This window comes from Psychrobacter pacificensis, assembly GCF_900101915.1.
GTDB classification, from domain to species: domain Bacteria; phylum Pseudomonadota; class Gammaproteobacteria; order Pseudomonadales; family Moraxellaceae; genus Psychrobacter; species Psychrobacter pacificensis.
This window is the reverse complement of the sequence record NZ_FNAL01000003.1, coordinates 149,128-203,559: the sequence shown is the minus strand read 5'-3', so window position 1 is coordinate 203,559 and position 54,432 is coordinate 149,128. Positions and strand designations below refer to the sequence as shown.

Sequence of the window (54,432 nt, the reverse complement as noted above, 5' to 3'; positions counted from 1 at the left end):
GTTAATCTAGTCATAACACTATGATTATCAATTATTCTATATATGTCAACACACCCTAGTATTTTTAATATTTATAGCCTCGTACCTGAACGGTACGGACGTCGATAAATCATAGTTACTAAAGACGCTGAAGAAAACTTCAGCGTCTTTTTTGCACCCTAATGCAGAGCGTTGCGTTATAATCCGTTTTTTGGTTTTGTTTTATCCAAACATAAAACGACAAATACCACAGCCTGCCTTCTTCTTTATTACGATTGATAACCGCTTGATCGCCTTATCAACCTTCAACTGTATTTGACATATTATGAGTGAATCACTGTTGCGCACCGCCGCTATCCCCGTCACTGACCCTGAAGCGGGGTTACGTTTGACTGAGATTTTTTATTCCTTGCAAGGTGAGGCGCTGACTTCTGGCTTGCCGACGATATTTGTACGTCTAACGGGCTGTCCGCTGCGCTGCGTCTACTGTGATACCGAATATGCCTTTACGGGCGGCGAGCGTCAGTCATTAGAAACCATCATAGACACGATCAAAAACTATCCATGTAAGCGCATTTGCCTGACTGGTGGTGAGCCATTAGCACAGCCAAATGCGATTGAGTTGATGAAACGTCTGCTCAGCGATGGCTATGAAATATCCCTTGAAACCGCAGGCGCGCTCTCGGTACAAAATGTACCACCAGCCGTCAGCAAAGTGATGGATCTCAAAACACCAAGCTCAGGCGAAGTGGACAAAAACTTATGGTCAAATCTCGATCATCTTACCGAGCACGACCAAATCAAGTTTGTCATCATGAATCGCACAGATTACGACTGGGCAAAAGAAAAATTAGTCGAGCATAAGTTAAATGAATTGGTCGGTACCGTTTGGTTTTCGCCGATGTTCAACGTGGCAGATGATGTCGATGAAGCGCTCAGCCCTGAGGTACCTGTGTTGGCAAGAGAGCTTGCTGAATGGATGCTGGCAGATGCCTTGCCCGTTCGTTTTCAGCTGCAACTACACAAAATTATTTGGGCAGATGCCAAAGGCAAATAAAAAGACAAACCATACGCTAGTCACTGATAGAACATCCATTTAGAACAATAAATATAAATATAAATACGCCAATCTCAACTTATCGTAGGCCTTTGATTTTTATAGAATTTAAAATTCTAATTGTTTTAACTGAAATTTTAAAAACTAAGTAAACCAATACCTTAGAAAAATAAGTTGAGAGTGGGGTATATAAATATAAATACAAATCCATATACAGGCACGTACTTTCAAGGAGGAAACATGATTCGGCTGATCTTACTAGGGTTACTATCAGGTGCGTTTTTTAGCTCAACCTTTGTATTAAATGAGCTGATGAGCGCTGCTGGTGGGCATTGGTTTTGGTCAGCGAGCTTGCGCTACGTATTTATGCTACTACTACTGACGGCAATGATTGCTGTTCAACACGGTATGGGACGCATCAAAGAGCTTTGGACGATTTTTCGTCAACATATAGGCTTCTGGTGCATTACTGGTAGTATTGGCTTCGGCGTGTTTTATACTGGCATCTGTTATGCAGGTGATCACGCCAGTGGTTGGGTTGTGGCGGCGACCTTTATGTTTACCGTCGTGACCAGTTTGCTTGTCTTACTGGCATTCGGACAACGCTTTGATAAAAAATTCATTTTTTATGCCCTGATTGTCTTCGTAGGCGTGGTACTGGTCAACGTCAGTGAAGGTTTGCACGCGCCTAGTGATGCCAATGCCATACCACTGACGCAAATGCTACTGTATGGCGCGCTGCCAGCACTGATCGCGGCGTTTAGCTACCCTATTGGCAATCAGTTGGTTTGGCAGGCCTCTTACAATGCCAAGCAGCACAAGGCCAAACTTCAAGACAGTGAGCCGCATTCTCAGCCGATGCGTGCAGAAACAGCGCTATTGGCCAGTGCTCACGATGCTACTGATACGCATAGCGCTGACCGTGATACTGCGAACAACTCCACACTGCAAACCCTGATCAGACGTATTCCTGTTATCGAGACGGATCTGTTACAAAATGCCTTTAACAAAGTGTGGTTGATGACCGTAGGGAGTTTGCCATTTTGGCTCGTTTTAGGCATCATGGTGCGCCCTGAGTTACCGGGCAGCGCGCAGGTGTTTAACACGCTACTGGTCGCCTTGTTATCAGGGGTGGCCGCGACCAGTCTGTTTTTATATGCGCGTGAGCAAGCGGTGACCTCAAGCGAGGTTGCGGGCGTTGACTCGACCCAAGCCAGTGAAATCATTTTTGCTTTGATTGGTGGTATGATCCTGCTGGGAAATCCACTACCCTCAGCCTTAGGTCTGGTCGGTATTGTACTGATTATCATCGGCTTGATACTGTTTGCAAAAGATGGCTAGACGACAATTTAACAATGGGCTGATTTTGTTTGGCTCATCTACAAAACACCCATTTAAAACGAGAATACCCATCATTTTTTATGATCAAGAATTGGCAATATAAGTATGGTTAATGATTTAATTTTTCCTGATATTCTATTATATTTATTGGACATGGTGGGTATCATCGCCTGCGCAATTGCAGGGACATTGCTCGCTCAGCACAAAGGCTTCGATATTGCTGGCTGCATCTTGGTTTCGATGGTCAATGCCATTGGCGGCGGTACGCTACGTGACATGGCACTAGATCGTCACCCACTATTTTGGATGACGGATCTCAACTATGTGATCGTCATTACCGTGACGTCTCTTATTCTACAAATATTCTTTCATCTATATCACAAGATCGACAATGCGCTTAAGCTTTTTGATGCCATTGGTCTCGCGGCATTTAGCGTGATTGGCTTTAAGGTCGCATTGACCCAAGGCATGTCACCTCTTATTGCTATTATGATGGGCGTCTGGACAGCCATTATTGGTGGGATGCTCCGTGATATTATCTGTAATGAGATACCATTAGTATTGCAGCGTGAGATTTATATCACGGCCAGTATCGCAGGATCTGTAACGTATTTATGCCTACAGTATGTCGGTGTCAGCGCTGGCATCAATGAGTTTATTATGTTGTTTGTCATCTTTGCGGTACGCATGCTGGCGCTCAGATTCGACTGGCATTTGCCCTCTATCCGTTTGGTTGCTTAAATAGCTGATCAAAAATGCAATGCTTTTTGTACATAAAAGCTGACAATCATCAAAAATAGTGAGAATGGCTTATGTTGGCTATCGCGTTGGATCCTACAGCTCTAATCACTACTTTTGACCCGCGCTCTTTGATCTATTTTTTTGATATGATTGGGATTATCGCCTGTAGCGTTTCAGGGACGATACTGGCCAAGCATAAGAACTTTGATGTCTTTGGTTGCCTACTAGTCTCTATCGTCACAGCCATCGGTGGCGGCACCGTACGCGATGTGATTTTGGATCGTCATCCGCTGTTTTGGATGGTAGATATGAGCTATCTGACGCTCATTACGCTCTCTTCGCTTGTGATGCAGATATTTTTTCATCCAAACTCAAGACGCGTTGATAAGTTCCTCAAACTGTCCGATACCATCGGTCTATCCGCCTTTACGCTTATAGGTATCAAAGTCGCTGATAGTATGGGTACCAATGTGCCAGTGGCACTGTTATTGGGCGTGATCACCATCATCGTTGGTGGCATCATTCGCGATATGATTTGTAATGAGATTCCACTGGTATTGCAGCAAGAGATTTATATCACTGCGGCGTTAACTGGGGGTATTCTATACTTTGCTCTAAAGAACTTAGGCGTTGCTGATTGGGTTGCTGATGTTTCTGCAATGAGTACGATTTTTACCTTGCGTATGCTGGCTATTCGTTATGATTGGCAGTTCCCCACTCTTGAGTGGAAGTACTGATGTTAAGTCAAAAAGTAGCAAATAGTATCAGCACACTCAAACTTGACTGTACTGATAGCATTTAAGCCTTAACCTTGCTCTACCACAGCCAAGTCTTTTACCATCAGCTGTAAGCTTTGTTTGCCATTCCATTCATTGATATCTAGCTGAAATAGTAAATGCACTTTTTTGGCACGATAATCCCAAGCGTCATTATCAAAGTTAAAACAGATTGCCTCGATTGGATATTGGACGTCTGGATAACGCAGCGATAGTTTAAGATGCTTGTCTTTTAATATCTTAAAACTCAATACCTCAAACACACCGTCAAATATCGGCGGTGCAAATCCATGACCCCAAATGCTAGCATCTGCTAAATGTTCAGCAAACCACAAGCTAAAATCTCCCGCTTGCAAAGGTCCATCAGTGAATTTCTGCTCTGCAAACACGTCATCATCCATTTGTGCCATAACTTCGTTAAACGCGGCGACAAATGGCTCAAAATTACGACGCTTGAGGGTCAGACCTGCTGCCATCGCGTGACCGCCAAAATGACTGATGAGATCAGGCTGACGCTCAGCGACTTGCTCAATCGCATCACGAATATGCACGCCAGCAATTGACCGTGCTGATCCCTTAATCGCATCGTCTTCACCAGTCTGCTCCGTATCTGCTGGCGCAAAAACAATGCTAGGTAGGTAATGACTTTCTTTTAAACGTCCAGCGACAATACCAATCACCCCTTGATGCCAATCATCCTGATACAGAACGATACTACGAGTGTCTGTATGGCTTGTCTTATGAGTAGTGGCGAATTGAGTATTAACTTCCTGAGTAATGTCATCGCCACTGTCGCTTGTATTTTCATCGACCTCAATATCAGTTTCAGTAGCCAATGTCTGTACAATACTATCTGCCTGCGCACGCATCTCGCCTTCTACATGACGGCGTGTACGGTTTAGTTGCTCAAGCTCTTGCGCCAAACGCTGGGCGGTGCTCCAGTCTTCGGTCAATAGGCACTCAATCCCGATACACATATTATCCATACGTCCAGCCGCATTGATACGTGGCCCTAACACAAAGCCAAAATCCTGTGCGTGTAATTGCTTGGGGTCACGGCCTGCTTGCTCAAGTAGCGCCAATATACCCATACAACAGCGACCTTGACGAATAGCAGATAGCCCGTGATGGACCAAGATACGATTGTTTTTATCGAGTACGCCGACATCTGCGATCGTACCAAGCGCTACCAAATCTAAATACTGACTGACCTGCACCGTAGACTTGCCAGCGTCGCGGCGCAGCTTTGCCAATCGTCCGAGCACATAAAACGCGACCCCTACCCCGACCAGTGCTTTACTGGTGAAATTGCAATCAAGCTGATTGGGATTGACGACGGCTTCAGCAGGTGGTGTCTCTTTAGTCGTGAGATGATGGTCGGTGATAATTACCGTAATACCATCCGCTTGGGCACGCGCCACACCTTCATGACTGGAGATACCGTTATCGACCGTCACGATCATGTCCGGCTGAAAGGTTTCGATGCCCAATTCGACAATCTCTGGCGTTAGCCCATAACCGTATTTGAAGCGATCGGGCACCAAAAAATCGACGACTGCCCCCATCTTTGTGAGTGCGCGCATCATCAGCGCGGTACTGGTTGCGCCATCACAGTCAAAGTCACCAACGATCAGGATACGCTGACCGTCATCGATAGCGATGTCCAATAGACGCACGGCTTCAGTGATACCGTGCAGCATGTCAGCAGGCAACAGACCAGACAAACCAGTCTCCAGCTCATCAGGTGCAGTGATACCTCGGCCTGCATATAAGCGAGCAAGCGTCAATGATTGGGCGGCAAGTGGTTGCAACGCGGCGGGCAACTCGTCAATGCGAGTGCTGGTATTACGGGGAGTTAAATTTAGCATGAGCGTATTTTACTGCCTTTAAGGCAGGGTCACAACGACAATTTATAACGTCTCTTTATAGCGTCTCTGTACACTAGCTAATATTGCATTTATTTACCAAAGATGTTGGCTTAAATGGTAATTTGGAAAAAGGATTTATTCAGTGAACACGTATCGCATGTGACTCTTCATTTACAAAAAGGATGCATAGTGACCGTAGTTTTCTGCATTTTGCTACAAAGCAATGATTGTATGGCACCTATAAATTCATAGAATAGTAGACAACTGAGAGACTTGCTAATTATTGACGGTTACATCATCAATATTTTAACTATTTATAAGGATACTTTATGAAAACCACACCAGCTGCTGAAAAATTACCAAATACGATCGATCCTAGCTTAGATCTTGATAAAGTCAAAAAAGAATGCCTCGACATGGTAAAAAAACGCGCCAGAATATCTGCTGGTGTTGCCATTGTTCCTGTACCGTTCTTTGATGTGGCGGTTGATGCTGGCATGCTGACGCAATTGATTCCTGAGATCAGCGAACGTTTTGGTTTGATTGAAGACCGTCAGTCAGCAATCGATCTTCAGTCACGCGAAGTGCATTGGAGTGCTGTCAAAGATCGCACTGTAGATTTTGCAGGATTGATGGCAACACGTGGTATCGTTAAGAAAACCATTCAAGGTTTTGGTGGTCGTATCGCAGCCAAACAAGTCACCAAATTTGTCCCATTAGGCGGTCAACTGGTTGCTGCGACCATGGGTTATACAATTTTTAAGAAAATCGCTACTGACCATATCAACGAATGCTATAAGCTTGCCAAAGACATTCAGCAAAAAGAACATGGTAAAAATGTTTAATAAACATTAGGCAACGCCATATTTACAAAGCCAGCTATGAGATTTTTTAGCTGGCTTTTTTGTGAGTAAGCGCATTGTAGACTGTCTCAGGCGACGGGTTAATGATGCCATTACTATATTTTACTGATAATATACCACTTTAGAGATTATCAAACACTTTCAAGGATTCACTTATGAAAAAACTTTTGGCATCGACCGTTATGCTGGCTACTGTCGCGCTAGCAGGCTGCACCACGACAGGTGCTACAAATGACGGCACAGGCACAGCAATTGGTACCGCAAATGAGATTGGCATGAATGTCTTTAAAGCGGCGATCGACAACCAATGCCGTAGCCAAATTGAAAAACAAACCGCTTGGCGTGTTGCAAGTGTCGCCATGACGGAAGCGCAGCAAGAGTCTGTTAAAAGTAACGTTTGTGGTTGCGTGAGTGAGCAAGCCCCGCAGCAAGTGACCATCGTTGAATTGGGTAATGCCGCTATCGATTCTCAGTATCGCGCTCAACTGGTTACTAGAGTTGTCGCCAAATCGCTTCAAAGCTGCTATGCCAGTTTTGTCAAATAGAGCACAATATTAATAAATAAAAAACGTCACAAAAAAAGGGGTGCGCTACCAATAGCACACCCCTTTTTTTGACGCTTTATACTATCTACCTACTTACTACCTACTTACGTTATCGCATTTGCCTAAAATTTGTTTGAATCAGCTGGGTTTTGGGATAGAGCAGCTGTAAAAGGCAATGTCTGGCTGCGCCGGAAATACTTAGAGGAGCCATCAATAATTTTATCCACCTCTTTTACTAATTCGGTAATAACATCATCATAAACACCATGATACAGCTCTTTTTCAAATGCGGTAAAAGGATGCTTGCGTGACGCTGAACCAACCTCAGTTACCCCTTCCTTGCTATAAAAAATATCTACACGCCCATCACTATTTAACACACAGTTTAATTGACCACCTTCAAGCTCCATCTCTACCCGCTCAGGCATAAAAATATAATCGTCCACGTTGATAAGCTTTTTTTCTACTTCCCGCTTAAAAAACGACTTGATATCAAACATAAGTACTTCCCTAACTTTATAATTATAAAATACAAGAGCATGCCTACTTCTATTGCTGTAATAAAGCTTTTATGTATATGCTGAGTAGATCATGCTTTATGAGGCTATTCTATAAGATAGAGAGCGATTTTTTAAGGTGCGATATGTAAAACTGCGTTTGATGTTGGTAAAAATAAAGAGCTTGCCTCAAGTCTTATCAAGACACTATCCTATTTATAGTGATTAAACCCAACCTTGTTCACGAAATGATTTGAGCACCTCAACGAATACTGCCATCTCATCAGGTCTGCCAAGCGTTATACGATTGAAACCTGTGATGGGCGCAAACTCGCGACCAACCGCAATACCATGCTCGTGCATTCTGTTGACATAGGTTTGTACGTCCCCCTTTACCTCATGAAATATAAAGCTGGCTTGTGAGGGTAGATATTGGTAAGCACCATAAACAATACGCCTAAATTGTGTCGATTCCAAAAACTCCGCTGCATATGGCAAACTACCGAACCCATCATGAGCCAATGCTTTGGAATGCTGTATGAATTATAAGATTGATACCGATATGGTAAGTGGCACTGGGTTCTATTTCAATCTTTGTCAGCGCCCTCCTATCGAATAGACCAAAAAAATGAGGTGCTCAGTGCGCACCCCATTTTTTATATTATTTAATACAGACAATCAGATCAAATGCGCTTTAAGCTCCAGCACTTTATCACGGGTCTTCGCCGCCTCTTCAAATTTCAAATCACGCGACATTTGCTGCATTTGCTTCTCAAGACGCTTGATTTCTTTGGCCAATAAATCAGGACTACGCAAGATATTGATATCGACATCAGGCAAATTGCTCTTGACTGGAATGGCCTGATTGTCATTGGCATCTAGGCTTTCGCCTGTATCAATCTTATCAGTGATGCTACGGCGCGCGCCTTTTGGCGTAATATTATGCTCAAGGTTAAAAGCAATCTGTTTGTCGCGGCGACGTTCTGTCTCATCTATCGCCTTCTGCATACTTGGAGTAATGCGATCTGCATAGAGAATGGCCTTGCCGTTCAAATGACGTGCTGCACGACCAATGGTCTGAATAAGTGAACGCTCAGAACGCAAAAACCCTTCTTTATCTGCGTCGAATATCGCCACCAATGAGACCTCAGGCATATCCAAACCTTCGCGCAGCAAGTTGATACCGACCAACACATCATGCTCACCAGTACGTAGCTCATGAATGATCTCCATACGCTCTACCGTATCGATATCTGAATGCAGATAGGCGACCTTGATACCATATTCTTTTAGATAGCTGGTCAAGTCCTCTGACATGCGCTTAGTCAGGGTGGTAATCAATACGCGCTCGTCTTTTTCACGGCGTTTGGTAATCTCAGACAGCACATCATCGACCTGTGTCAAGACCGGACGTATCTCGATCTCAGGATCAATCAGACCCGTTGGACGTACAACCTGCTCTACCACCTGCTCACTATGTTCAAGCTCATACAGCGCTGGCGTGGCACTGACATAAATGGTTTTGGGCTTAATGCGCTCCCATTCTTCAAACTTCATCGGGCGGTTGTTCATCGCACTTGGCAGACGAAAGCCATAGTTGACCAAGTTCTCTTTGCGTGATCTATCCCCTTTATACATTGCACCGATCTGAGAGACGGTCACGTGTGACTCATCGAGGAACAGCAGAGCATCTTCTGGAATGTAATCAAACAACGTCGGCGGCGCTTCCCCTGATGGACGACCAGAGAGATGCTGTGAGTAGTTTTCGATACCATTACAGTAGCCAAGCTGCTGAATCATCTCAAGATCATACTGAGTACGCTCTTTGAGACGCTGTGCTTCAATCAGCTTGTTGTTTTCACGAAAATACTCCAAACGCGACTCAAGCTCAGCGCGTATGGTTTCACTGGCCGCTTCTAACTTATTGCGCGGCGTCACATAATGTGATTTTGGATAAATGGTAATACGCGGCACACTACGTACGGTCTTGCCCGTTAACGGATCAAACCACGTGATTTTCTCCACTTCATTGTCAAACAAATGCACACGTACCGCCAGCTGCTCAGACTCAGCAGGATAGATATCTAGCAGTTCACCACGCAAACGATAAGTACCACGGCCAAAATCTAACTCGTTACGGGTGTATTGCATTTCAACCAAACGCTTAATAGTTGCGGTACGATCTATCTGATCACCAACCACTACGTGCAATAGCATTTTTAAATAACTTTCTGGATCACCCAAGCCATAAATACACGATACCGATGCGACGATAATCGCATCACGACGCTCAAGTAGTGCACGAGTGGCAGACAGACGCATTTGATCAATGTGATCATTGATGGCGCTGTCCTTTTCGATAAAGGTATCGCTAGCAGCGACATAGGCCTCTGGCTGATAGTAGTCATAGTAACTGACAAAATACTCAACCGCATTGTTCGGGAAAAACGACTTAAACTCGCCATATAGCTGCGCGGCAAGGGTCTTATTATGCGCCATGATGATGGTTGGGCGCTGACATTCAGAGATGACCTTAGCCATGGTATAAGTTTTACCAGAGCCCGTCACACCTAGCAATAGCTGTTCATCCATACCAGAGTCAATACCTTTGACCAGCTTTTCGATGGCTTGCGGCTGATCGCCTGCTGGCTCAAAATCGGTGACCATCTCAAAGGCACGGCTGGATATTTTCGTCCCAGACGCATTGACACCACTGATTTCAGCTTCGCCTTGGAGCTGAGCGGCCAATTGGTTTAACTGACGCGATGAGCGCGGTTCAGGCATTCTCATAGTAATTTTCTTCTTATTAAAGTTTATAACAATATGGAGTCTGAGCAGCGGTTTTTAAAGGCTTTTTAACGGATAATGACAAGTCTTATCTTATACATATTGCCATATCGCGCTACACAAAATATAAGTCTGTAAAGATACTATTTATCGATAAATAAACCTGCCGTTGTTATAAAAAACGCACATAGACTTTGATAAATTTACAAAGATTTTCACGGTTAACAAACCCGTTACACGACCACCTAACAAAGCCTAACACTGAGGGGTTCCAACATCGATTTAAGCTGTTATTATCGATCATGAATTAACAAGCAGGTGACTTATCAGCCGGTAGATAGAGATATTTCTGATATTTATTTTGGATTGATTGTCATCAGGTAAGAGTAAAACACTAATAACAATACATTGAGATTTTCATTCAATATAATAATTTTAAATAAATAACGGAGTAAAATATGAGAGAACGTTACGCAAGTGGAATTTCAGACGATACCGCAAAACAAATGATTGATTTGTTAAATGCTAACTTGGCAAACGTTATTGATCTAACCCTAGATGGCAAACAGTGTCATTGGAACCTACAAGGTACTGGTTTCATCGGTGTGCATCAGTTGTTAGACGAAACATCAGATCGTATCCTTGAAGTATCAGATACTATTGCTGAGCGTATTGTGATTTTGGGTGGTCAACCAAACGGTCTGGCAAGTCGTGTGGTAAAAGAGTCTATCTTAGATGATTACCCAACTGATATTACTGAAGTAGATCAACACGTACGCGAGCTAACTAACCGCTACAAAAAAGTAGCAGAGGCATTAAGAGAAGCCATTGCTACTGCTGGCGAAGCTGGTGATGAAGATACCGCCGACCTATTCACTGAAGCTAGTCGCATCATCGATAAAGATGCTTGGTTCATCGGTGCGAATGCGCCAAAGAAATAAGTATCCGTGAATTAATGGGTATTTTAGACTCATAATTGCGAATAAAAAAAGCCGTCATTATTGACGGCTTTTTTGTGCCTTACACTTTTTTGTGTCTTACACAATGAATGACGTATCGAATATTTAACAATCTACCTGCTGCCAATAAATCCGTCCACTGTATTCTCTTTTATTGACTTGCTTTATAGCTCAAATATCTTCTAATTTCAGAATATCAGCATTCGGTGCCGATAGTGTCAAAATTGCCTCTTGGAATACAGGGTTATCTCGGAACAAGTTTTCAATCTCCTCAAACTTTTGAGCGACATGTTCTTCTTTCTGATTGCCTGCGATATCCACTGCGGCGACCATAAAGATCTTTTTAGGACCAACCCACTCTAGGTGTAGATAGGACACACTATCGATATCTGGATGATTGAGCAGTTCGCTCAACACATACTCGTGCATACGGTCAGTGACTCTATACCCCACCAAAAAATCACGGTTACGGCTAATCAAAAATATCGCGACCACCCCCAGTAATAAGCCTACAATGATAGAACCAAGCGCATCCCAATAAGCCTCTCCAGTATAGGCATGCATGCCCATAGCGGCGGCGGCAACCACCAAGCCAATAACGGCAGCTAAATCCTCAAAAAACACACCACGCAAAGTCGGATTAGAGGTATCTACCACATAGCCAAGCGCACTCACATCTAATGCTTCGCCGTGCTTTTTACTCTGTCTATAAGCCTGAACCAGCGAAAACCCCTCAAGCACAAAGGCGACTGCTAAAACGATAAAAGCAATCGTATAATTGGTCTCAGATTCAGTAGCGTTCCACTCCTTAATACCCGTATAAATAGACACAATCGAGCCTGCCGTAAATACACCAAAAGCAGCAATCATTGACCAGACATAGGATTCTTTGCCATAGCCTAATGGATGGCTCTTATCAGCAGGTTTAACAGATTTTTTTTCGGCGACAATGAGCAACGTACCATTGCACGCATCCGCCCATGAATGAGCTGCTTCAGCAATCATGGAAGCAGATCCTGTCAAAAAGGCAGCCACGGTTTTTGCAATCGCGATAATGACATTGGCACCAACGGCAATCAACACCGTAATGAGCGAGCCTGAGTGCTCATCGTTGGTTTCAGGACTTTGGTTAAGGGTATGCTTTAATTTAGGATCATTGAAGGTTGTCAGGTTGCCACCTCCACGCGCACGATGACTCGGCACTTTAGAAGAAGCTGACGAATGATGTTGGGGATTACCAACGGATGGCTTTAGACTCATACTAAACTCACTGGAATAACATGTTGATAGTGAATATATTCACCATGGACGAATGGCTTGAAATACCTATCAGCTTAAAGTAAGCGCTTTACAATATCAGTGTCTTTTTAGTGAGTCGTTGTAGCGTAAGGCCGTTATATCATCAACATCTGATAACCAGATCTAGTGACTCTATTTGGCAATATCTTCAGGCTCGCCAAAATTTTGATTCAAGCTTTCAATATCACAACTGGGACGATGTGCGCTTTCCATACGCAGTTTTTTTCGCTCTATCGCTGCATCTGCTCGGCATTGCTGTAATTTATTCTTGATGACAAGCGGAGGGACAGGAGTTGGCTTGCCATTATCATCGATAGCAACCATTGTAAAATAGCAGCTATTGGTATGGCGCACGGTACGAGCACGCACATCTTCTGCCTCAACACGAATGCCAATCTCCATTGAGGTATTTCCCACATGATTGACACTGGCTGCAAAGGTTACTAATTCGCCCACATAAATAGGCTCACGAAACATAACTTGGTCCACGGACAATGTCACGACATAGCTACCACTATAACGACTGGCACAAGCGTAAGCGACCTGATCGAGCATCTTTAGCAAATCACCGCCATGGACATTACCGATAAAATTTGCCATATCAGGCGTCATCAATATCGACATATATAGTTCATGATTCAGTGGGGCTTTTTTGGCAGTCGAGCTGGTATTGTATTGCGGCATAACGTTCCTTAAATGGTTTGACACTTATTTGTTGTGCCTACCATTTATACAGTAGGACACCAAATAGCGCAAACAGCCCTGTGTCTCTAATCGGTCTAGGTTATGTAAATTAGAGCTATATAGGGCCAGCTTTTATGAATAAGGGCGATCTTGGTTAGCTCAACCAATGAAAACGATAAGCCAGCCAAGCGACAATCGCGCTGACTGACCCCGTTAAAACACCGCCCCATACAAAATCAACGAGCGCTGTATCTAGCGTAAAGCCCTTGTATAGTGCCAAGTTAGTAAAGTCATATGTACCGTAGGCCATTAGACCAATCAAACCACCAAGTAAGAAAATATGACCAACTGATGCACCTGCTTTGATTTGTGGATATAGAATCAATATGCAGAGTGCCAAGATATAAAACATATAAAAGATACCAGCGGCCATCATGTTAGGCTCATCCGCCAATAGATGACCGATGCGCGACTCATAAAAAGCCCCTTTCATGGTCGTCAGCCAAACAGCATCCACTCCTAGAAAGATAACCACCGCGGCAAGATAAATAAAAACGTAACCCATGATAATACCCCTTATAAAATGAATAAAAACGGATAAAACTTATAATGTCAGTCGTGGCTGAATAAAATCTAAAAATGCTAAAATACGCGATGATACGGCACTGTTTTTGTAATAGACCGCCTGTATGGATTCGCGATTGTTTGGTGTTACTATAGCCTCAGGCAACACCTCAACCAATCGTCCAGATTTCAAATCGTCACCAATCATAAAATTTGACAGTAAAGCGATACCTTGATGATTTAAACACAGCTGACGCAAAGTCTCGCCGCTACTGCCAGTCATATGAAAGTTCAGTTTCACTGGTGTTTTTAGTGGCCAGCTATTTAGCTTTGACGCATCGTTAAAGCCAATTAATTTATGAGTGCTTAAATCATTAATATGAGCTACTTCATTATGCTGATATAAATATTCAGGACTGACTACTAGCCGCAGCTGACTTTTACCCAATAGACGCGCATGCAAGTTTGAGTCTTTTAAATCGCCAATTCTGATAGCCAGATCCGTCTTATGCTCAAGCAAGTCGATGATATTGTCATGCGAGGTCAAATCAAGCGTAATATGCGGATACTGCTGCACAAACTCACCAACCAAAGGCGTCAGCTGATGCAATACAAACGGACTCGCAGCGTCAATTCGTAGATGCCCACTCGGCGCTTGTTTTAACAGCTTAATTGCCTCTTCACCGGTATATAACGTATTTAAACTCTCACGCGCATATCTAATAAAGACATGTCCTTCCTCCGTCAGCTCTAAGCGCCGTGTCGTTCTATTTAATAGCGTGCATTGCAGCGTATCTTCGAGTCTGGACACCGCACGAGACACTTTAGCGACTTGCTGATTCAGCAAGTTGGCAGCGCCAGTAAAACTGCCCGTATCCACTACGGTCAAAAATATCTCTATATCTTCTGTTTTAGCATGTCCCATCATCATGATGACCTTTACAAAATTAACAAAGGTATTTTGTCATTTGTGCTGTTTTTTGCAAACTATAAATCGGTCAAACTACGCGCATTATTTAATTATTAGGATGTCGTTATGCCACTCGCTTTATGGGCGCTTACTCTAAGCGCATTTGCAATTGGGACAACCGAATTTGTCATTGTTGGATTGGTACCAACTATTGCCACCGATTTGGGCGTGAGCTTGCCTTCAGCAGGGTTGCTCGTCAGCCTATATGCCGTTGGTGTCGCTATCGGTGCCCCTATCCTTACTGCACTCACTGGTCGCTGGAATCGTAAAATAGTACTGATGAGCCTAATGGGTCTGTTTGTCATCGGCAACTTGCTGGCTTGGCAAGCACCCAGTTATGAAACCTTAATACTTGCCCGTATCTTGACTGGTCTGGCACATGGTGTGTTTTTCTCTATTGGTTCCATGATAGCTACTAGCCTTGTCAGTAAAGAAAAAGAAGCCAGTGCAATTGCCATTATGTTTGCCGGACTCACTGTGGCGCTCGTCACTGGCGTCCCCCTTGGTACATGGATTGGACAGCATTTCGGTTGGCGCGCTACGTTTTTGGTCGTCTCAGCACTGGGTTTAATCGCTTTAATTGGTAGCGCTATATTAGTACCAAAAAACCTAAAAAAATCTATCCCTGCAACCTTCAAAGAGCAATTACAAGTCATTGTAAAACCGCAATTACTACTGGTCTATTTAATGACTATTCTCGGCTATGGCGGTACGTTTACGGCATTTACCTACCTAGCACCTATCTTAGAACAACAAACCAAATTTGCGCCATCAGCCATCGGTATTATCATGCTAGTATATGGCGTGTCCGTTGCTATCGGTAATATCTGGGGCGGCAAACTTGCAGATAAACGTGGCCCTATTAGTGCGCTTAGCATTATATTTAGCGCCTTAAGCATTATTCTTTTATTATTCACCTTTACTATGCAATCCAAGATCGCTGCTGTACTCACTATTTTGGTATGGGGTGCGTTTGCCTTTGGTAATGTACCGGGCCTACAAATCTACGTGGTCAAACAAGCTGAAAAATATACACCGAACGCTGTCGATGTCGCTTCTGGATTGAACATTGCTGCATTTAATATCGGTATTGCACTGGGCTCAGTCATCGGTGGTAGCGTGGTTGAAAATATGTCACTGCAAGATACAGCTTGGATCGGCGCTGTCATCTCTTTAATGGCATTAGCGGTAACACGCTATTCAGGTCTACTTGATAAGCGTGCCCTGCAAACATCATAGAACCTTTCAATGTAAAACTTTTCAATATACAACCTCTCAACATACGGGTCTCAAACTGTTTATGCAGTATGAGACCATATAAGTGTTATGAAAAAGCCGTATCTATATCACTTAACTTATACTGTCGCTGTGTCTGCCATATCTGCGTCATGAAAGGCCGTCTCATCATTCGAAACCGTTTCGTTTTTTAAGACCGCACTTGGTAAATCGGAAAAATGCAGCGTGTCAATATTGTTAGGCTTCACCGCAGTGACTTGAACCACACCGATGGTACGCTCCAAGAATCCCCCTTCGCAGTAACAAAAATAAAACGCCCATAGGCGGATAAAGGCATCGTCATAGCCAAGCGCCTGAATCTCTGCTCGCTGTGCCATAAATGCAGCACGCCAATCACGCAGCGTATATGCATAATCAAAGCCATAATCATGTAGTTGCTTGATGACCATGTCCGTCTGCTCAGTAAACTGTGTCGTCAGCTCTTGGTTGGATAGCAGACAGCCCCCTGGGAATATATGTGTCTGGATAAAATCGACCGAATCGATATAGTCTTGATAATTCTGATCATTAAAAGTGATGGCCTGCAATACCATAAGACCCGTTGGTTTGAGCAAGCTATTGCACTTGGCAAAGAACGTCGGTAAGTACTCATGTCCCACCGCCTCAATCATCTCGATACTGACCAGCTTGTCGTACTTTCCCGTCAGTTCGCGGTAATCTTGCTTAAGAAGCGTGATCTTATCAGACAATCCTGCCGCTTCCACTCGTCTCTGCGCCTCGTCATATTGCGCATCAGATATCGTAGTAGTGGTCACATGACAGCCATAATGAGTAGCTGCATAAATCGCAAAACCACCCCAGCCTGTACCAATCTCAATGACACTATCATCAGCACTCAGCTGTAAACGTTGGCATATGAGCGACAGTTTGTGCTGCTGAGCATCGCTAAGCGTCACGTCAGGCGTAGGATAGACTGCCGATGAGTACATCATCGTATCGTCCAAAAACCGCTCATACATATCATTGCCCAAATCATAATGCGCTAGGATATTGGATTTGGAGCCAGATTTGTCATTACTACGTAGCTGATGCTTCGCTTTTTCAAATGCTTTACTAATACCTGCAAAACGATTTTCTAGTTTATTGAGCACTGCTAAGTTACGAGCTGCCAAACGAATCAAACCTGTTAGATCATCCGTATCCCATTCACCATCGATATAGCTGTCTGCTAGCGCGATAGAGCCACCAAGTAATAGCTGACGATAGACAGCGCTATCATGAATCTGTAATGTCACATGTAGTGAATGGCGACCAACCGCTGAACTACTAGCGTCGTTAGTAGCTACTTTACCAAAACTACTTGTCTTAGGTTCCTGCTCGTCAAATGTTTCAATCAGCGTGAGGCTACCAAACTGAACGTGCTGTAACGCACGAAATATAAGCTTTCTAGCTAAGTTATTCATACTATTGCTGACTGGCTGTAGTACGGCACTTTCGTTAACCACTCTACTCATGCGAGCGGTTAATTTCTCTAATTTTGTCACTGGTGCTCGGTCAGTCGGTCGTACTGACATCGTATGGTTGTCCTTGTCTAGGTTCTTTTGTTTTGAAATTGACTATATAAAATGTGTTGCTGGTTTTTGGATTTCTAGATTATCAATCGTTTAAAGTTTCGTTTTTTAAAGAGGCAGATGTTTTCTGATTACTATCGGTCAATTTTTCATCATAATTGATATAAGGCACCTTTTTGATCGCATAGAGTTTAAAGGCTTGCCCATAAATACGTGCTAACGAGGTCATGTTCATCAGTGGGTTTTTTCGTAAGCTATTGCGAACGGTGGTTTCTGTCAGCGGCACCCCTGATATCTTTATACCCGTTCTTAGGACCTCACCGCGCTCATCACTGATATTGATCGCAATACGAACTTGCAAGCCTGTGCTTGACTGCTTATCTGCCGTATGTTGTTGTGTACGTTTTACCGTCACCTGCCAGCGGTATAGCTGATCGATAGGATTAAAAGGTGACACATGAAAGTCCTTGTCATGACAAAACTCAGTCTCTTCTCCTTCTAACAAAAACCCATAGTAATGACGCTTGTCCCAAGGTGTATTGGATACTTCAGCCAATAAGTGCGTCGGCGTCTGCTGCTCATTAAACCCTAAGTAAAAATTGACTGGGCTAAAATACATACCTGCATTACGGCATACGAGTAATCCCACCATATCTCCTGTAGGACTGCTACCTGCATGTTTGATAAATGCTTGGCTCAGACGCTGCTCTAGCGCTTGATTAGACGGTAAGTTGCCATCAATATCTTTATTGTCACTTATGTTCTCATTGTCATTTAGGCTCTCATTGTCATTTAGGCTCTCATTGTCATTTAGGCTCTCATTGTCATTTAGGCTTTCATTACTACTTAGGCTATTGAAACCCTCTAGATAATCATTAGGGCAAAATTGTTGCAGCGCTTTTGTCTTAGCTGAAAATAAAGGCAATCCCTTTGCCAATAACTTCTTTGGTAATATCTTGCTCAGGTGTGATACGCCTAAAACCTTATGCTCACCAAAAGCTGCCGTGTCTATTTCTGGAAGATCCTGTCCTGCCGCCAATGCACCGATATTGATGCCCCAATAGCGATACGGATAAACAAACTTATTCACATTAGGTAGCAACCGACTATGCCATGTCGTGCCCTCAAGCAATTGATGCGCTAATGCAGTAGTATCACAAGCTAGCTCATGACGTAACATATCATTAGTAGGTTTGGTGGACACGGTCATAGACACTCTCTTCGGTAAAGGCACATGATGATAGAAAAATTTGCAATATTGCTCGCAAGGCTATTTGGCTTTACGGCGAGCAAATAAACCACGTTTTTTATTTTGATTATTATCATCAGCCGCACTCTGTAAGCGCTCAGCATACTCAACCAGCTCCTGGTTGGTGGTCGCAGTGTTAATCTGACGCTTATCAAGGGTGCGTGCTTTTGTGTCAGCTTTTACTGGCAAGTCTTTATAACGAAACGGCGTATGTGCGCTATCCGCATTAGGCAAATACGCTGGATCAACCTCGTCTTTTATATCCATATCATGACCGAGCGCCTGACACACACGTAGACCGCTGCGTACGCCATCTTCATGAAAGCCATTAAACCAATATGCTCCGCAAAAATGCGTATGCAACCCTGTGCCAGAGATACTTGACCATTTGGTTTGCGCCTCAATCATCTTTAGATCGAACACTGGATGGCTATAATCAATGCTTTTGACGATTTGCTGATCATCTATCTCATGGTTAAGCGTAACCAAATAATTATGATTCTTGGTCAGACGCTGCAAGATATTCATATGATACGTTAGCACGGGTTTTTCAGGTCGTTGTGTATTTACGCCAGCTTGATTCTTGTCTGTCACATTGTCTGAAGTCTTTCTATCAATAAGGTAGTTCCAGCTTGCCCATGCCAGTGGCTTCTTGGGTAAGACGCTCGTATCGGTATGCAATACAGCCGTGTTTTCGGTGAAGCGGAAGTGACTCAGCACCTCAGTTTCAGTGGTACTGGCATCTGTTAGAATCTTCAGTGCGGTGTCTGCATGACAGGCAAAAACAACCTCGTCAAATACAAGGTTCTCGATGTTGTTAGCATCACCTTTGTTCTGAACCGTCAACAGCACTTTCTCACCATCACGTGTCACAGACTGTACTGGACTATTGACTCGCACTTTGCCACCCGCTTTGATAAAGCGTGGAATCAGTTTATTAACGTATTGTTTTGAGCCGCCTTTAATCGTGAACCACTGCGGACGATTGACCACATCGAGCAAGCCATGATTGTCAAAAAATTGCGCAAAAAACACCAGTGGGAAATCTTGCACCTCATCCAGACTGGTTGACCAAATGGCAGATACCATGGGCAGCAGATAGTTATCAGTAAACAGCTGACCATAGTTTTGTTGAGCCAAGTAATTACCTAGCGTCTGCTCAGTAAATCCGCTAATGTCTTGCCCCGCAGCACGCGCACTATCATACTCTTGACGGAGCTGCTTAATGTGTTTATTAAACTGCAAGATATCTTTGATAAACTGCCAGAACTTTGGATTGAGTACGTTTTTGCGCTGCGATAATAAGGTGTTGAGCGTATGCCCATTGTATTCAAAACGACGTGCGGTATTTTTGACCGAAAAGCTCATATCCGTCGCCTGAAATGGCACTTGCAGATCGTGGAGCAAACGGAAGAAATTGGGATAAGTACGCTCATTAAAAACAATAAAACCGGTATCTATGGCGCTACTCTCTACGTTACTAGTCTTTGCTTTTTTGCCGTCCTGTAGTGCCACATCAATGGTATTTACATGCCCGCCGATATAATCATTGGCCTCAAAAACGGTCACCTCATGTTGCGCGCCTAAATAATGCGCACAGGTCAGTCCTGACACACCCGAGCCAATAATGGCGATACGTTTTTGCGCTGCCTGATGGTCAGCATTTTTGGCATCATTGCTGTCCGTAGTTTTTTGGTTATTTGCACGCTTGAAACGAATAAACGGCATAAAAGCATTCCCTGTTATATTTTTGCGGTTGTTATCGTGGATGATCTGCTTATCAGTAAGTTATTTCTTATTGAGTTTCTCACTCACTTGCTGCCAGACCAAATCAGGCAATGTGCCCAATGCTTTTAGTGGCATCGTTAATTTTTTGGGGAACTCAATAACCTCGTGCCCGCTTTCTATGCCATCACGGATGGCTTGACTGGCCTGCTTTGGCGTCTGGATAAACGGCATAGGAAAATCATTTTGCTCAGTCATTGGCGTTTCAACAAAACCCGGTACGACCAAGCTCACCGACACATCGTGTGGTGCGAGGCTAATCTGTAATGTTTTCATCAGATAATGGATAGCAGCTTTTGAGCTACCATAAGCTTCAGCACGGGCAAACGGCACGTAAGCAGACGCTGAACCGATACCGACTAGGCGACCTTTAGACGCAATGAGCTTTGGCAATACGCCTTCGATGGCATGAGACAACGTACCCATATTGACTGACATCACTTTCATAAATACTTCGCTATCAAAGTTTGGCATATCTAAATACTCACACATGCCAGCACCGCAAATCGCCAAATCAATGGTGTCGACTTTTTCAAACGCTGCAATGACTTTTTCACGATCCATCAGGTCCAAATCAATCGTCTCTGCGCCGAGCGATTTTAGCTCAGCCAGCGCCTCGTCATCACGGCCGACAGCATACACGGTATGGCCCTCTAGCAGATAATCCTTGGTCAATTGATTGCCAATACCAGAGGTCGCACCAGTAATAAGAATGTGTTGTTTTTCAGCAGAATCTGTCATCGTGAATATCCTTTTTAAATGTTCTTATAATATGAAAAGCGTATCGCTCAACAAAGAGCTGAATAGAGCTGTTTTTAAATTCGGATGCAAGCTTTCATCTGAGCGTATTTGTGCTCTGTTATATGGCTTGTTTTTATTAACCTATACGCCATCTTATTTAACAAACCTAAATAGTTATAGTAGTCGGCTATAGGTTTATTGTTGTGTCTTCGCAATTGCCACAACGAAACCATCTTATCTTTGCTGTGGTCTTCATATTTATACAGTGAGTCATGCTAAAAGACAGTCCGCAATGTTTTGTTATCGGGGTAATAAGACAGCGCTATATCAGCATGCTACAATATTAAAATAGCCGCGCAGACATGGATGAGCGTCTCATTTATGATCGAATTGTGGCTATCTTCACGACAAGATGAGGTGATTGTCTAAACTGCCCGATATCTTGTCCTGATAGTGATAAAAGCGTTATATAATTAATATCGATTTTTACCAATCCCACTCCCATATAAAAAAGGATCTCTCATGAGCGAGTTGCAACTGTCTGACCGCGTCAATAGCATCAAACCCTCTCCTACGCTAGCGATTACTAATAAAGCAAAAGAACTAAAAGCAGCTGGCAAAGACATTATCGGTTTGGGTGCAGGCGAGCCTGATTTTGATACCCCTGACCACATCAAAAAAGCAGCAATCGATGCCATCAATAATGGCTTCACCAAATATACTGCTGTTGATGGTACGCCAGAGCTAAAAACCGCCATCATAGAGAAATTCAAGCGTGACAATGACATCAGCTACGAGCCAAACGAAATCCTAGTATCGGTCGGTGGTAAGCAGTCATTCTTTAACCTTGCCCAAGCGTTTATCAATCCTGGCGACGAAGTCATCATCCCAGCACCATACTGGGTGAGCTATCCTGATATGGTTATCATCGCAGAAGGCGTACCAGTCATCGTAAAATGCCCCGCTGAGCAAGATTTCAAAATCACCGCTGAGCAGCTAGAAGACGCCATCACTGAAAAAACCAAACTGTTGGTATTGAACAGCCCTTCTAACCCGACTGGTATGATTTATACCTTGGATGAGCTAAAAGCCATCGCTGAAGTATTGAAAAAGCATCCACACGTGTATGTGGCATCAGACGACATGTACGAGCACATCCGCTGGACGGGTGATAAGTTCTACAATATCCTCAATGCCGCGCCTGAGCTAAAAGACCGTGCCATTATCCTAAACGGTGTGTCTAAAGCCTATGCGATGACAGGCTGGCGTATTGGCTATGCTGGTGGCCCTGCCAAACTCATCGGCGCGATGAAAAAAGTACAGTCACAGTCTACTTCATGCCCAACCTCCATCAGCCAAGTGGCTGCAGAAGCAGCCATCAGTGGCGATCAGAGCGTACTTGAGCCAATGGTAGCGGCATTTGAGAAGCGCTGCGACCTAGTCGTTAATGGTCTAAACGCCATCAAAGGGATCACTTGCTTGCGCCCTGACGGTGCGTTCTACGTGTATCCTGAAATCAAGCCACTCATCAAAGCCGCTGGCCTATCATCATGTACTGAGTTTTCAGCATGGTTACTAGAAAAAGTCGGTGTCGCGGTCGTACCTGGTGATGCTTTCGGTCTTGGTGGCTATATGCGTATCTCTTACGCGACTGATGAAGCCACATTGCAAGATGCCTTGTCACGTATCGAAAAAGCCATTGCTGACTTGGACGTTGCCGAATAAGTCACAAAGCATCGTTAGCCTTACAAGTGCTTTAACAAAAAAGACGCCGCGTCGTTTCTATGCGGCGTCTTTTTTATGGTTGTTTTTGCTATTTATCCGTAAAAGCCCTCTCCCTCATCATTAAAGTGATATTTTTTACGAGTTATGAAAAAAAACGCTTGACGTATTTTTTATCTTTGCTAGAATACGCCCCACTTAGCAAGAACTCGTTAGAGACTTCTAAGGCTCGTTGTAAGCGATTAGTTACTTACAACCTATTCTCCAATAGCTCAGTTGGTAGAGCAACGGACTGTTAATCCGTGTGTCCCTGGTTCGAGCCCAGGTTGGAGAGCCACATTTTAGTAGTAAACCTTTTGAGTCACTATAGATTCAATTATGGCATTTGCCAAAACCCCCATCAGTTTGATGGGGGTTTTTTTATGGCTTGTATTTGAAAGCAACTCTGCACTGACTCTACTGTCTTAATTAGCTTGGCAGCATAGGCAGCCAAACAACCAAGGCCAAAAGCGTCACTAGTAACACAGGAGGCGTAATCAGCAGGCCTATTTTTATATATTGTCCCCAGCTAATTTTGTAGTTTTTTTCTGCCAATACATGCAACCATAATAACGTCGCAAGACTGCCAATCGGTGTAAACTTAGGGCCCAAATCGTTGCCGATTACATTGGCATAAATCATCAGTTCTCGCGTCGCAGCGGGCACTTGCGCCTGATCAATCGCGAGCGCACCGACCAAAGTCGCTGGCATATTATTCATGATAGACGCGACAATGGCAGATAAAAACCCAGTCCCTACTGTGGCAATGACTGCGCCCTGCCCTCCTAGCCAGTTAAGCACGCGCGCGCCATAGGCGGTAAGACCTGCATTGCCCAAGCCATACACCACCAAATACATACCAATCGAAAACAGGACGATTTGCCAAGGGGCTTTGCGTACGACATCACTGACAGAAATCACCGCGCCGCGTCCGCCTTGCCACAAACGACCAGCGATGGCCATTAGCAACAATGCGATAGCGCCAGTGACAAGTGAAATAGGTAACCCTAGCGGCTCGGTCGCAAAATAAGCAACCAGTAGCAAACCCAACAATGGAAAAGCGGCGCGAAAGACCAATGGATCGGTAATAGCGGATGCAGGGGCACTTAGATTATCGACTGGATAGTGCTTAGGAATATGACGGGCATAGACCATCCACAATACCAGTAGCGTCGCCAATACGGACACAATATTCACGGGCACCATAACTGCCGCATAACGCCCAAAACCAATATCAAAATAATTGGCGCTAACGATATTAACTAAATTTGAGGTGACCAAGGGCAGACTTGCTGTATCAGCGATAAAACCCGTCGCGATGATAAAAGCTAAAGCGGAAGGTGGTGCAAAATTTAGGCGCAGCAAGATCGCAATCACAATGGGCGTCAGTAATAGCGCCGCCCCATCATTGGCAAAAAACGCAGAAATAAACGCACCCAATATAACAATCATCGGAAACAGCAGTCGCCCTTGCCCATTGCCAAGGCGTGCCACATGCAGCGCTGCCCAACCAAAAAATCCTGCTCTATCCAAGATAAGCGAGATGATGATCAGCGCCACAAAAGTAAAGGTCGCATCCCAAACAATATCCCACACGATACCGACATCTGATAGCTGCACGACGCCAAGCGCTAACGCGACCAAGGCGCCGCCCATCGCACTCCAACCGATACCCAACCCTTTCGGTTGCCATATTACCAGCACCAGAGTGACAACAAAAATAGCGAACGCAAGCATGGCACAGCCTTACTTAAATAATAATGTTAATGTGATTGTATTGGGGTAACAGTCTTAGCGTATCCGTATCAAAGCGACTTTTGATTGACGCGGTTCGATACTTCTTCAGCGCTCTCGACGCGTTCTGAATAGCGATCGGTAAGATACGCTGAGCGTCCGCGGGTAAGCCAAGTAAATTTCACCAACTCTTCGCAGACATCGACAAGACGCAGATATAACGGCGACATATCCATGCGATTGTTATCGTTAAATTCTAAAAAGGCTTTGGGTATAGAGGACTGATTAGGGATAGTGATCATCCGCATCCAACGTCCAAGAATACGCATCTGATTGACCGTATTAAAGCTTTGACTGCCGCCACTGACTTGCATTAGTGCTAAGGTTTTACCCTGTGTTGGACGCACGCCACCCAAAGACAGCGGAATCCAATCGATTTGCGCTTTCATGATACTGGTGATACTGCCATGACGCTCTGGACTCACCCAAAGCATCCCTTCTGACCACTGCGCCAACTCTCGTAGCTCTTGCACTTTTGGATGATCTGAATCTACATCGTCAGGCAGTGGCAAGCCTGATGGGTCAAACATCCGCACCTCACAACCATACCAGCGTAACAGTCGGCTCGACTCTTCCGCGGCCAATCTAGAGAATGAGCGCGCGCGGACAGAGCCGTACAACACCAATATTTTGGGCGCATGACGTGGGTCATTAGGCGCGATCAACGACTCAATGTCGATTGGTTGAATATTGTCGACATCGATATTGGGTAAATCGTCAAAGCTAGAATTTGCTGAAGCAGTAGACTCCGTTATTGATGCTGGTTCGGCCTTAGTGTTTGCCATGATAAATGACCTCTCCATCTTCTTTTGTGAAGCTACTGACAGGGTTTGCTAGCAGTTCAAACACGCGCTCTGAAGGACGACATAAGGCCGCACCTTTATCAGTCACCACGATCGGACGATTGATCAAAATAGGATGCGCGATCATGGCATCGATGATGTGATCATCAGAGAGCTCAGGGTTGTCTAGGCCAAGCTCATCATTAACCACCTCTTTACTTCTTAGCAACTCTCTTGGAGAGATTTGCATTTGGGCTAATAACTCAACTAAGCGTGCTCGTGTTGGTGGGTTTTTTAGATATTCCACCACTTCTGGCGTCTCTCCTGATGCTTTCATAATGGCAAGTGTGTTGCGAGAGGTTCCACAATTAGGGTTATGCAAAATTAAAGGTTTCATCGTCATCTTACCTATTTTATCAGTATGTTTATTGAATCGATTATTGGTTTAATGATTATCTTGCTCAGCAGACTCATTTACCCTGCATCCACTTAAACTGTCGATGAGTGAGGCACACAATTCTGGATGGCCTGCACAGCAGTCTTGTAATAAAAATTGAATGACGCTATCCATATGTGAGAGCGACGCCCGATAGATAATTTGCCGACTCTGTCGCTGTGAGACCACCCACCCTGCTCTTGACAGCACTGCTAGATGCGCCGACATGGTATTGTGCGGCACAGAGAGCTGACGGGCTACCTCACCCGCAGGGAGTCCTTCAGGCTCGTGGCTGACCAGCAACCTAAAAGCCTTTAGACGAGTGTCTTGAGAAAGTGCTGCAAAGCTTGCAGTAGCATTAGTTATTTCCATATGTCCAATAATATAGACATATGGAAATAATTCAATGATTTTTGGATGAAATTTTTTCTTTTGGAAGTATCAAAGAACACTCACTATCGTTCAATGAGCCAAACTACTTCTAGCACTAGTGGCTATTATCCTTGGGAGTAATACTGGATAAATTGATTGTATTTGTATTTATAGTTACAGCTTATGGGTTATAACAAGCGCGGTATTACCTAACGCTATAACTTACCGCTGATTTGATAGGTTGTATACTCGACCGACATGAATCAAGCTGATCAGCTTGATCAGTGGCTTTATAAGTAGCTGTGCACTACCAAGAATAAACAGCCACGTCCCATCTGTGGTGAGCGACTCTTTTAAAAAGAAAGACCTACCAATCAAAAACTAAATAGCGATAAGTAAATCATTGACTGCGCCCAACGCATTGTAACGTCGCTGTATCACAATATGATCTTGTCCAACCCCTAAATCTAGCTTTTTACTATCACTCAAAATGCATCCCTTATATATCTATATTTATTAGGCAAACAGATATATCAGGCTGCAAATGCCGCTGTCAACAGAAGGCGCTGTAAGGCGTACGAAAATAAAGAGATTAATACCTGCTATGGCTTATTTATCCAATAATTTTAAGACTAATTTTTACTTATATTACATATTACTGAAAATAGTGGCAAAAAGGATTTTCGATTGATGATCGTGCTATCGTGGGTGGCTCATCTGCAATATACCAAAATATGATGACATTAAGCAAAAACACCTAAACACAAAAAAACCCCAAGTAAACTAATACTTGAGGCGAAACTTGCTTAAACTTTACAGTCTAAATTCGTTTTAAATATGGCGCAGCGGACGGGACTCGAACCCGCGACCCCCGGCGTGACAGGCCGGTATTCTAACCAACTGAACTACCGCTGCTTAGGTCGTCTTAGCTTCTTGCTCTTATTTAAAGAGCCCACTTGCTAAAAAGTGGTGGGTGATGACGGATTCGAACCGCCGACATTCTGCGTGTAAGGCAGACGCTCTACCAACTGAGCTAATCACCCTGAGAACCGTTAAAAAATTGCACTGCAATTTTAGGTTCGCAAGAGAAAATTCCTTAAAGGGAATTTTCTGAAGCTTTTAAAGCAATCAAGCTTTTCAACTTCTAAAGCTATCATCAGCTGTCACACTCAATGTTAACTTAATCAGCTGGGCTTATCTAAGTAAGTCCTCTTGCTGTGGGTGTGTATTATATAGATTTACACTTGGCTGTCAAACGCTATTTTTCAATTTTTTAAATATTTTTCAATTTTATATCGAAATTTTTAGCAAGCATATGTTTTTATTGATTTTATATTTTCATAAAAAATCATTTTTTTTAGACTCGATACTTACTTATTGGTTAATGCTTGCTCAATGTCTTTTTTGATGGCATCTGGCTTGGTCGTTGGCGCATAACGATCGATGACCTGCCCTTTGCTATCGATTAAAAACTTGGTGAAATTCCATTTGATGCCATCTGTCAGTAGGCCACCTTTTTGGTCTTTAAGCCAGTCATAGATAGGATGAGCGTCTGCACCATTGACATCAATTTTCGCCATCATAGGAAAGCTGACACCATAGTTTTTTTGACAAAACGCGCCGATCTCGTCATTGCTACCGGGATCTTGGCTGCCAAATTGATTACAAGGAAAGCCGATAACGACTAGCCCTTGATCTTTGTATTGTTGATATAACGATTCTAACCCTTCGAACTGCGGAGTGAATCCACATTTGCTTGCCGTATTAACGATTAGCAATACTTTATCTTTATACTCAGAAAACGCTTGCGAGCTGCCGTCCATACGCTCAGCGGTGAAGTCATAAATAGTACTCATCATCTATCCTTAAATTGAGAATTTTATTATTTTGATTATTTGTTTCAATAACGCCGTTTTCTTTATCACATGAATATTAGAAACCCTTGAAAAGGAAGCACTCTGTACTTCCCCTCTCACACTTCTAAAATCAGATAAAGGACTTACTTCTCAGATTTATCCAAATCAATAGATACTGAGTTGATACAATAGCGCATACCTGTCGTCTCACGTGGACCATCAGGGAACACGTGCCCTAAATGTGCACCGCAGTTGCTACAGGTGACTTCGGTACGAATCATACCCAATGAGTTGTCAACATGCTCGTCTATCGCGCTGTTATCAATCCCTTGATCGAAACTTGGCCAACCACAACCCGCATCAAACTTGTTGCTTGAATCAAACAAACTGGCACCGCAGCCTTTGCAGCGATAAACACCATCATCAGTTGCATCGTTATAAACGCCTGTAAATGGACGCTCTGTGCCCTTTTCACGCATCACATGATACTCGTCAGCGCTCAAACGCTCTTTCCAGTCAGCTTCGGTCAATTGGCTGATTTCTTCTTTACTCAATTGATTGTCTTGCATAATGTACCCTTATTCGATTATTTATTATTGATAACTATTTTATCGCCATATTATTATAAAAACGATGGGTTATATGTGAAGGTTCACAACTCACTATTCAAGGCATATTTAAAAAGAGTACTGCCAATGCTAGGTGATTTACAGTGCTTTGGGCAGCACCCTTCTAATAAAATACAGTCAATAATATTCGCTTATCTATAGATGTGAGCAAGATATGAGCATCCAGCAAAGAGGAAAAGACACAATATTGCAAGTTATTCTTGCATTTTATAAAAAGCGTTTCTATCTCTTGCAATATTTTTTGTAATGCAATAATATCTTGCATTGGTAAGTTATGAAAAAATATTCAATTTTGTATCATCTATACACGTTCACTGATTGATAAAGGCTCAAATAACAATGTCCGATAGCAATAGTAAAAGCACGCAAGCAGAGCGGCTAGTACAGCTACGCCGAGACAAAGGATTTACCGCAGAGCAGCTAGCACAGGCAATGACAGCCGCTGGTGCAAAGGTCAGTCGCGGCGCTATCTCCAACTGGGAGCGCGGCACTAATGGTATTGTCTCATCTAAGCTACCGACACTGGCTCGTATTTTAGGCTGTAGCGAAGGCTATCTCTTGCGCGGTGATCTTCAAAGTGAAGATACTAGTATGCTTTTATCCGAAGACAACTATTTATCTCAAAGTATGGATTTAGAGACAGCTCACGCTTCAGCTAGCCCATCAGACAATGGGGCAGCTAAGACTCAGCTTGAGACTTTTCCCGACACCGATAAACATTCACAAACCTACCCGACAAAGGGTCACGCTATGAACACCATAAAAAAATCCGATAAATTACAAAACGTCTGCTACGACATTCGCGGCCCCCTACTCCAAACTGCCAATAAAATGGAAGCAGAGGGTAAGCGCATACTGAAGCTAAATGTAGGCAATCCAGCGCCGTTTGGTCTAGAAGCGCCTCATGAAATCTTGCGTGACGTGGCGATGAATTTATCTGAGGCAACGGGTTATTCGGACTCACAAGGGATTTTTTCGGCGCGCAAAGCCATTTTGCAATATTACCAGTCTAAAGGCCTCTTATCAGCAGTTGATGTGCGTGACGTCTATCTGGGTAATGGTGTGTCTGAGTTGATTGTCATGACCATGCAAGCGCTAATGAACGATGGCGATGAAGTCCTGATTCCGATGCCAGATTACCCACTTTGGACAGCAGCGGCTAACCTCGCTGGCGGCACCGCTGTGCATTATCGCTGTAATGAAGCAGACAACTGGCATCCTGATGTTGAGGATATTAAATCTAAAATCACTAGCAAAACAAAGGGCATCGTGGTTATCAACCCCAATAACCCGACAGGCTCCCTTTATAGCGATGAGTTATTAAAACAAATTATCGAAGTTGCTAAAGAGCACAACTTAATCATCATGGCGGACGAGATTTACGATCGTATTCTCTATGATGATAATGTACATACACCGATGAGCACCTTGACCGATGAAGTACTGGTACTCTCATACAATGGCTTGTCAAAGTCACACCGTATTGCCGGATTTCGCTCAGGCTGGATGATGGTGTCTGGACGCAAACAACACGCGACTGACTTTATTGAAGGCTTGGATATGCTGGCATCCATGCGCCTTTGCTCGAATGTTCAAGGACAGTATGCCATCCAAACAGCGATGGGCGGTCATCAGAGTATGCAAGACTTGACCTCCGAAACAGGTCGCCTATATAAACAGCGCGAAATGGCGGTTTCACGTCTCAATGCGATTAAAGGCATTTCTTGTACCATGCCGCAAGGTGCGTTTTACTGTTTTCCAAAAATGGATCCAGAGGTTTACCCTATCACGGATGATATGGACTTTATGATGGACTTACTCGTCGAAGAAAACGTGTTGATGGTGCAAGGCACAGGCTTCAACTGGGACAAACCCGATCATTTTCGTTTGGTCTTTTTGCCTAACTTGCTTGATTTAGAAAATGCGATGGATAGATTGGACCGATTTTTTGCAAAAAAACGCCAGCAGTTTGGCACTGAGTAAATATTCATATGACATTAAAAAACGCTTATCGGCGTCATGCTGATAAGCGTTTTTTATGGCTCTAGAATAAGCTTTAGTGCAGAGCTCTAGCGCCTTAAGATTAAAAAATATTGCTCAATACAATATAGCTGATTGCTGATAGACCAGCAGCAACTGGCAAGGTGATGACCCATGCCAAACCGATTGGTTTCATGAGCGCCCAATTGGTATCTTTATTGACCATACCAATACCCAATACAGCCCCAACCAAGGTATGCGTGCTTGATACAGGAAGACCCATCGTTGATGCGCCCATAACGACAGCAGCAGCGGCCAGCTCAGCTGAGAATCCAGAAGCTGGATGCATCTTCGCTAGATTGGTACCGACAGTTTGAATGACTTCTTTACCGATAAACCAAAGACCAACAATCAGTGCCACACCAAAAGTCAGCATAACAGCAGGTGGTACAGCCGCTTCGGTCGAGATGCTATTGGTACGAATGACATCCATAATCGCAGCAAAAGGACCAACCGCGTTGGCAATATCGTTTGAGCCGTGACTAAAAGCAAATGCTGACGCGGTAAAGACCTGCATCCAGCTAAACATAATAAAGGTGGCTTTGGTCAGATCTTCTTTGTGCTTGCCGCGGATACTTTTGGTATAAATATAAGTTGCAAGCCAAACGAGGGCTGCTATCATCCCCATGATTAAAAAGCCTTGCAGCGTCGTCATACCGTTATTGACGTTTTTCAAACCTTTAAAGATAACCAAGGAGGCCATCACTGCACCGCCCGCAGCCGCAATAATAGGCACCCATTGCTTCAATGCTTTTAAGGTATCGAGGTTGCTGCGCTCGTTTTCAAGCTTATAAAGTTCTTTGTAATAATCCGTCTCTAAATCTTCAACCAAGCAATCATCATCTTTATAGATTTCTTGATCTCGTAGCATCGCTGACGTGTAAGCCAATTGCTCTGACTCTGTCAAGCCATCCAAAAACTCTTTATGGTTTTGCTTTAATACTTTTTTATTGGCTTTTAGCTCACCAATATGCGCTTCTGTTCTATCATTATATTCAATGATATTTTTCTTGATTTGGCCATATAGTAGATAAGACAAAACGCCGCCTAGTAACGGTGATAGAACCCAAGAGATAGCGATAGTGCCAATCTTGCTCCAACTTACCGTTGATAACGCCATTTCAGTACCACCTAACGTGATACCCAATACGATGGAGCTACCCACCACTCCGCCAATAATTGCATGGGTGGTCGACACTGGCAGACCTTTTTTGGTAGCAAATAACAACCAAAACGCAGCAGCAAACAACGCTGAGAGCATGACATAAATAAACTGGTTGGGCTCGACTGAGAGGCCGTCTAAATCGACAATACCGCTTCGGATGGTATCGGTTACTTCACCACCTGCCAGTACGGCGCCCGACACCTCAAATATCGCTGCGATACCCAATGCTTGCGGGATAGTCAGCGTTCCTGCACCCACTGAAGTACCAAAAGAGTTGGCGACATCGTTACCACCGATATTGAATGCCATAAAGACACCAAACGCGGTCGCTATAATAAACAGCGTCGTTTGCTGACGCATGGTGTAATCTAAACCCCACCACAAAAAGTAGATGGTCATCGCAATCAATAAAATGGCAAAAAATAGATTTACTTTCGTAGAGCCGACTGATTGGGTTGGCCCTGTAGAACTGTTGCTAATACCCATACGTTAATACGTCCTGCGTAAGCTGATTGAAATTATATGCGATTAGTAACATTGCGCAGCCATACATGTGAGTTTTAAAACCACACACTAAAGTAGCATGATGATAAATACGCAACGTGCTTTTTAAACAATGAATGCTAAACAATAATATTTAGCGGATTTTGCTGCCGTACCTTAGAATCATTCATCTATGCTTGATTCAAGGCGTTGATAGGCTTCTCTGTAAAAACACATCACATATCAAAAAGCCGCAAAGTATATTGCCCAATCATTTGATTACAGCATCTTGCGGCTTATCTTTCTGGTGATGTTACGGTCTTTATCAGTACATTTTTTATCAATACAGTGTTTATCAATACTTAGATACGGCGATAATGTCTTTTAAATATCTGTACTCATCATAAAATATGCATCTGTCAGCGCATTTTATGACAGGGTAAAGACAATTGCGGCCCTATTATATTAAATATAATCACATAATGCATAATGATATTGCAAGATTTGTAACTGTGAGCGTGTCCACAGAACTCATCCTTTATCAATGACAGATTAAATTTCGTATGTTTCCCTAAGCAAAATTGGGGAAAAATGGTTTTTCAAAAGTATAAATAACTGGCAAATCTTAGTTATTTTGTGATAGCTAATTGCCATCAGATGCTTCCGATAACTGCTGTATGGCATGATCTAAGACGTCTAAACGCGCTTGTCGCTTTTCATTGGTCGCGATAATACACCACGGCGCTGTTTTTGTATTGGTGCGTGCCAGCATATCTGCTGCAGATTGCACGTAATCTGACCATTTATCACGATTGCGCCAATCATCATCAGTGAGTTTGAATTGCTTGTGCGGTGTATCTTGACGGGCTTCGAAGCGTTTTAGCTGCTCTTTTTTATCAATAGCTAACCAGTATTTAATGACCAACGTTCCAGCTGTTGTTAAGTCGGATTCGAAACGATTGATTTCATCATACGCGCGTTGCCACTCCTCATCGGTGGCAAACCCCTCAACACGCTCAACCAATACTCTGCCATACCAAGTCCGATCAAAGATGGCAATACGGCTAACACGGTTGGTTTGTTCATTGGGCAGTTTGGTCCAAAAGCGCCATAAATAAGGGTGCTGAGTCTCGTATAACATCGGTGCGCCGATATTGTAAATTTGATATTCACGTGGATCGAGTGCGGCAACTAGCCTTTTGATTGCGCCTCCTTTCCCAGCCGCATCCATGCCCTCAAAGGCAAAGACAACATGACGACCTTGACGCGCCCGTAGTAATTCAGCGAGACGTGTTTGCTTCTTTGCCAAAGCATCATTATATTCAGACTTACTAATCTTTGAATCATCAATATTGGTCAAGCTTTTCGGTATCTTTACCGGTTCAAACGGCGCCTGTTCAACTTTTGGTTTGGATTTTTTTGTCTTGGACGGTGGTTTTTTTTCTGCAGATTCAGTTGTACTGGTACGACTACTAACGAGCGCCATTTGCATAGCATGTAAGACTTCATGACAAAAATCATCAGCCGCTGCCGATTTATCATCACCATCAATGATGATCCAGTCATCTTGTTGCCGTAAGAGAGTGGCTGCAACCTCATTAAATTTTTCGATCACTGTTTTGCTGTTCCAGTCAATTTGATACAAAAACTGCGGATCAGCCTTACTATCTTGTAGACGGCTATGCAGTGTTTCCATATCCACATGGAACCAGCATTTCAGTAGCCGAGTGTGATTGGCTATAAGATCCTGCTCAAATGCTTTGAGCTCAGCTAACTGCTGCTGTAAATAGGCTTGCCATTTCGCAATAGGAAGCGCATTTTTATCGATATGTTTTTGATTTTTTGACTGCTTCTTTTTATCTTCGTTATTTGATGTTGCTATGCGCATGACGTTGTATAACAAGTCAGCATACCAATTACCAAAATAAACCATCACATCGCCATGGCGCGGCATCGCGCCGGTATGAACTTGCCAAATAGGCTGATAGCTTAGCGGCGCATGGCCGACGGTTGCCTCAACTTTAAGCAATCTTGGATCGACCCATTGCCTCAATTGCTTAACAGCGGTACCCTTGCCTGCCTGCTCCATCCCATTAACGAGTACCAGCAGCCCCGTTGGTTTATTGAGCGTTGGCGGTGTCTGTTGCCGGGTGGCTCTTAGCGCATACTGCGCCGTAACCAAGGCGAGCCTAAGGGCATCCTTGTCCATAGAAAACTGACTCAAAGGATTGGGCGTTAGGCGCTCCTCGACGACTTGCTCACTAAACTGCGAACTGACCGCTTGTGGTGCCTCTGGTTCAGTAGTATCATTTTTTTGGGACATGATTGGACTCACTTTTATTGTTATTGAATGATATTGTTATTACACTGCTTTGCCATTGAATGATATTAGATACTCTCGCTTGGCAGACTCTTTTTGACACTGCGTTTTATGCTAGAGTAATTTCATCAAGCTATTTCATCATAGCATTGCGCCAATCGAGTAAATAATATTGCTATGTAACAGTTTGGCATTTGTATTCTCATTTATTTTCTTTTATGGTGAACACAATTTTTAATACTTGCTAAAATAGCTATTCAAAAGCCTATGCGGTTAAACAACCACAATAACGCTGCCTCAAATTTTCAATATTATCTATTTTTATTATAGGATTTACTGCCATGACCGCTCTAGCCGACTTGCAACAGCATTTGACACGTTTTTGGGCTCTGCCTCACCATGAAAATGACGTATTGAGAGCCAAGCTCAATGAAGTACAAACATGGCAACAAGTACGTATCCGTCACACCCATCGTGCACTGTTTGAACAACCCAAAAACCAGCTAATGGCAGATTATTTTTTAACGAAGCTATATGGTGGTGATGAGTTCGAGATACTAGCAAAACAACTGGCCCGTATCCTGCCAAAAGCCAAAAAACTAGAACGTCTTGCCAAAGAGTCTGCATTAGAGGCTGGCAGCATGGGTATTCAAGCAGCAATTTTGGCCATTGAGCTGGATCTACATTTGGCTGAGTGGCTACTCGATCAAAACTTACCAGTGAACGCAGACAATATGCTAGCTGCCTACCGTGCGGTTGATGAGGAAGCTGAACGCCGAGTACAGATTGCCAACCTAAAAGACGTTTGTTACCGCACTGACAAACACTTAAATACCTTTATGCTCAAAAAGGCCTTTGCATTGGCAAAAAGTGCTGCTTATCGCAGCAATTACCAGCCACTTTATGATTTCATCGACGCAGGCTTCAAAGCTATGAAACCTTTAAGTAGTGTAAGCAGTTTTATTGAACCGTTTTGTGAACGTGAACTGCTAATTGTTGATGAAGTACATAATGGCGGTAAGCCAGTAGGGTTTGGTGTATCATAGAATCAATACGCTAAATAGCCAATTAATTCTTGGCATATCTCAGGCTGTACATAGCCTAATAAAAACAAATCTTAGGATAATGTGATGACCGACACATCAAGTAATAACAACGCTCATTTGCAGAACAAATTGGTAAAAGACAGTATCGATCACAACCAAGATATCAGCGCGCAAATATTACGCGCGCAGACAGCTGCATCTAATAAAGATAACAGCAATAATGACTTTACTAAAGTCCAAGACCTACCAACTGGAACGCCACAAGGCCAACAAACGACTATGCCAAATACCGAAAAACCAACCAGCACGGATACTTCAGTACGCACAGAAAGGCAAGCGCTTTTCAATCAGCGTGATGATATCAATAACCCACATACGCCTGAAACTGATGGCAATGAGCAAACTCACTTTGGCTATAAGACGGTCAACAAAGCCGAAAAACAAGCACGTGTGGCTGATGTATTCACCTCTGTCGCCAAAAAATACGACATCATGAATGATTTCATGTCATTTGGTATTCATCGTCTATGGAAGCGCTACGCCATTAGCCTATCAGGGGTTCGTGCCGGTCAGCATGTACTCGATATCGCGGGCGGTACAGGCGACTTAGCCAAAGTATTCAGCCGTGAAGTCGGTAGAAATGGCCATGTTGTATTATCTGATATCAATGCTGCCATGCTAGAAGTGGGCCGCGAGCGCTTAATCAATGCTGGCTGCAATAACGTTGATTTTATATTGGCGAACGCTGAGACGTTGGCACCATTTGATGACAACAGCTTTGATTTGGTCACCATCAGCTTTGGTTTACGTAATGTCACCGACAAAGATGCAGCGCTGCGTGCGATGTACCGTGTCCTAAAGCCGGGTGGTCGCTTATTGATTTTAGAATTCTCAAAGCCCGTGTTTGAGCCATTATCTAAAGCATATGACTTGTATTCATTCACAGCGCTGCCAATGATGGGCAAGCTGATTGCTAATGATTCTGAAAGCTATCAATACTTGGCAGAGTCGATTCGCATGCATCCTGATCAGCAGACGCTCAAACAGATGATGCAACAAGCAGGATTTGAGAACTGTGATTATCATAACTTGACTGCTGGCATTGTCGCTGTACATCGTGGCTTTAAAGCGTAAAGTACGATTAGCAATACTATATTAAACCAAACATACTACGCGCTGACTCAAAGGCGCTCACTTAATGATGCGAGAGCCTTATGCTGACTGTCTTACTATTGGCTGGTGCCGAAAAGCTGATTAACATTGCTATTGCGAGTGACGAGATTACCAAGGCAGGGTTAGCGCCGCTTGCTGGTAAAGTACTGCGTCTCAACATGGGTATGCCTGACATTCATTTGGACGTGTTGTTCACTCATGAACGGTTGCGTTTTGAGCCAGTCACGACAGACAGTGTCTTTGAGCCAAGTGGTCAGATGAATGAGCGCCAAAAAGCCAGTATGGAGCGCGCCCGTTTTGGTCATAGCCGTCCGGACTGTACCATTACAGTCGATAATCCAGCGCAGCTACTCAATCTGATGCGCGGCGCGGAGGGTAACTTACCAATCGCGGGCGATTACAAAATACTGATGCAGCTCAAACAGCTGGTGGCTGGCTTCGATCCTGATTTGGCTGGGCAGCTTGAGCCATTAATCGGCAAACCAATGGCCAGTCAATTACATCTTCTTATCTCTCAGCTTAAAGGTAGCTGGCGTCATAGTGCCAAACGTGCATTTGATGATGTCAGCGATTGGGCTAATGATGTGGCAGGCAATAGCGCGCCTGACCCTATTGAGGTCGCTGAAGTCAACGATCTCAAACAGCAGATTCTAAAGTTGCGTGCTGATGTCGAACGTGAAGAGGCCAAACTTGCGGCTATCAAAGCAGAGCAAGCACTTTCCCACAATAACTCGTTTCACCAGTAGTTTGTTTTATTAGTAGCTTGTCTTATCAATGATGAGCACACGCTATTACTGATAGCATTGTCTATAATGACGCATAGCGCCTACCCTATTTTCGTTTTTGTCCAGAGTACCCAATCCCATGCTATTATCTCACCGCGCCCGTCTACTAGAGCTTTGGCGTATCGCCGCAACTTATCGCCTTGATACCCATTTATCTGTCGAAGAAGCGCCGCAACTGCAACCTTTAGCACGCTTAATTCGTACGCATCCAGCAGCATGGGGTAAAAAGCATCAGCCAAATGGAATCAAGTACGCGCTTGAAGAGATGGGTACACTGTTTCTCAAATTGGGTCAATTACTCTCAACGCGTCGCGACTTGGTACCGCCTGAGATTATCGCTCAGTTAGTACAGCTACAGGATAAAGTTAAACCTTTCGACGCTGATATTGCTGTCGCTCAAATTGAGCATCCAAAACATGGCCTCGGTCAGTCCATCGATACATTGTTTGCACGATTTGATATTAAACCACTAGCGGCAGCCTCTATCGCCCAAGTCCATACTGCAGCTCTGCATGATGGGCGTGAAGTGGTGGTTAAAGTCGTGCGTCCTGATATTCGCACGGTGATTGTCTCTGATTTTGAATTATTGCGAGAACTGGCAAGTTGGGCATCGGCGCGTATCGAAGCGGCGCGTGCTGTTCATATCATCGATATTGTTGAAGACTATCGACAAGTAATGCTCAATGAGCTGGATTTGACCCTTGAGGCGGACAACACTACCCAGATGCGCAATAACTTCTTGGGTTCAGCATTGATGTATGTGCCTGAAGTATATGATGCTGCCAAAAACGTGATGGTCATGGAGCGTATCCAAGGCGTTCCCATCTCACAAGTTGAGGTGTTTGATCAGTTGGGTTATGACCGTGCCGCGCTTGCAGAGAAAGGCTTGACGATATTTTTCACCCAAGTCTTTCGGGATAACTTTTTTCATGCTGATATGCATCCGGGCAATGTGTTTGTTGAGACGCCACCTGTCAAAACATTACATGCAGATATGGCAGCGGTTGATTTGGGTCATCAGCCACGCTATATCGGGCTTGATTGTGCCATCATGGGTACCCTGTCAAAAGATGATCAGCTTATCGTGGCACGTATGTTACTTGCAGTCATGAATAACAACTTCACCGCGGTCGTCGACATCGTTAGCCGTGCAGGTTGGATACCACCAAATGCTGATAAACATGCGCTGATGCGTGATATGAAGCGTACCGTAGGCCCCATGCTACAAAAATCAATCAACGATATCGATTTTGCTGGTGTGCTGATGCAGATTTTAGACATTGCTCGTCGCCATCATATGAGTATCCCGCCGCAGCTGATGCTATTACTCAAAACCTTGGTACATGTAGAAGGGCTCGGTCGTGACCTCTATCCTGATCTTGATATCTGGTCACTTGCCAAACCAATCTTGAGTAGCTGGATTAAAGAACAGTTAGACCCGATGCGTAACTTACAACAGTTGCGCCAACAGTTACCTGAGCTACTCTTGTCTACTACCGACATTCCAAAGCTACTGGATCAAGGGCTACAAAGCCTTGCCTCACAAGGCTCACGGCAAGACAGCCAACTGCGTGAAATACAACAAATACGCGCCGATATGCTCAACGACCGTCGCCGCGACTGGTTGGCATTGGCAGGATTCGGAATCAATATTGGCATTGCGACTCAAGTAGGCTGGTTTGCACCTTTCTTTTATTTGTTAGCTATTGTGGTGGTCATTTGGCGTATCCTAGCTTAATTACCATAGGACAAATTCCTGTCAATGACACATATTAAATAGATATTGAATATGCTTTAATGCTAAATAGTCGCATTATCTATAGGATTCATCATGTCATCACTACCATTGTCACAGACTCATAATACTATCAAGCCAGATCATAGCTTGGCTATTACAGCCTTACAGGAACGTTTTGGCAAACAACTGAGTGTGAATTCGACAGTGCGTGAGCAGCATGGCCATACAATGACGTGGTTCACCAATCAGCCACCAGATGCAGTATTAACGGTACAGGACAAACAGGAAGTAGCAGCGGCGGTCGAGATTTGTAATCAGTATGAGATGCCAGTGATTGCTTTTGGTATCGGTTCATCTTTGGAAGGCCAGCTCAATGCACCTTATGGTGGGTTATGCATCGACATGCACGCAATGAATGCCATTTTGCAGGTTCATAATGAAGATTTGACCGTTACCGTTCAGCCTGGCGTGACGCGTGAGCAACTGAACCATTATCTGCGCGATGCAGGGCTGTTTTTTCCGATAGATCCCGGCGCCAATGCCAGTATCGGTGGTATGGTCGCCACTCGTGCGTCGGGCACCAATGCGGTACGCTACGGTACCATGAAAGATGTGGTACTCGCGCTCGAGGTTGTCACTGCGAGCGGAGATATCGTACGTACAGGCACGCGGGCCAAAAAATCTGCCGCAGGGTATGATTTAACACGGCTGAAATCAAAACATACATAGAGTCAAAGCAATAATCAAAAAAAATGCGCCTGCTTTTAATTAGAAGCAGGCGCATTTTTAATGCTCATTGTCATAACATTTGATCAATTGCCATCTGTGTTAGCACCCGTCCACGAGCAGTACGCAATACATACCCTTGTTGAATAAGGTAAGGCTCAATCACGTCCTCAAGCGTACCTCTATCCTCAGCCATTGCCGCTGCCACGGCTTCCACCCCAGCAGGACCACCATCAAAACGCTCGTGTAATATCTCTATATAGCGTCTGTCTAGATGATCGAGTCCTCGTCTGTCCACTGCCAACATGTCTAACGCACTGCCTGCAATGGCACCATTGATACTACCATCGCCTTTTACCTCAGCATAATCACGCACACGGCGTAACAGGCGGTTAGCAATCCTTGGTGTACCGCGTGCACGGCGGGCAATCTCTATAGCGCCATCCTCACTCATTGGTACACGCATCAGGCGTGCTGCTCGGCTCACAATTGTTGTGAGATCCGCAATATTATAGAACTCTAAACGCTGGACAATACCAAAACGATCACGCAGCGGTGAGGTCAATAGCCCAGCTCTGGTAGTTGCTGCCACCAATGTAAACGGTGGCAGGTCAAGTTTAATAGAACGTGCGGCAGGCCCTTCACCAATCATAATATCCAGCTGAAAATCTTCCATCGCTGGATAGAGTATCTCTTCAATGACCGAGCTCAAACGGTGGATCTCATCAATAAATAATACGTCACCCGCCTCTAAATTGGTCAGCATAGCAGCTAGATCACCGGGACGCTCAAGCACAGGCCCTGAAGTAGAGCGCAGATTACCCCCCATCTCGCGCGCAATAATATTGGCAAGGGTCGTTTTACCCAGCCCTGGTGGACCAAATATCAGGGTATGATCTAAGGCTTCATCACGGCCTCTCGCCGCACCGATGAACACCTCCATTTGCTCACGTACCACTGGCTGACCAATATACTCAGCCAATAATGCTGGTCGAATATTGGCATCAGGTGCATCATTTGCGCCTTCTAGCGGATTAATTAAGCGATCTTGCATCATAGAATTTATCATTATATTAAAAAATTAGGTAACAAATAGCATAACCAAACGCTGCGCATAAGTCATGCAAAACATCATAAAGTAGAGGCCAAAACGAAAATAAGCGACAATCAATGTCGCTTATCTGTTAAATGCACTATTTTGTTATTATCGATAGATAACTTTGGAACGTGAGCTTAAAAACCAGATAGCTGCTGCAATGTGGCTTTTAACAACCCCTGAGTGTCTACAAAGGTGTCACCCTTACTTTTAGCCGCTTTGATGGCGAGCTGAGCTTCTTTTTCTTTGTAGCCCAAGCTAATCAGTGCCCCTTCTACTTCAGCAATGATACTGCCGTCGTGAGAAACAGCGGTTTGCTGAGGCATGAGCTCAAACGAACCGTTGTCCACTTCGATATTCTTTAGCTTATCTTTTAACTCAATCAATAGACGTTGAGCGGTTTTTTTACCGATACCCGGTATGCGCGTCAATGCCGCCTCTGACTCTTGCTCAACATGCATTTTTAGCTCAGCCGCTGACATTGCAGACAGCATTGCCAATGCCATTTTTGCCCCAACGCCATTGATCTTAATCAATTGGCGAAAGACATCGCGCTCTTTACGGTCAATAAAACCATAGAGCAGTTGCGCATCCTCACGTACATGAAAATGTGTCCAAATACTCGCCTGCTCGTTAAGGTGCAATTGACAAAATGACGGCAATGGCAGCTCGATATCATAACCCACACCAGCGGTTGTCATGATACAAGCCGTTGGCGCCATTAAGTATTGCACCTGTCCGGTAATCAATCCAATCATCACTCACCTCTGTTGGTTATTATAAAGTTAAGTCCGCTGCCATTCATTATGCAAGACCACCTTTCACTAGCATATTCTATTGATTATATACGCCTAGCCTTATTGGTAAAAATCGACCATGCCTTCAAGGCTAATTGGACGAATTTTATGCGCTTGACCAGCGGAACCAAACGCTTCAAAACGATTGGTGCAGATGTCTGACATCGCGACCATAGAGGCTTTGAAGTATTTACGTGGATCGAATTCGCTTGGATTATTTGCCAAGAACTCACGGATAGCACCTGTTGATGCTAGACGCAGATCAGTATCAATATTTACTTTACGCACACCATGCTTGATCGCTTCTACGATCTGCTCAACCGGTACACCATACGTTTCGCCAATATCACCGCCGTTTTCATTGATGACTTTTAGCCATTCTTGCGGCACTGATGAAGAGCCATGCATGACAAGATGGGTGTTAGGGATACGGGCATGAATCTCTTTTACACGCTCAATCGACAAAATATCGCCTGTCGGTGGACGCGTGAATTTGTAAGCACCGTGACTCGTACCGATAGCAATCGCTAGCGCGTCAACATTGGTGTCTTTTACAAATTGCTCAGCTTCATCAGCACTGGTCAAAAGCTGCTCGTGATCTAATACGCCTTCTGCGCCAGAGCCATCTTCTTCGCCTGCCATACCGGTCTCAAGGCTACCTAGGCAACCGATTTCGCCTTCTACAGAGACACCGCACGCATGTGCCATTTTGACCACTTCACGAGTGACGCTGGCATTGTAATCATAATCCATTGGCGTTTTGCCATCTTCACCAAGTGAGCCGTCCATCATAACTGATGAGAAACCAAGCTGAATCGAGCGCTGGCAGATAGCTGGCGACATGCCGTGATCTTGATGCATAACCACTGGAATATGTGGCCATTCTTCGATAGCAGCAATAATCAAATGACGCAAAAATGCCGACCCTGCATAGTTACGTGCGCCCGCACTGGCTTGAACAATAACAGGTGAATCACAAGCATCCGCAGCCATCATGATTGCACGCATTTGCTCTAAGTTATTGACGTTAAAGGCAGGAACACCGTAGTTGTGTTCAGCGGCATGATCTAGAAGTTGACGTAAGGATATTAGGGCCATAAGACGCTCTCTGATTGGATTTTGAATAGTATTTTAAATGCAGCTTTGTAACAATCATTCCGCTATCTGCTCGACCATACTGACTGTATATATATCAGTCAAAGTCTGACTCATTTGGGATATGATTATCACGCGGTGATTATAGCAAAAATTGTGCTGTCTTCGTAGCAGTTGCCTGACTATTTGTCAGTCTAATCAGTCTCTTTCTCTCATTGGTGTCTACAACAACTGAACCATTTTATCTATCATACTCATAGCCCAGGACGCAAAAAGCCTTGGCAATCACCAAGGCTTTTCTAGTATTTCGAGGCTTATAGAGCAATGACTATGATAATGGATGACTTATAATAGTATCCAAAAAGTCAGTCATTTAATTGCTTAGTTATGGCGTAGCTTAGTACTGTTGTTCTGCATCAACTGCAACATCGTTAGCACCGTCAGCAACAGCATTAGCGCCATCAGCAACTGCTTCAGCAGTATTTTCGACCGCTGTATTAGTACCTTCAGCGATAGCATCACCAGTGTTCTCCAGAGCGTCTGTTGCAGCTGCACCAGCAGTGTCTGCACTTTCAGCAACTTCAGCACCAGCGTTTTGAGCAGCAGCTTCAGCTTCAGCAGCAGCAGCGTCTACCTCGGCAGCAGCAGCATCAGCGTTTGCAGCAGCATCATCGCCAGCTGACTCAACAGCAGCTTCAGTGTTCTCTTCTGTTTGTTGGCTACATGCAGTAACTGCAAAAGTACCAGCAAGTATGCTAGCAAGTAACAAATGACGTTTTAACATAATAAACCTCTCGTAAATAATGCATGTCAAGATACATGGTCGCGCTATTTTATAGAGTGCGAATGAGACATGCAATAATAATTTTCAGTGTAGAAACAAATAATTACTGCTTAATAATCAATGACTATAAATTTTAGCTATACCGATATAAATAAGCCAAATGAAAGTCAAAATATTATTTTCACAGACTACCTTAGATGTTTACTGTTAGTTGTACGTCTAGTGTTACGAAAATACTGAGTAACGTTAATTAGTTAAGCGTTAATTTGCAACGCAGCAACTGCTGGAAGCACTTTACCTTCTACAAATTCTAAAAATGCACCGCCGCCCGTTGACATATAACTGACACCATCAGCGACTTGATATTTATCAATAGCCGCCAAGGTATCACCACCACCCGCAATTGAAAAACCGTCGCTGTCTCTTACAGCTGTTGCTAGTATTTGTGTCCCTTGACCAAAAGCATCAACTTCAAAAACACCGACTGGACCATTCCACAAGATGGTTTTTGCATGAATAATAGCGTCGGCAAGTTCCTTCGCGCTTTCTGGCGCGATATCCAATATCATGTCGTTATCACCAATAGCATCAACAGACTTGATTGTCGCAACTGCCTTTTGCAATGAACCAGTAAAGTCAGCAAAATCGATGTCGTCTTTATCAGCAACAACCACATACTCAGGTAGTAGTATCTCAGTTTTGGTCATGATATCGCGCGCAGTATCGATCAAATCTACTTCGTATAGCGACGCGCCCACACTATGCCCTTGCGCCGCTAAGAAAGTATTGGCAATACCGCCACCAACGATAATTTGTGTACAGACTTCAGCTAAGCTATGTAGCACTTCTAACTTGGTAGACACTTTTGAGCCGCCAACGATGGCAAGCATAGGCAGAGCTGGTGTTTCAAGCGCCAGGCTCAAGGCATCAAGCTCAGCTGCCAACAAAGGCCCTGCACAAACAGTTTTTTCTGCTTGACGCATCGCTTGCGTCACGCCTTCTGTTGATGCTTGCGCACGGTGCGCGGTACCAAAGGCATCCATAACAAAGACATCACATAAATCCGCGTACTTCTTCGCTAACGTCGCATCGTTTTTCTTTTCACCATCGTTAAAGCGCACATTCTCTAGTAATACGACTTCGCCAGGTTTTACAGCAGCGCCTTGAGTCAGGTAATCATTATTCAGGCGCACTGGTGACGCTAATTGCGAGCCCAATTTGTCTGTCAAATAATCAGCAACTGGTGCCAATGAATAAATAGACTCAGGATTGCCTTCTGTTGGGCGTCCCAGATGTGAACAAACAATAACAGCAGCACCCTTCTCTAGCGCCATCTCAATAGTAGGTAGACTTGCTTGTAAGCGAGCATCACTGGTAACTTTACCGTCTTTAATAGGGACATTTAAATCTTCTCGGATCAATACCACTTTATCGGTTAAGTTCAGCTCGCTCATACGCAAAAAATTCATTACCTGCTCCTATGCATCAATATATCTATTAATTTACGATTACTATCATGATTGATATGACTGATAATTTTTTAACTATCATCTATTATATATGCTCTAACAATGAGCCTTATTAGACTGCACACTTGCTATCTTTATATGTCTTTATCACTGAGTCTTTATACTAACTATCACACCAAGTTGCTGGAACAGATAAGTGAGTAGAAATCAGTGGCGGTGTATTCTATCAGTTTTCTATGAGATGCTCACAAGCAAACTTTCACGATTTTTAAAAACATGAAAATATTGAGTGAGTAATTTTACTCCAGCATTGATAGGAAACGGTTGTAACTGCTAGCTTTGAACTCATTCAATAAACAGTAACATTTCGTGGTGGTACTCAGCAGTCAGGCTCTTTATGATAGAAGCGTTGACAATAACAATAACTTTTTAGGAGAACACAATGAGTATCGACTTAGACACTGCAAAGCAAAATCTATTAAAACTAAAAGATGAGTACGAGTCTCGCATTGACAAAATAGAAGATCATATCCAAAACCCACAAGATGATCTCAATGAGCACTGGGAAGATCAGGCTATATCCTATCGTCAAAATGATATGCGCAAAAATTTAATGAGCGAGGCACGTCAGAGCCTAATCTATGTCGAAAATGCCTTAAGTCGTATCGAAAATGGTACTTATGGCGAGTGCGAGGTTTGCGGTGAACCGATTGAAGAGCAACGTTTAGAAGCGCTGCCCTACGCTACTTTGTGTATGGAACATGCTGAATAGCTAATAAATTTCACCTAGAACAAATTTTATACAGCAGGTGTTTTCCATTTAGAAAGTGCCTGCTGCCATTGATAGCAACGCTCGGCGATTTTTTCTACAGGCAAATCCATAATATCGCCTACTACCGCCATAAGCGCAATTGGTATGCCTGCCAGCTCTGAAATATTTTCTGCAGTTAATCCGCCTATCACACATATAGGTATGTCTTGTTGACAGCCTTCAATCAACTTCTGACGCGAGATAATATCAGCATTCGGTTTTGTGGTAGAATTAAATATGGCACCCATCGCAGCGTAGCTTGCACCATCATCCTTTGCCTCTTTGACTAATTCAATATTCCCATGGCAAGTTCGACCAATTATTTGAGTCGATTCAAGAGACTGCAAAGCATCACCAATTTTGCCATCTCCTTGCCCAAGGTGTACACCAATACCAAGCTTGGCTGCTATTGCAATATCATCATTCATAACGACTGGAACGTCATGTGCTTTGGCCAGCTTAACAATCTGTTTGGCTTCTTCATAAAGCGTTATATGACCATCTGGTAGACTAAGTGTTTGCTTGCGCCGAATCTGCAACAATGCGATTAGCCCTGTTGATAAGGCGGCATCTAACTTTTGATACAACAATTCAAATTCATCATCATTGGTCAGCAAATATAGCTTGGGTATCGCAGATGAGGTTGATGACTGGTTCATAAGGCAGATCCTTAATCTTAAACTCAACACAATAAAAAGGCTGTCATATGGTATAACAGCCTTTTTTACATATTTAAAACAGCGCGTCTATACGGTACGACGTGTCGCCAAGCTGTTTAGAATGTTTTTAGCATCGCCCCAACGTGTTGCTGAGCTGTTTGCCCCTAGGATGACGATAATTGCAGGGCGATTATTGACTCGCGTTTCCATCACAACACAGCGCCCAGCTTCGTTAATAAAACCTGTTTTTGAGATACCGATTGGGTAATCACCTGCACGAACCAAGCTACTAGTGTTGTTGGCTTTATAAGTGCGATTACCACTTGAGTAGTTTGAAACAAAGAAGTCATAGCTCTTGGTGGTAGAGAAGCGACGAATCACATCGTAGTTGCCAGCAGCACGAACCATTTTTACCAAATCATTCGATGAAGCAACGTTACGCTTATCAAGACCCGTTGGATCACCGAAAAACGCAGTAGTCATACCTAGATCTTGTGCTTTTCTGTTCATTGCACGGATAAAGGCATTGTAGCCGCCTGGATAGTTACGCGCCAAGCTCTTTGCGGCTGGGTTTTCAGACTTCATCAAAGCCATCAATAGCATCTCGGCACGGTTTAAACGATCGCCTGATTTTAGGCGTGAGCTGGCGCGCTTAGGCCCTACAAAGTCTTCTGGATCAAGCGTGATTTCTTCACGCATATCGAGACCGGCATCTAGCACAACCATGGCTGTCATTATTTTAGTAATACTGGCCATAGGACGCGCGATGTCAGCGTCTTTTTCGTAGATAGATTCGCCCGTTTCAGCATCAATCACCGCAACACTGCGCGAGTCTGTACTGATTGGGATCATATCACTGCTACCAAATGCGCCGCGATAAGTCGTATTGTATCGAGCGGTATTGTTACTGCTAGCAAAACTGCTGCTATTTGTAATATTGGTCGTACCATAGCCGTTGTCGACTTTTTTGATAGCAGCGCCATTAGACTTGTACATGATGTTACGCGCTTCAGACAAGCTATCAGCACCGCCCCAACTCAAGCGTGCACCAGAAGCTGTCTCAGTGCTACCATTAATTGTAAGTGCGGCTTGTGCAACACTGCCCAAACTCAATGAAATCATAGCAGCGATCAATTGCTGTTTGGTTAATAGTAGTTGCTTCATTATGCCTCCTGCTGTCGCTATTACGCCAGTTACATACTGCCTGACGCCAAGAACGTACGTAGCGTTTATAGATGTGTTTGTAAGTACTCACATAGAGCTTTTGTATTTTTAGTGTATCATGGTTTACATTTAAGTTTAATCTATCAAACTGATTTAACGGTTTTTTTTAGCTTCATTCAAACTTTGATACAACTGATTTATATTTTAGAAACACTGATTAACAATACAGCAATATAACTTAACTTAGAATGTTATGATTCTTTGTACTTTATTATATTAAATGAAGATATTGATACAGCATATTAGCCGTATCCTATGTATTTAAAATAAAAAACTGTACTTAGAATCAAAAAGCGGCTTATGTTAACGTTGTTTTTTCTGTTATTTAATCCTTGTAAAAACATTCATTCTGACAAACGATAAAGAGTATGGTTATGATTAAAGTGTTGGTGGTCGATGATCATGATTTAGTACGGATGGGTATTAGCCGTATGTTGTCAGACAGCCCCGATATCGAAGTAGTGGGGGAAGCAGATAGCGGTGATATGGCAATCAAGCAGGCCAAGCAGTTACGTCCTGACGTGGTATTGCTAGATGTCAACATGCCCAATATTGGTGGTCTTGAAGCGACCAAACGCTTGATTCAGCTCGATATGGGTATCAAGATTTTAGCTGTTAGTAGTATGTCTGCACAGCCCTACCCCTCAATGCTCATCAAAGCTGGTGTCAATGGTTATATCACAAAAGGTACGCCGCTTGATGAGATGATACGCGCGGTCAAAAAAATCTATCAAGGTGGTCGCTATTTTAGCCAAGACGTTGCTGAGCAATTGGCGGACGTCTTATTGTCTGATAATGCCAGCTCGCCTTTTGATTTGTTAAGTGATAGAGAAAAGCAAGTGGCTATGATGGTGGTCAATTGCCAAAGCCCGCAGCAGATTGCTGACCAATTATTTGTCAGCGTCAAAACCATCAATACGTATCGCTATCGTATTTATGAAAAAGTTGGCGTTGATAGTGATGTAAAATTAACGCATTTGGCCATTCGCCATGGTTTGATTCAACCATAAGTTGCTTAGTATCTCCTTTGTCATCATGGTCAATTTATGAAACCTGCTGCCACCACCATCATTTCTGCCATCAGTCGCTATTTACACCACGATGATACACTTCCTTTGCCGCAGCTGCGCAGACTAGGCATTATTTACAGCAGTTATCGTTTTGTCGTCAGTATATTTTCTATGTTGATGGTATATATATCTGCACGCGCCGGTGATAGCGCCTCTCTCCCCAGTTTTTTACAGCAAACAGCCCTGAGCTTTTATGTGATGCTGAGCTTGATTTTGCTCGGGCTGTTTTACGTTGTCACAAAGCAGATGCGCCGACAGTTAGCGTTTGGGCTCGTATTAGACGTTATTATATTAAGCTTATTGCTGTATACAGCAGGTGAGCCGGACTTACAACTGACCATGCTCTATATGGTCGTTGTCGCCGCTAGCTTTATGCTATTGCATGGTTCACAAGCGCTAGTTATCACCTTGTTGGCTATTATTTTTGTTATCTATCAGCAGTTTTTTTATGCCATTGCCAATAGTATGAATTTGGCCAATTTGGGTGATGCTTTGCTGATGTCAGCAAGCTTCTTGGCAGTAGGGGGTTTGAGTTGGTCTATCTCACAACGTTTGGTACAGCTTGAGAAAGTTGCACAAAGTCATGCCAAAGAGGTTGAACGACTCAATGTCATCAATCAAGAAGTTATTACACAAATGGTCAATGGTGTGATTGTCATCGATAAACAGAATATCGTCCTTGCAAATCTTGCGGCCCACCAACTGCTCAGTATCACACAAGATTCATCATTGCCTGCATCTAGCACTTCAACCAATATAAAAGAAATGAGAGGCGATACGCCTCATGCCATTCTATCTAACTTTAAACAACAACTTAGCAAACAGCATTCTCAGCTACTCCAAGCTTGCTTGTCAGTGGCAACAGGACAATCGCGTACGTTTACGTACGATGTGCCTGAGGTGGCAAACGCTTCGATATTTGGTAAGCTACGCGTACAAATCATCCCGCTAAAAGATGATAGCAAATTAATCCTATTGGAAGACTTACGCCGTGAGCAGGCCAGCGCCCAACAATTAAAACTGGCGTCGTTAGGACAACTCACTGCCAGTATTGCTCATGAAATTAGAAACCCTCTAGCCGCCATCTCACAAGCCAGCCAACTACTGATGGAAGACTTGACCGAAATTGAGGCAAATGCATCAAATGTCAACATGACGGGCAATCATGAGCTCTATGAAATGATATTTTCACAAACCAAACGCGTCAACCGTATTATTGAAGATATTTTAAAACTGTCTCGTCAGCAAGCGGCCTCTCAGCAAGCCATTGTTTTGGCTGAGTGGATGCCAGTATTTTTGGATAATTATTTTCAAGGGCACGACATTTTTCTGCATCTAAAAACCCAACCAACCATATCATTTGATCCTCACCAGTTAGAACAAATTTTGATTAATTTGATCAACAATGGCTTGCGTTATAGCAGCTATAGCCATCCTCACGCTTACGTAGAAATCGAGATTTACTGTGCAGACAGCGATGTTATAATTGACATATTGGATGATGGTGATGGTATTAAAACTGAGGATTTAAAACATTTGTTTAATCCATTTTTTACAACAGACAAAGCTGGTACGGGCTTGGGACTATATTTATCGCAAGCCTTTTGTGAAGCCAATCAGGCACGTTTGCTCTATATTCCTGAACATGAAAAAACGTGTTTTCGTTTTATTTCGCCTGCTATTGACTCTGAAAATATCTTGCAAGCCGTGGAAGAAAATCTTTATTAATCCCAGTCATAAATCAAAATACTACTTAATCACAAATGTTTGAACATTACCTATTGGTAGCTAATAGCCACCGTACATGATTGATTTACAATTTTTTTTGTAAAAGAAGTTTACCCCTATTTATACCTCGCTATGAATATTTTTTAGCCATTGAACTCAATGAGATAATGTATGACAACAAGCGCGCTAGTCGTTGATGACGAAGTGGATCTATGCCGATTGATGCAAATCACTTTGACTAAAATGGGTATCAAAAGTGATGTAGCCTATACTTTGGCGCAAGCAAGATCATACTGGCAAGACAATACTTATGATTTTTGCCTCACTGACTTGAAACTACCTGACGGCTCAGGGTTGGAGCTGGTCAAAGAAATCAGCAACAGCTCGAATACACCGATAGCCGTCATCACTGCTCATGGAAGTATGGATCTGGCCATTGAAGCACTGAAGCTTGGTGCTTTTGATTTTGTCAATAAACCACTTGAGCTACCAAGATTACGTCAATTGGTAGAAAACGCTCTAAAGGTTATTCATCAGGATAATGGGGCACAAGCCACGCCTGAATCCTCACCTGAGCAAAAGATGCTGGACGCTAGACTAATCGGTGAGTCTGCGGTCATGCACCCTCTTAAAAACACCATATTAAAATTGGCACGCTCACAAGCGCCTGTTTTTTTATTTGGTGCGTCTGGTACAGGTAAAGAGGTCGTCGCTAGACTGATTCATGATTTAAGTCCGCGACGAGATGGCAGCTTTGTACCAGTAAACTGCGGTGCAATACCTTCTGAGCTGATGGAGTCAGAGTTTTTTGGTCATAAAAAAGGCAGTTTTACAGGGGCTGTGGCTGACAAGCAGGGATTGTTTCAGCAAGCCAATGGCGGTACTTTATTTTTAGATGAGGTGGCAGACTTACCATTAGCGATGCAGGTGAAGCTGTTGCGTGCTATTCAAGAAAAGACCGTGAGGGCCATTGGTGACACCAAAGAAGTACCAGTAGACATCCGCATTTTATCCGCTACTCATAAAGATTTGAGCCGCTTGGTACAGGATGGCGCATTTCGACAAGATTTGTATTATCGTATCAATGTGATTGAGCTTAAGCTACCGACATTGAATGATCGACGTGATGACATCCCTGTATTAGCAGAGCATTTTTTAGCCATGATTTCTGCTGAGTGGCAGCTAGAAATACCCCCATCTCTCACGCGTGAAGCCAGCGAACGTTTGCAGCGTCATGACTTTGCCGGTAACGTTCGTGAACTACGTAATTTACTTGAGCGTGCGGTGACGTTGGCGGAAACTTCGGACATTGATATCAGTCATTTAGGCCTACCTGATGTTAGTCACGACCTTAAAGATACGCAAGCTCATAGCAATGCGCAACAATCTAACCATTACGCAAATGAGCAAAACCAATCTCAACCAACTACCCAAACAATGTCTAAAGCAATAGAAAACCGTGCACAGACTCTTCAATCTGACAGTGAGATCACGGCTGTAAAGCACAAGCAAGAAACAACCAACTTGCACCCTTATCGTACTAATACCCAACACTACCCTTCAATGATACAGCGCTCAGTGCCCAATAATACAGAACCATCAACCAGCTCAAGTGATACGAATGAAAAAGTACCCATCCATCGTCCTATTCAACCAAAAGAGAATGAGACTACAAGGCTGCAAGAACCGCTTGATGGTCAATTGCCAGCCCAAGGGTTGGAGCATTATCTACAGGAACAAGAAAAGCAATTAATCATCACAGCCCTCAAACAAACTGGCTGGAACAAAACCCAAGCAGCAGAACTACTTGGGACGACTTTTCGCTCATTACGTTATCGTATGAAAAAGTTAGAAATTGCAGAAGATCAATCTGAGTAAGTCTTCTATCGGGCCATTGGATTTTTATTTCAGAGATTCAATGGCTGCCTGACGGTATATTATTAAATCTATCAACAATATACTAATTTGCAGTAGTCTTTCGAATGAAGCGGATGCCAGAATCGAGCGCGCGGGGTTTTAATAAATCCAGCGCCTGCTGCTCCCATGAGCTCTCACTTCCTGACAAAGTAATGTCAGGCTCAACGCCGATGACATCGATCTGCCTGCCTGATGCTGTCATATAATTAGCTACTGTCAACTTGACTGCTTGCTCGTCATTGAGTGGTATGACTGACTGTACTGAGCCTTTACCATAGCTTACTTCACCGATGATAGTAGCGCGTTTTTGTGCCTGTAAACTACTGGCCAAAACCTCTGCCGCTGATGCCGAGTAGCGATTTTGTAGAACAACCATAGGTAGAGGCTTAAGTATCGCATCCCCTTGGGTAGTTAGTACGCGCGATTTGTCTTGACGTGCTTGTACTTGTACCACATCGGTATCATTCATAAATAAACTGGCAACGCTCACCGCCGATGTAAGAACACCGCCCGGATTGTCACGCAAATCAAGTAAAATACCTGAGATAGGTGCATCTAAATTAATCAAACCTTCCAACAGCTTTTCACGGCTATTGTTCTGGAATGCAGGTAGTTTAACAATCGCAATGCCATCGACGAGTTTTGTCTCGACAATTTGAGGGTGACTGTTATTCCGCTGCAATGTCGTCGTGTGCTTGCGGCGACCCGCTTTAGAAGTGATGATATCTACTTGGGTACCAGCAATCCCTGTTAATAGCTGCTCAACGTCATTACTTTGCCGATTTTCGTCAAGTTTGAATTCACCAACTTGGTGTAAATAATCGCCCACTGCGATGCCTTTTTTATCTGCAGGCGAATCATCAATAACTTCTGTGATGATCCAATAGCCTACCTCTGGCTCATAAGTAACTTGGATACCGATATCACCTACGTCCCCTTCGGTAAAAGCGCGTAGGTTTTCATAGGCCTCCGCATCCAAAAACTCAGCATGGCTATCGAGCTTAGTTAGCATACCGCTCATTGCATTATTAAATAACTCCTCATCATTGACCGCGTCAACATACTGACGGCGCACTAAATCAACAACAGCAACAAAGGTCTTTAATGTCTCAGGAGAAATTGCATTCAATGATACTTGCGCAACCTCTGATGGAATACTGGTAT

47 protein-coding genes, 3 tRNA genes and 1 pseudogene (1 of these 51 only partly in view) are annotated in these 54,432 nt (G+C 43.7%); 20 read left to right on the top strand and 31 right to left on the bottom strand.

Translation table 11 applies throughout. The features are described 5' to 3' along the window. Nucleotides 1–304: 304 nt before the first annotated feature. The 4 genes from queE (at nt 305) to BLR43_RS03365 (ending at nt 3,855) form a co-directional block, all read left to right on the top strand. Nucleotides 305–1,036 (top strand): 7-carboxy-7-deazaguanine synthase QueE, encoded by a 732-nt coding sequence (gene queE, locus BLR43_RS03380; RefSeq protein WP_093068799.1) that lies wholly within the window; start codon nt 305–307, stop codon nt 1,034–1,036. Nucleotides 1,037–1,276: 240 nt separating this feature from the next. Beyond that, nucleotides 1,277–2,377: a multidrug resistance efflux transporter family protein gene (locus BLR43_RS03375; RefSeq protein ID WP_093068796.1), complete on the top strand. Its 1,101-nt coding sequence runs from the start codon at nt 1,277–1,279 to the stop codon at nt 2,375–2,377. A 105-nt stretch (nt 2,378–2,482) separates the two neighbouring features. Then, entirely contained in the window at nt 2,483–3,118 is a 636-nt protein-coding gene (locus BLR43_RS03370) for a trimeric intracellular cation channel family protein (RefSeq protein ID WP_058025112.1), read from the top strand. Between the two features lie 71 nt (nt 3,119–3,189). Beyond that, entirely contained in the window at nt 3,190–3,855 is a 666-nt protein-coding gene (locus BLR43_RS03365; RefSeq protein WP_075106649.1) for a trimeric intracellular cation channel family protein, read from the top strand. A gap of 68 nt (nt 3,856–3,923) precedes the next feature. On the opposite strand, the gene recJ is transcribed toward BLR43_RS03365, so the two are convergent. Next, nucleotides 3,924–5,762 carry a single-stranded-DNA-specific exonuclease RecJ gene (gene recJ, locus BLR43_RS03360; RefSeq protein WP_093068793.1) on the bottom strand — a complete coding sequence of 613 codons (1,839 nt, stop codon included), beginning with the start codon at nt 5,760–5,762 and terminating at the stop codon, nt 3,924–3,926. A gap of 329 nt (nt 5,763–6,091) precedes the next feature. Between recJ and BLR43_RS03355 the strand changes: the two genes are divergently transcribed. Beyond that, a complete protein-coding gene (locus tag BLR43_RS03355; RefSeq protein WP_071001934.1) occupies nt 6,092–6,607 on the top strand; it encodes a hypothetical protein in 516 nt (171 codons plus the stop codon). A 173-nt stretch (nt 6,608–6,780) separates the two neighbouring features. Further along, nucleotides 6,781–7,170: a hypothetical protein gene (locus BLR43_RS03350; RefSeq protein WP_071001935.1), complete on the top strand. Its 390-nt coding sequence runs from the start codon at nt 6,781–6,783 to the stop codon at nt 7,168–7,170. Between the two features lie 122 nt (nt 7,171–7,292). Here the strand turns inward: BLR43_RS03350 and BLR43_RS03345 are convergent, their stop codons facing one another. From BLR43_RS03345 to uvrB, 3 genes are all read right to left on the bottom strand, one after another. Beyond that, a complete protein-coding gene (locus BLR43_RS03345) occupies nt 7,293–7,670 on the bottom strand; it encodes a hypothetical protein (RefSeq protein WP_071001936.1) in 378 nt (125 codons plus the stop codon). Between the two features lie 222 nt (nt 7,671–7,892). After that, nucleotides 7,893–8,165, bottom strand: coding sequence for a hypothetical protein (locus tag BLR43_RS13465; protein WP_143007408.1), 273 nt, complete (start codon nt 8,163–8,165; stop codon nt 7,893–7,895). Between the two features lie 180 nt (nt 8,166–8,345). After that, on the bottom strand, nt 8,346–10,457 hold the full coding sequence (uvrB, locus tag BLR43_RS03340) for an excinuclease ABC subunit UvrB (RefSeq protein WP_093068790.1): 2,112 nt from the start codon (nt 10,455–10,457) through the stop codon (nt 8,346–8,348). A gap of 455 nt (nt 10,458–10,912) precedes the next feature. Between uvrB and dps the strand changes: the two genes are divergently transcribed. After that, the gene (dps, locus tag BLR43_RS03335; RefSeq protein WP_093068787.1) at nt 10,913–11,395 is read left to right on the top strand and encodes a DNA starvation/stationary phase protection protein Dps; all 483 of its coding nucleotides are present in this window, start codon (nt 10,913–10,915) and stop codon (nt 11,393–11,395) included. A 189-nt stretch (nt 11,396–11,584) separates the two neighbouring features. Here the strand turns inward: dps and BLR43_RS03330 are convergent, their stop codons facing one another. The 4 genes from BLR43_RS03330 to BLR43_RS03315 all read right to left on the bottom strand — a co-directional run bounded on the left by BLR43_RS03330 (nt 11,585) and on the right by BLR43_RS03315 (nt 14,891). Then, on the bottom strand, nt 11,585–12,673 hold the full coding sequence (locus tag BLR43_RS03330; RefSeq protein ID WP_083328842.1) for a cation diffusion facilitator family transporter: 1,089 nt from the start codon (nt 12,671–12,673) through the stop codon (nt 11,585–11,587). A 171-nt stretch (nt 12,674–12,844) separates the two neighbouring features. Then, on the bottom strand, nt 12,845–13,396 hold the full coding sequence (locus BLR43_RS03325; protein WP_071001939.1) for an acyl-CoA thioesterase: 552 nt from the start codon (nt 13,394–13,396) through the stop codon (nt 12,845–12,847). A gap of 154 nt (nt 13,397–13,550) precedes the next feature. Further along, complete coding sequence (locus BLR43_RS03320) at nt 13,551–13,961, bottom strand: DUF2177 family protein (protein WP_071001940.1); 411 nt, start codon at nt 13,959–13,961, stop codon at nt 13,551–13,553. 39 nt (nt 13,962–14,000) lie between these two features. Beyond that, nucleotides 14,001–14,891, bottom strand: coding sequence for a LysR family transcriptional regulator (locus BLR43_RS03315; RefSeq protein WP_228724559.1), 891 nt, complete (start codon nt 14,889–14,891; stop codon nt 14,001–14,003). A 105-nt stretch (nt 14,892–14,996) separates the two neighbouring features. Between BLR43_RS03315 and BLR43_RS03310 the strand changes: the two genes are divergently transcribed. Continuing rightward, entirely contained in the window at nt 14,997–16,169 is a 1,173-nt protein-coding gene (locus BLR43_RS03310; protein WP_071001942.1) for an MFS transporter, read from the top strand. A 116-nt stretch (nt 16,170–16,285) separates the two neighbouring features. Here the strand turns inward: BLR43_RS03310 and BLR43_RS03305 are convergent, their stop codons facing one another. From BLR43_RS03305 to BLR43_RS03290, 4 genes are all read right to left on the bottom strand, one after another. Then, a complete protein-coding gene (locus BLR43_RS03305) occupies nt 16,286–17,740 on the bottom strand; it encodes an SAM-dependent methyltransferase (RefSeq protein ID WP_093068784.1) in 1,455 nt (484 codons plus the stop codon). An 82-nt stretch (nt 17,741–17,822) separates the two neighbouring features. Next, nucleotides 17,823–18,947: a DUF1365 domain-containing protein gene (locus BLR43_RS03300; protein WP_093068781.1), complete on the bottom strand. Its 1,125-nt coding sequence runs from the start codon at nt 18,945–18,947 to the stop codon at nt 17,823–17,825. A 60-nt stretch (nt 18,948–19,007) separates the two neighbouring features. Then, nucleotides 19,008–20,714, bottom strand: coding sequence for an NAD(P)/FAD-dependent oxidoreductase (locus BLR43_RS03295; RefSeq protein WP_093068778.1), 1,707 nt, complete (start codon nt 20,712–20,714; stop codon nt 19,008–19,010). A 60-nt stretch (nt 20,715–20,774) separates the two neighbouring features. After that, nucleotides 20,775–21,512 (bottom strand): SDR family NAD(P)-dependent oxidoreductase, encoded by a 738-nt coding sequence (locus BLR43_RS03290; RefSeq protein ID WP_093068775.1) that lies wholly within the window; start codon nt 21,510–21,512, stop codon nt 20,775–20,777. A 522-nt stretch (nt 21,513–22,034) separates the two neighbouring features. On the opposite strand from BLR43_RS03290, the gene BLR43_RS03285 reads away from it, so the two are divergent. Together BLR43_RS03285 and BLR43_RS03280 are read left to right on the top strand one after the other, a co-directional pair. Then, nucleotides 22,035–23,237 (top strand): pyridoxal phosphate-dependent aminotransferase, encoded by a 1,203-nt coding sequence (locus BLR43_RS03285; protein ID WP_071001946.1) that lies wholly within the window; start codon nt 22,035–22,037, stop codon nt 23,235–23,237. 258 nt (nt 23,238–23,495) lie between these two features. Then, nucleotides 23,496–23,571, top strand: a tRNA-Asn gene (locus tag BLR43_RS03280). A gap of 131 nt (nt 23,572–23,702) precedes the next feature. Here BLR43_RS03280 and BLR43_RS03275 read toward each other — a convergent pair. The 9 genes from BLR43_RS03275 to msrB form a co-directional block, all read right to left on the bottom strand. Beyond that, nucleotides 23,703–25,010: an arsenic transporter gene (locus BLR43_RS03275; protein ID WP_071001947.1), complete on the bottom strand. Its 1,308-nt coding sequence runs from the start codon at nt 25,008–25,010 to the stop codon at nt 23,703–23,705. A 68-nt stretch (nt 25,011–25,078) separates the two neighbouring features. Beyond that, a complete protein-coding gene (arsH, locus tag BLR43_RS03270; protein WP_223333026.1) occupies nt 25,079–25,852 on the bottom strand; it encodes an arsenical resistance protein ArsH in 774 nt (257 codons plus the stop codon). Beyond that, nucleotides 25,839–26,246 carry an arsenate reductase (glutaredoxin) gene (gene arsC / locus BLR43_RS03265; RefSeq protein WP_093068772.1) on the bottom strand — a complete coding sequence of 136 codons (408 nt, stop codon included), beginning with the start codon at nt 26,244–26,246 and terminating at the stop codon, nt 25,839–25,841. Before arsC ends, arsH begins: the two co-directional genes overlap by 14 nt. A gap of 48 nt (nt 26,247–26,294) precedes the next feature. Beyond that, on the bottom strand, nt 26,295–26,657 hold the full coding sequence (locus BLR43_RS03260) for an ArsR/SmtB family transcription factor (RefSeq protein WP_093068769.1): 363 nt from the start codon (nt 26,655–26,657) through the stop codon (nt 26,295–26,297). Between the two features lie 222 nt (nt 26,658–26,879). Then, nucleotides 26,880–27,035: a YrhK family protein gene (locus BLR43_RS13995; RefSeq protein ID WP_197496725.1), complete on the bottom strand. Its 156-nt coding sequence runs from the start codon at nt 27,033–27,035 to the stop codon at nt 26,880–26,882. A 460-nt stretch (nt 27,036–27,495) separates the two neighbouring features. Next, a tRNA-Asp gene (locus BLR43_RS03250) sits at nt 27,496–27,572 on the bottom strand. 52 nt (nt 27,573–27,624) lie between these two features. After that, a tRNA-Val gene (locus BLR43_RS03245) sits at nt 27,625–27,700 on the bottom strand. Between the two features lie 327 nt (nt 27,701–28,027). Next, nucleotides 28,028–28,513: a glutathione peroxidase gene (locus tag BLR43_RS03240; RefSeq protein WP_071001950.1), complete on the bottom strand. Its 486-nt coding sequence runs from the start codon at nt 28,511–28,513 to the stop codon at nt 28,028–28,030. Nucleotides 28,514–28,656: 143 nt separating this feature from the next. Next, nucleotides 28,657–29,082, bottom strand: coding sequence for a peptide-methionine (R)-S-oxide reductase MsrB (msrB, locus tag BLR43_RS03235; protein WP_058025889.1), 426 nt, complete (start codon nt 29,080–29,082; stop codon nt 28,657–28,659). 399 nt (nt 29,083–29,481) lie between these two features. Between msrB and BLR43_RS03230 the strand changes: the two genes are divergently transcribed. Beyond that, nucleotides 29,482–31,125: an aminotransferase class I/II-fold pyridoxal phosphate-dependent enzyme gene (locus tag BLR43_RS03230; RefSeq protein ID WP_093068767.1), complete on the top strand. Its 1,644-nt coding sequence runs from the start codon at nt 29,482–29,484 to the stop codon at nt 31,123–31,125. A gap of 100 nt (nt 31,126–31,225) precedes the next feature. On the opposite strand, the gene BLR43_RS03225 is transcribed toward BLR43_RS03230, so the two are convergent. Further along, nucleotides 31,226–32,833 (bottom strand): inorganic phosphate transporter, encoded by a 1,608-nt coding sequence (locus BLR43_RS03225; RefSeq protein WP_093068765.1) that lies wholly within the window; start codon nt 32,831–32,833, stop codon nt 31,226–31,228. Nucleotides 32,834–33,473: 640 nt separating this feature from the next. Continuing rightward, complete coding sequence (locus tag BLR43_RS03220; protein WP_093068763.1) at nt 33,474–35,153, bottom strand: ATPase; 1,680 nt, start codon at nt 35,151–35,153, stop codon at nt 33,474–33,476. A 338-nt stretch (nt 35,154–35,491) separates the two neighbouring features. On the opposite strand from BLR43_RS03220, the gene BLR43_RS03215 reads away from it, so the two are divergent. The 5 genes and pseudogenes from BLR43_RS03215 to BLR43_RS03195 form a co-directional block, all read left to right on the top strand. Continuing rightward, complete coding sequence (locus BLR43_RS03215) at nt 35,492–36,196, top strand: FFLEELY motif protein (RefSeq protein WP_071001955.1); 705 nt, start codon at nt 35,492–35,494, stop codon at nt 36,194–36,196. Between the two features lie 84 nt (nt 36,197–36,280). Then, nucleotides 36,281–37,330, top strand: coding sequence for a bifunctional demethylmenaquinone methyltransferase/2-methoxy-6-polyprenyl-1,4-benzoquinol methylase UbiE (gene ubiE / locus BLR43_RS03210; protein ID WP_071001956.1), 1,050 nt, complete (start codon nt 36,281–36,283; stop codon nt 37,328–37,330). A gap of 80 nt (nt 37,331–37,410) precedes the next feature. Then, nucleotides 37,411–38,115, top strand: a complete 705-nt coding sequence (locus BLR43_RS03205) for a ubiquinone biosynthesis accessory factor UbiJ (RefSeq protein ID WP_071001957.1) — start codon at nt 37,411–37,413, stop codon at nt 38,113–38,115. A 118-nt stretch (nt 38,116–38,233) separates the two neighbouring features. Then, nucleotides 38,234–39,892: an ABC1 kinase family protein gene (locus BLR43_RS03200; RefSeq protein ID WP_071001958.1), complete on the top strand. Its 1,659-nt coding sequence runs from the start codon at nt 38,234–38,236 to the stop codon at nt 39,890–39,892. A 93-nt stretch (nt 39,893–39,985) separates the two neighbouring features. Next, nucleotides 39,986–40,603 (top strand): annotated as a pseudogene (locus BLR43_RS03195) (FAD-binding oxidoreductase); the annotation flags it as partial. Between the two features lie 88 nt (nt 40,604–40,691). Here BLR43_RS03195 and ruvB read toward each other — a convergent pair. The 5 genes from ruvB to BLR43_RS03170 form a co-directional block, all read right to left on the bottom strand. Continuing rightward, nucleotides 40,692–41,672 (bottom strand): Holliday junction branch migration DNA helicase RuvB, encoded by a 981-nt coding sequence (ruvB, locus tag BLR43_RS03190; protein WP_058025939.1) that lies wholly within the window; start codon nt 41,670–41,672, stop codon nt 40,692–40,694. A 179-nt stretch (nt 41,673–41,851) separates the two neighbouring features. Beyond that, nucleotides 41,852–42,472 (bottom strand): Holliday junction branch migration protein RuvA, encoded by a 621-nt coding sequence (ruvA, locus tag BLR43_RS03185; RefSeq protein ID WP_071001959.1) that lies wholly within the window; start codon nt 42,470–42,472, stop codon nt 41,852–41,854. Nucleotides 42,473–42,571: 99 nt separating this feature from the next. Next, entirely contained in the window at nt 42,572–43,609 is a 1,038-nt protein-coding gene (fba, locus tag BLR43_RS03180; RefSeq protein ID WP_071001960.1) for a class II fructose-bisphosphate aldolase, read from the bottom strand. 394 nt (nt 43,610–44,003) lie between these two features. Then, nucleotides 44,004–44,390, bottom strand: coding sequence for a hypothetical protein (locus BLR43_RS03175; protein ID WP_093068760.1), 387 nt, complete (start codon nt 44,388–44,390; stop codon nt 44,004–44,006). A gap of 254 nt (nt 44,391–44,644) precedes the next feature. After that, on the bottom strand, nt 44,645–45,859 hold the full coding sequence (locus tag BLR43_RS03170) for a phosphoglycerate kinase (RefSeq protein ID WP_093068757.1): 1,215 nt from the start codon (nt 45,857–45,859) through the stop codon (nt 44,645–44,647). A gap of 442 nt (nt 45,860–46,301) precedes the next feature. Between BLR43_RS03170 and BLR43_RS03165 the strand changes: the two genes are divergently transcribed. Beyond that, complete coding sequence (locus BLR43_RS03165; RefSeq protein ID WP_058025902.1) at nt 46,302–46,631, top strand: TraR/DksA family transcriptional regulator; 330 nt, start codon at nt 46,302–46,304, stop codon at nt 46,629–46,631. Nucleotides 46,632–46,657: 26 nt separating this feature from the next. Here the strand turns inward: BLR43_RS03165 and BLR43_RS03160 are convergent, their stop codons facing one another. Further along, a complete protein-coding gene (locus BLR43_RS03160) occupies nt 46,658–47,329 on the bottom strand; it encodes a thiamine phosphate synthase (RefSeq protein WP_093068754.1) in 672 nt (223 codons plus the stop codon). 87 nt (nt 47,330–47,416) lie between these two features. Beyond that, nucleotides 47,417–48,493, bottom strand: coding sequence for a serine hydrolase (locus tag BLR43_RS03155; RefSeq protein WP_093068751.1), 1,077 nt, complete (start codon nt 48,491–48,493; stop codon nt 47,417–47,419). A 434-nt stretch (nt 48,494–48,927) separates the two neighbouring features. Here BLR43_RS03155 and BLR43_RS03150 point away from each other — a divergent pair, with 434 nt between their 5' ends. The 3 genes from BLR43_RS03150 to BLR43_RS03140 all read left to right on the top strand — a co-directional run bounded on the left by BLR43_RS03150 (nt 48,928) and on the right by BLR43_RS03140 (nt 53,229). Next, nucleotides 48,928–49,563: a response regulator gene (locus BLR43_RS03150; RefSeq protein ID WP_058025905.1), complete on the top strand. Its 636-nt coding sequence runs from the start codon at nt 48,928–48,930 to the stop codon at nt 49,561–49,563. Nucleotides 49,564–49,599: 36 nt separating this feature from the next. Beyond that, nucleotides 49,600–51,351: a sensor histidine kinase gene (locus tag BLR43_RS03145; protein WP_071001965.1), complete on the top strand. Its 1,752-nt coding sequence runs from the start codon at nt 49,600–49,602 to the stop codon at nt 51,349–51,351. Nucleotides 51,352–51,522: 171 nt separating this feature from the next. Beyond that, the gene (locus BLR43_RS03140) at nt 51,523–53,229 is read left to right on the top strand and encodes a sigma-54-dependent transcriptional regulator (protein WP_093068748.1); all 1,707 of its coding nucleotides are present in this window, start codon (nt 51,523–51,525) and stop codon (nt 53,227–53,229) included. An 82-nt stretch (nt 53,230–53,311) separates the two neighbouring features. Here BLR43_RS03140 and BLR43_RS03135 read toward each other — a convergent pair whose 3' ends face one another. After that, nucleotides 53,312–54,432, bottom strand: the 3' portion of a protein-coding gene (locus tag BLR43_RS03135) for a S41 family peptidase (RefSeq protein WP_406947892.1). It continues 22 nt past the right edge of the window; only the last 1,121 of its 1,143 coding nucleotides appear in the window; its start codon lies off the right edge, out of view; the stop codon is at nt 53,312–53,314.

Bases quoted from the DNA above. Each gene is read 5' to 3' on its own strand.
- BLR43_RS03295 (WP_093068778.1), bottom strand. From the start codon at position 20,714: ATGCCGTTTATTCGTTTCAAGCGTGCAAATAACCAAAAAACTACGGAC.
- uvrB (WP_093068790.1), bottom strand. From the start codon at position 10,457: ATGAGAATGCCTGAACCGCGCTCATCGCGTCAGTTAAACCAATTGGCC.
- BLR43_RS03215 (WP_071001955.1), top strand. From the start codon at position 35,492: ATGACCGCTCTAGCCGACTTGCAACAGCATTTGACACGTTTTTGGGCT.
- ubiE (WP_071001956.1), top strand. From the start codon at position 36,281: ATGACCGACACATCAAGTAATAACAACGCTCATTTGCAGAACAAATTG.
- BLR43_RS03310 (WP_071001942.1), top strand. From the start codon at position 14,997: ATGCCACTCGCTTTATGGGCGCTTACTCTAAGCGCATTTGCAATTGGG.
- BLR43_RS03240 (WP_071001950.1), bottom strand. From the start codon at position 28,513: ATGAGTACTATTTATGACTTCACCGCTGAGCGTATGGACGGCAGCTCG.
- ruvB (WP_058025939.1), bottom strand. From the start codon at position 41,672: ATGCAAGATCGCTTAATTAATCCGCTAGAAGGCGCAAATGATGCACCT.
- BLR43_RS03290 (WP_093068775.1), bottom strand. From the start codon at position 21,512: ATGACAGATTCTGCTGAAAAACAACACATTCTTATTACTGGTGCGACC.
- fba (WP_071001960.1), bottom strand. From the start codon at position 43,609: ATGGCCCTAATATCCTTACGTCAACTTCTAGATCATGCCGCTGAACAC.
- BLR43_RS03285 (WP_071001946.1), top strand. From the start codon at position 22,035: ATGAGCGAGTTGCAACTGTCTGACCGCGTCAATAGCATCAAACCCTCT.
- BLR43_RS03300 (WP_093068781.1), bottom strand. From the start codon at position 18,947: ATGACCGTGTCCACCAAACCTACTAATGATATGTTACGTCATGAGCTA.
- BLR43_RS03205 (WP_071001957.1), top strand. From the start codon at position 37,411: ATGCTGACTGTCTTACTATTGGCTGGTGCCGAAAAGCTGATTAACATT.
- BLR43_RS03370 (WP_058025112.1), top strand. From the start codon at position 2,483: ATGGTTAATGATTTAATTTTTCCTGATATTCTATTATATTTATTGGAC.
- msrB (WP_058025889.1), bottom strand. From the start codon at position 29,082: ATGCAAGACAATCAATTGAGTAAAGAAGAAATCAGCCAATTGACCGAA.
- BLR43_RS03155 (WP_093068751.1), bottom strand. From the start codon at position 48,493: ATGAAGCAACTACTATTAACCAAACAGCAATTGATCGCTGCTATGATT.
- BLR43_RS03170 (WP_093068757.1), bottom strand. From the start codon at position 45,859: ATGAATTTTTTGCGTATGAGCGAGCTGAACTTAACCGATAAAGTGGTA.
- BLR43_RS03230 (WP_093068767.1), top strand. From the start codon at position 29,482: ATGTCCGATAGCAATAGTAAAAGCACGCAAGCAGAGCGGCTAGTACAG.
- BLR43_RS03260 (WP_093068769.1), bottom strand. From the start codon at position 26,657: ATGGAAATAACTAATGCTACTGCAAGCTTTGCAGCACTTTCTCAAGAC.
- BLR43_RS03165 (WP_058025902.1), top strand. From the start codon at position 46,302: ATGAGTATCGACTTAGACACTGCAAAGCAAAATCTATTAAAACTAAAA.
- recJ (WP_093068793.1), bottom strand. From the start codon at position 5,762: ATGCTAAATTTAACTCCCCGTAATACCAGCACTCGCATTGACGAGTTG.
- BLR43_RS03375 (WP_093068796.1), top strand. From the start codon at position 1,277: ATGATTCGGCTGATCTTACTAGGGTTACTATCAGGTGCGTTTTTTAGC.
- BLR43_RS03160 (WP_093068754.1), bottom strand. From the start codon at position 47,329: ATGAACCAGTCATCAACCTCATCTGCGATACCCAAGCTATATTTGCTG.
- BLR43_RS03325 (WP_071001939.1), bottom strand. From the start codon at position 13,396: ATGCCGCAATACAATACCAGCTCGACTGCCAAAAAAGCCCCACTGAAT.
- ruvA (WP_071001959.1), bottom strand. From the start codon at position 42,472: ATGATTGGATTGATTACCGGACAGGTGCAATACTTAATGGCGCCAACG.
- BLR43_RS03350 (WP_071001935.1), top strand. From the start codon at position 6,781: ATGAAAAAACTTTTGGCATCGACCGTTATGCTGGCTACTGTCGCGCTA.
- BLR43_RS03345 (WP_071001936.1), bottom strand. From the start codon at position 7,670: ATGTTTGATATCAAGTCGTTTTTTAAGCGGGAAGTAGAAAAAAAGCTT.
- BLR43_RS03200 (WP_071001958.1), top strand. From the start codon at position 38,234: ATGCTATTATCTCACCGCGCCCGTCTACTAGAGCTTTGGCGTATCGCC.
- BLR43_RS03175 (WP_093068760.1), bottom strand. From the start codon at position 44,390: ATGTTAAAACGTCATTTGTTACTTGCTAGCATACTTGCTGGTACTTTT.
- BLR43_RS03140 (WP_093068748.1), top strand. From the start codon at position 51,523: ATGACAACAAGCGCGCTAGTCGTTGATGACGAAGTGGATCTATGCCGA.
- dps (WP_093068787.1), top strand. From the start codon at position 10,913: ATGAGAGAACGTTACGCAAGTGGAATTTCAGACGATACCGCAAAACAA.
- BLR43_RS03305 (WP_093068784.1), bottom strand. From the start codon at position 17,740: ATGTCAGTACGACCGACTGACCGAGCACCAGTGACAAAATTAGAGAAA.
- BLR43_RS03355 (WP_071001934.1), top strand. From the start codon at position 6,092: ATGAAAACCACACCAGCTGCTGAAAAATTACCAAATACGATCGATCCT.
- BLR43_RS03330 (WP_083328842.1), bottom strand. From the start codon at position 12,673: ATGAGTCTAAAGCCATCCGTTGGTAATCCCCAACATCATTCGTCAGCT.
- queE (WP_093068799.1), top strand. From the start codon at position 305: ATGAGTGAATCACTGTTGCGCACCGCCGCTATCCCCGTCACTGACCCT.
- BLR43_RS03365 (WP_075106649.1), top strand. From the start codon at position 3,190: ATGTTGGCTATCGCGTTGGATCCTACAGCTCTAATCACTACTTTTGAC.
- BLR43_RS03320 (WP_071001940.1), bottom strand. From the start codon at position 13,961: ATGGGTTACGTTTTTATTTATCTTGCCGCGGTGGTTATCTTTCTAGGA.
- BLR43_RS03220 (WP_093068763.1), bottom strand. From the start codon at position 35,153: ATGTCCCAAAAAAATGATACTACTGAACCAGAGGCACCACAAGCGGTC.
- arsC (WP_093068772.1), bottom strand. From the start codon at position 26,246: ATGAAACCTTTAATTTTGCATAACCCTAATTGTGGAACCTCTCGCAAC.
- BLR43_RS03275 (WP_071001947.1), bottom strand. From the start codon at position 25,010: ATGCTTGCGTTCGCTATTTTTGTTGTCACTCTGGTGCTGGTAATATGG.
- BLR43_RS03225 (WP_093068765.1), bottom strand. From the start codon at position 32,833: ATGGGTATTAGCAACAGTTCTACAGGGCCAACCCAATCAGTCGGCTCT.
- BLR43_RS03145 (WP_071001965.1), top strand. From the start codon at position 49,600: ATGAAACCTGCTGCCACCACCATCATTTCTGCCATCAGTCGCTATTTA.
- BLR43_RS03315 (WP_228724559.1), bottom strand. From the start codon at position 14,891: ATGATGATGGGACATGCTAAAACAGAAGATATAGAGATATTTTTGACC.
- BLR43_RS03150 (WP_058025905.1), top strand. From the start codon at position 48,928: ATGATTAAAGTGTTGGTGGTCGATGATCATGATTTAGTACGGATGGGT.
- arsH (WP_223333026.1), bottom strand. From the start codon at position 25,852: ATGGCAAACACTAAGGCCGAACCAGCATCAATAACGGAGTCTACTGCT.